This window comes from Maribacter litoralis (genome assembly GCF_003075045.1).
In the GTDB taxonomy this organism is placed as follows: domain Bacteria; phylum Bacteroidota; class Bacteroidia; order Flavobacteriales; family Flavobacteriaceae; genus Maribacter; species Maribacter litoralis.
In genome coordinates, this window is the sequence record NZ_QCZD01000007.1 from 57,672 (window position 1) to 115,342 (window position 57,671).

47 protein-coding genes (2 of these 47 cut by a window edge) are annotated in these 57,671 nt (G+C 35.8%); 15 read left to right on the forward strand and 32 right to left on the reverse strand.

The window, feature by feature from the left end; all coding sequences use genetic code 11:
- Together DCS95_RS20665 and DCS95_RS20670 are read right to left on the reverse strand one after the other, a co-directional pair.
- A protein-coding gene (locus DCS95_RS20665) for a TonB-dependent receptor plug domain-containing protein (RefSeq protein WP_341865208.1) crosses the window boundary here: on the reverse strand, positions 1–91 show its 5' end (the start). The gene continues 1,097 nt to the left of window position 1, outside the view; the window shows 91 of its 1,188 coding nt (coding positions 1–91); the start codon lies at positions 89–91; the stop codon falls past the left edge of the window.
- Positions 92–115: 24 nt separating this feature from the next.
- A complete protein-coding gene (locus DCS95_RS20670) occupies positions 116–1,057 on the reverse strand; it encodes a TonB-dependent receptor (RefSeq protein ID WP_341865209.1) in 942 nt (313 codons plus the stop codon).
- A 249-nt stretch (positions 1,058–1,306) separates the two neighbouring features.
- Between DCS95_RS20670 and DCS95_RS18745 the strand changes: the two genes are divergently transcribed.
- Together DCS95_RS18745 and DCS95_RS18750 are read left to right on the forward strand one after the other, a co-directional pair.
- The gene (locus DCS95_RS18745) at positions 1,307–2,506 is read left to right on the forward strand and encodes an MFS transporter (protein WP_116772330.1); all 1,200 of its coding nucleotides are present in this window, start codon (positions 1,307–1,309) and stop codon (positions 2,504–2,506) included.
- A 188-nt stretch (positions 2,507–2,694) separates the two neighbouring features.
- On the forward strand, positions 2,695–3,963 hold the full coding sequence (locus DCS95_RS18750; protein WP_244178497.1) for a serine hydrolase domain-containing protein: 1,269 nt from the start codon (positions 2,695–2,697) through the stop codon (positions 3,961–3,963).
- Between the two features lie 77 nt (positions 3,964–4,040).
- Here the strand turns inward: DCS95_RS18750 and leuB are convergent, their stop codons facing one another.
- The 5 genes from leuB to leuC all read right to left on the reverse strand — a co-directional run bounded on the left by leuB (position 4,041) and on the right by leuC (position 9,275).
- On the reverse strand, positions 4,041–5,096 hold the full coding sequence (leuB, locus tag DCS95_RS18755) for a 3-isopropylmalate dehydrogenase (protein WP_116772332.1): 1,056 nt from the start codon (positions 5,094–5,096) through the stop codon (positions 4,041–4,043).
- 75 nt (positions 5,097–5,171) lie between these two features.
- Complete coding sequence (locus DCS95_RS18760; RefSeq protein ID WP_116772333.1) at positions 5,172–5,519, reverse strand: four helix bundle protein; 348 nt, start codon at positions 5,517–5,519, stop codon at positions 5,172–5,174.
- 43 nt (positions 5,520–5,562) lie between these two features.
- Positions 5,563–7,080, reverse strand: a complete 1,518-nt coding sequence (locus DCS95_RS18765) for an alpha-isopropylmalate synthase regulatory domain-containing protein (RefSeq protein WP_116772334.1) — start codon at positions 7,078–7,080, stop codon at positions 5,563–5,565.
- Positions 7,081–7,166: 86 nt separating this feature from the next.
- Positions 7,167–7,763, reverse strand: a complete 597-nt coding sequence (leuD, locus tag DCS95_RS18770; RefSeq protein ID WP_116772335.1) for a 3-isopropylmalate dehydratase small subunit — start codon at positions 7,761–7,763, stop codon at positions 7,167–7,169.
- A 99-nt stretch (positions 7,764–7,862) separates the two neighbouring features.
- A complete protein-coding gene (gene leuC / locus DCS95_RS18775; RefSeq protein WP_116772336.1) occupies positions 7,863–9,275 on the reverse strand; it encodes a 3-isopropylmalate dehydratase large subunit in 1,413 nt (470 codons plus the stop codon).
- A 461-nt stretch (positions 9,276–9,736) separates the two neighbouring features.
- Here leuC and DCS95_RS18780 point away from each other — a divergent pair, with 461 nt between their 5' ends.
- Genes DCS95_RS18780 through DCS95_RS18800 form a run of 5 tightly spaced genes read left to right on the forward strand, consistent with a single transcriptional unit; the run spans position 9,737 to position 14,874 of the window.
- Positions 9,737–11,026, forward strand: coding sequence for an MFS transporter (locus DCS95_RS18780; protein WP_116772337.1), 1,290 nt, complete (start codon positions 9,737–9,739; stop codon positions 11,024–11,026).
- 13 nt (positions 11,027–11,039) lie between these two features.
- Positions 11,040–12,200 (forward strand): mandelate racemase/muconate lactonizing enzyme family protein, encoded by a 1,161-nt coding sequence (locus tag DCS95_RS18785; protein ID WP_116772338.1) that lies wholly within the window; start codon positions 11,040–11,042, stop codon positions 12,198–12,200.
- 4 nt (positions 12,201–12,204) lie between these two features.
- Positions 12,205–13,212: a sugar kinase gene (locus DCS95_RS18790; RefSeq protein WP_116772339.1), complete on the forward strand. Its 1,008-nt coding sequence runs from the start codon at positions 12,205–12,207 to the stop codon at positions 13,210–13,212.
- A complete protein-coding gene (locus DCS95_RS18795; RefSeq protein ID WP_116772340.1) occupies positions 13,209–13,841 on the forward strand; it encodes a bifunctional 4-hydroxy-2-oxoglutarate aldolase/2-dehydro-3-deoxy-phosphogluconate aldolase in 633 nt (210 codons plus the stop codon). The genes DCS95_RS18790 and DCS95_RS18795 overlap by 4 nt, the downstream gene beginning before the upstream one ends.
- A gap of 1 nt (position 13,842) precedes the next feature.
- The gene (locus DCS95_RS18800) at positions 13,843–14,874 is read left to right on the forward strand and encodes an SMP-30/gluconolactonase/LRE family protein (RefSeq protein WP_116772341.1); all 1,032 of its coding nucleotides are present in this window, start codon (positions 13,843–13,845) and stop codon (positions 14,872–14,874) included.
- 2 nt (positions 14,875–14,876) lie between these two features.
- Here DCS95_RS18800 and recG read toward each other — a convergent pair whose 3' ends face one another.
- Complete coding sequence (recG, locus tag DCS95_RS18805; protein WP_116772342.1) at positions 14,877–16,982, reverse strand: ATP-dependent DNA helicase RecG; 2,106 nt, start codon at positions 16,980–16,982, stop codon at positions 14,877–14,879.
- A gap of 78 nt (positions 16,983–17,060) precedes the next feature.
- Here recG and DCS95_RS18810 point away from each other — a divergent pair, with 78 nt between their 5' ends.
- On the forward strand, positions 17,061–19,148 hold the full coding sequence (locus DCS95_RS18810) for a M1 family metallopeptidase (RefSeq protein ID WP_116772343.1): 2,088 nt from the start codon (positions 17,061–17,063) through the stop codon (positions 19,146–19,148).
- A gap of 2 nt (positions 19,149–19,150) precedes the next feature.
- The gene (locus tag DCS95_RS18815) at positions 19,151–20,065 is read left to right on the forward strand and encodes a patatin-like phospholipase family protein (protein ID WP_116772344.1); all 915 of its coding nucleotides are present in this window, start codon (positions 19,151–19,153) and stop codon (positions 20,063–20,065) included.
- Between the two features lie 79 nt (positions 20,066–20,144).
- On the opposite strand, the gene DCS95_RS18820 is transcribed toward DCS95_RS18815, so the two are convergent.
- The 4 genes from DCS95_RS18820 to DCS95_RS18835 all read right to left on the reverse strand — a co-directional run bounded on the left by DCS95_RS18820 (position 20,145) and on the right by DCS95_RS18835 (position 24,415).
- Positions 20,145–20,663: a DUF7935 family protein gene (locus tag DCS95_RS18820; RefSeq protein WP_116772345.1), complete on the reverse strand. Its 519-nt coding sequence runs from the start codon at positions 20,661–20,663 to the stop codon at positions 20,145–20,147.
- Positions 20,664–20,746: 83 nt separating this feature from the next.
- Complete coding sequence (locus DCS95_RS18825) at positions 20,747–21,517, reverse strand: hypothetical protein (RefSeq protein ID WP_164674241.1); 771 nt, start codon at positions 21,515–21,517, stop codon at positions 20,747–20,749.
- 25 nt (positions 21,518–21,542) lie between these two features.
- Positions 21,543–23,099, reverse strand: coding sequence for an FMN-binding glutamate synthase family protein (locus tag DCS95_RS18830; protein WP_116772347.1), 1,557 nt, complete (start codon positions 23,097–23,099; stop codon positions 21,543–21,545).
- Between the two features lie 5 nt (positions 23,100–23,104).
- Positions 23,105–24,415 (reverse strand): amidohydrolase, encoded by a 1,311-nt coding sequence (locus DCS95_RS18835; RefSeq protein ID WP_116772348.1) that lies wholly within the window; start codon positions 24,413–24,415, stop codon positions 23,105–23,107.
- Between the two features lie 267 nt (positions 24,416–24,682).
- Between DCS95_RS18835 and DCS95_RS18840 the strand changes: the two genes are divergently transcribed.
- Together DCS95_RS18840 and DCS95_RS18845 are read left to right on the forward strand one after the other, a co-directional pair.
- Positions 24,683–26,941: an ATP-dependent helicase gene (locus tag DCS95_RS18840; RefSeq protein ID WP_407658233.1), complete on the forward strand. Its 2,259-nt coding sequence runs from the start codon at positions 24,683–24,685 to the stop codon at positions 26,939–26,941.
- Positions 26,942–26,983: 42 nt separating this feature from the next.
- A complete protein-coding gene (locus DCS95_RS18845; RefSeq protein ID WP_116772350.1) occupies positions 26,984–27,604 on the forward strand; it encodes an L-threonylcarbamoyladenylate synthase in 621 nt (206 codons plus the stop codon).
- Between the two features lie 81 nt (positions 27,605–27,685).
- Here DCS95_RS18845 and DCS95_RS18850 read toward each other — a convergent pair whose 3' ends face one another.
- From DCS95_RS18850 to DCS95_RS18860, 3 genes are all read right to left on the reverse strand, one after another.
- Positions 27,686–28,540, reverse strand: a complete 855-nt coding sequence (locus DCS95_RS18850) for an OmpA family protein (protein WP_116772351.1) — start codon at positions 28,538–28,540, stop codon at positions 27,686–27,688.
- A 98-nt stretch (positions 28,541–28,638) separates the two neighbouring features.
- Entirely contained in the window at positions 28,639–29,640 is a 1,002-nt protein-coding gene (locus DCS95_RS18855; RefSeq protein ID WP_116772352.1) for a glycosyltransferase family 2 protein, read from the reverse strand.
- Positions 29,641–29,652: 12 nt separating this feature from the next.
- Positions 29,653–30,099, reverse strand: coding sequence for a type I restriction enzyme HsdR N-terminal domain-containing protein (locus DCS95_RS18860; RefSeq protein ID WP_116772353.1), 447 nt, complete (start codon positions 30,097–30,099; stop codon positions 29,653–29,655).
- 26 nt (positions 30,100–30,125) lie between these two features.
- Between DCS95_RS18860 and holA the strand changes: the two genes are divergently transcribed.
- On the forward strand, positions 30,126–31,127 hold the full coding sequence (holA, locus tag DCS95_RS18865) for a DNA polymerase III subunit delta (protein WP_116772354.1): 1,002 nt from the start codon (positions 30,126–30,128) through the stop codon (positions 31,125–31,127).
- 3 nt (positions 31,128–31,130) lie between these two features.
- Here holA and DCS95_RS18870 read toward each other — a convergent pair whose 3' ends face one another.
- Positions 31,131–31,508 (reverse strand): DoxX family protein, encoded by a 378-nt coding sequence (locus DCS95_RS18870; protein WP_116772355.1) that lies wholly within the window; start codon positions 31,506–31,508, stop codon positions 31,131–31,133.
- Between the two features lie 294 nt (positions 31,509–31,802).
- On the opposite strand from DCS95_RS18870, the gene DCS95_RS18875 reads away from it, so the two are divergent.
- Entirely contained in the window at positions 31,803–34,583 is a 2,781-nt protein-coding gene (locus tag DCS95_RS18875) for a M16 family metallopeptidase (protein WP_116772356.1), read from the forward strand.
- A 73-nt stretch (positions 34,584–34,656) separates the two neighbouring features.
- Here the strand turns inward: DCS95_RS18875 and DCS95_RS18880 are convergent, their stop codons facing one another.
- From DCS95_RS18880 to DCS95_RS18910, 7 genes are all read right to left on the reverse strand, one after another.
- The gene (locus DCS95_RS18880; RefSeq protein WP_116772357.1) at positions 34,657–37,068 is read right to left on the reverse strand and encodes an alpha-ketoacid dehydrogenase subunit alpha/beta; all 2,412 of its coding nucleotides are present in this window, start codon (positions 37,066–37,068) and stop codon (positions 34,657–34,659) included.
- A gap of 157 nt (positions 37,069–37,225) precedes the next feature.
- Entirely contained in the window at positions 37,226–40,075 is a 2,850-nt protein-coding gene (locus DCS95_RS18885; protein ID WP_159303770.1) for a M1 family aminopeptidase, read from the reverse strand.
- Between the two features lie 8 nt (positions 40,076–40,083).
- A complete protein-coding gene (locus DCS95_RS18890) occupies positions 40,084–40,770 on the reverse strand; it encodes an LOG family protein (protein ID WP_058105885.1) in 687 nt (228 codons plus the stop codon).
- Between the two features lie 37 nt (positions 40,771–40,807).
- Positions 40,808–43,639, reverse strand: a complete 2,832-nt coding sequence (gene uvrA / locus DCS95_RS18895; protein WP_116772358.1) for an excinuclease ABC subunit UvrA — start codon at positions 43,637–43,639, stop codon at positions 40,808–40,810.
- A 116-nt stretch (positions 43,640–43,755) separates the two neighbouring features.
- A complete protein-coding gene (locus DCS95_RS18900) occupies positions 43,756–44,592 on the reverse strand; it encodes a universal stress protein (protein WP_116772359.1) in 837 nt (278 codons plus the stop codon).
- 69 nt (positions 44,593–44,661) lie between these two features.
- Positions 44,662–45,714, reverse strand: a complete 1,053-nt coding sequence (locus DCS95_RS18905; protein ID WP_116772360.1) for a response regulator — start codon at positions 45,712–45,714, stop codon at positions 44,662–44,664.
- Positions 45,715–45,717: 3 nt separating this feature from the next.
- Positions 45,718–47,229 (reverse strand): sensor histidine kinase, encoded by a 1,512-nt coding sequence (locus tag DCS95_RS18910; RefSeq protein ID WP_116772361.1) that lies wholly within the window; start codon positions 47,227–47,229, stop codon positions 45,718–45,720.
- Between the two features lie 94 nt (positions 47,230–47,323).
- On the opposite strand from DCS95_RS18910, the gene DCS95_RS18915 reads away from it, so the two are divergent.
- Positions 47,324–47,725, forward strand: coding sequence for a hypothetical protein (locus DCS95_RS18915; RefSeq protein ID WP_116772405.1), 402 nt, complete (start codon positions 47,324–47,326; stop codon positions 47,723–47,725).
- 2 nt (positions 47,726–47,727) lie between these two features.
- Here the strand turns inward: DCS95_RS18915 and DCS95_RS18920 are convergent, their stop codons facing one another.
- The 9 genes from DCS95_RS18920 to DCS95_RS18960 form a co-directional block, all read right to left on the reverse strand.
- On the reverse strand, positions 47,728–49,203 hold the full coding sequence (locus DCS95_RS18920) for a mannitol dehydrogenase family protein (RefSeq protein ID WP_116772362.1): 1,476 nt from the start codon (positions 49,201–49,203) through the stop codon (positions 47,728–47,730).
- A 4-nt stretch (positions 49,204–49,207) separates the two neighbouring features.
- On the reverse strand, positions 49,208–50,926 hold the full coding sequence (locus DCS95_RS18925; protein ID WP_116772363.1) for a purine-cytosine permease family protein: 1,719 nt from the start codon (positions 50,924–50,926) through the stop codon (positions 49,208–49,210).
- Between the two features lie 196 nt (positions 50,927–51,122).
- Entirely contained in the window at positions 51,123–51,944 is an 822-nt protein-coding gene (locus DCS95_RS18930; RefSeq protein WP_116772364.1) for a DUF6503 family protein, read from the reverse strand.
- A 19-nt stretch (positions 51,945–51,963) separates the two neighbouring features.
- Positions 51,964–53,097 carry an MBL fold metallo-hydrolase gene (locus DCS95_RS18935; RefSeq protein WP_244178498.1) on the reverse strand — a complete coding sequence of 378 codons (1,134 nt, stop codon included), beginning with the start codon at positions 53,095–53,097 and terminating at the stop codon, positions 51,964–51,966.
- A gap of 238 nt (positions 53,098–53,335) precedes the next feature.
- On the reverse strand, positions 53,336–54,391 hold the full coding sequence (arsB, locus tag DCS95_RS18940; protein WP_116772365.1) for an ACR3 family arsenite efflux transporter: 1,056 nt from the start codon (positions 54,389–54,391) through the stop codon (positions 53,336–53,338).
- Positions 54,392–54,393: 2 nt separating this feature from the next.
- Entirely contained in the window at positions 54,394–55,026 is a 633-nt protein-coding gene (locus tag DCS95_RS18945; RefSeq protein ID WP_116772366.1) for an arsenate-mycothiol transferase ArsC, read from the reverse strand.
- Between the two features lie 21 nt (positions 55,027–55,047).
- Positions 55,048–55,515, reverse strand: coding sequence for a DUF6428 family protein (locus DCS95_RS18950; protein ID WP_116772367.1), 468 nt, complete (start codon positions 55,513–55,515; stop codon positions 55,048–55,050).
- Between the two features lie 73 nt (positions 55,516–55,588).
- Complete coding sequence (locus DCS95_RS18955) at positions 55,589–55,918, reverse strand: ArsR/SmtB family transcription factor (RefSeq protein ID WP_116772368.1); 330 nt, start codon at positions 55,916–55,918, stop codon at positions 55,589–55,591.
- Positions 55,919–56,028: 110 nt separating this feature from the next.
- Positions 56,029–56,928, reverse strand: a complete 900-nt coding sequence (locus tag DCS95_RS18960) for a helix-turn-helix domain-containing protein (RefSeq protein ID WP_116772369.1) — start codon at positions 56,926–56,928, stop codon at positions 56,029–56,031.
- Positions 56,929–57,088: 160 nt separating this feature from the next.
- Here DCS95_RS18960 and DCS95_RS18965 point away from each other — a divergent pair, with 160 nt between their 5' ends.
- Positions 57,089–57,671 carry the 5' portion of an efflux RND transporter periplasmic adaptor subunit gene (locus DCS95_RS18965; protein ID WP_116772370.1) on the forward strand. Its footprint extends 515 nt past the window's final position, so 583 of the gene's 1,098 nt are visible here — the first part of the coding sequence; it begins with the start codon at positions 57,089–57,091; its stop codon lies off the right edge, out of view.

A 57,671-nucleotide genomic window follows, 5' to 3' on the forward strand; every position in this document is an offset into this window, starting at 1 on the left:
TAATGCCTGTTTGTATGCTCCAATCCCTTTCCAAAAAATCTTGATATGAAGTATTAATGTATAGGTTTTTATTGTTTAAACCGAAGCGCACACCATCAACTTCATTAATATCTTCTTATGTTAGATCAAAGTCCACCGAACTGTATGCTCCATAAACTTTTAAAAGTCCGTCGTTATTGAATTTATATCTATATACCGCTTCACCGCCAAATGATTCTACGGGTTTATGCCATTCATTATTATCAGGATACAGTTTTTGATACGGTGTTAAGTTTATGTAGTTGGCATTTACGCTTAAAGAACTTTTATCCCAAATTTGAGTATTACCAAGTCCAAGACCAACGCTCATAATTGATATGTCGGTTTTTTCCTCTTGTGGTTCATTAACGCTATTCAATAATAAAACACTGGATAATGCTTGACCGTATTCTGCAGAGTATCCTCCCGTAGAAAATGTTATTCCTTTAAAGAGAAACGGAGATAACCTCCCCCTGGTGGGGATATTGTTTGCAGATGGGGAGTAGGGTGTAAATACACGCATGCCATCTACAAAGATTTGTGTTTCATCTGCATCGCCACCTCTAACGAATAATCTACCATCTTCCGCCACATTTGAAGTTCCTGGTAAAGTTTGTAATGCGCCTACAAAGTCTCCAAGGGCGCCGGCTGTGGTTACAATATCCAACGGTTTTAATGCGGTAACTTTGGCATTATCACCAGCATTGAATGTTCCTGCGTTAACAGTAACGGCATCTAAGGTGTTGATATCATCTTTTAGTTTAATGGTGATGTTCTTAAAGTTGATGACATCTGCTGATTTTGAATACGTCTCAAATGAAATTGATGATGCTATTAAGGTATGTATGCCTTTAGCATCCGTTTCAAAAGTGAAATGTCCCTCGTCACTGGTTGCGGTACCATCATATGTACCTTGTAAATAAACATTTGCTCCGATAACCGGTAGACCTTGTTGGTCAATTATCTTACCTGAAATAGTTGATTGAGCAAATGTGGAGAGATAGAAAAGTGTAAGCAAAGTAATTAATAGCGTCTTCATTGTTGATTTTGTTTTGATTGATACCACAAATATGGGTTGTTGGTTAAGGTTGGAATAAAATGGTTTTCTCAATTGTAGATTTTCTCTACTGAATTGGTAGAATTCACTATTAAGTGAAATTTAAGAAGGTTAATTTTTCACAGAAATCTGGTAATTAATTTGAGTTGTTAACGACATATGCGTTCTAACTTTGCCTTTTTAATTGCATGGGTAAAATAGATTGATGTAGAAAGAATTAAAATTTGAAGTATGGAGAATTTAAAATCAAATAAAAAAGCATTGTTTGCTTTGGCTATAGGAGGTTTCGGGATCGGACTGACCGAGTTTGTTATCATGGGAATTTTAACAGAAGTATCCGGTTCTTTGGGAATAACCATTCCTCAAGCAGGACATTTCATTGCAGCGTATGCATTGGGTGTTGTAGTAGGTGCACCATTGTTGACAGGGTTGGGGTCAAAATTGAGTCCTAAGAAAATGTTGTTCTTTCTAATGATCTGGTTTACGGTATTCAATACATTATCTGGGTTGGCAGCAGGGTATAGCAGTTTGTTGTTCTTAAGATTTTTATCTGGTATACCTCACGGTGCATTCTTTGGTATAGGTGCGGTAGTTGCAACAAAATTGGCTAAAAAAGGTAAAGGTGCTCAGGCAATTTCTATTATGTTTTCTGGACTTACAGTTGCGAACGTAATAGGTGTGCCAATTGGAACTTACTTAGGACAACAATTTAGCTGGAGTGTTTCTTTTTACTTAGTTGGTTTTGTAGGCTTGCTGGCATTGGGAAGTATTTACTTATGGATGCCAAAAATTGAAGTCGACGATCAAGAGGAAAAGGTTACCGTTAGCCAGGGTTTAAAGAATAGCGAATTGTGGGCTTTGATTGCGTTGACTACCATAGGAACTGGTGGATTCTTTGCTTGGTACAGTTACGTAGCTCCTTTGATTACGGATGTAGCTGGTTTGCCTGATCATTTTGTAGGTTACGCGATGATGTTAGCCGGACTAGGTATGGTTGCAGGAAATTTTTTAGGGGCAAAAATGGCGGAGTGGTTTTCTCCTTTAAAAGCGGTTATAATTAGTTTGTCGGTAATGTGCGGTATTTTATTGTTGAATATGATGATAGCGACCAATCCTTATTTACTAATGGTTTTGACATTTGTAATAGGAGCAATATCATTTACTGTGGCAACACCAATTCAAATGGCAATAATAAATACATCTAAAGGTTCAGAAATGCTGGGTTCTTCTATGAATCAAAGTGCCTTTAACATGGGTAATGCTTCTGGAGCATATTTAGCAGGGCTACCAATTGCTTTCGGTTATGGTATCGTGTATTCTAGTCTAGTTGGTGCAATTCTTGCATTTTCTGGTGTCGCTATAGCAGTAGGGATTTTAATCGTAAGAAAAAGAAAAGAAAATAAATATAGAAAAATGGCTATGGGCTATTAATCTATTATGAGTCAATATTAATTTAAAGGAACCTTTACTAGGTTCCTTTTTTTTTATAAATAGGTGTTTGAATATTTTGATCCAAGTTCTTAATTAAACAGGCTAGATGTTAAAATTTAAATATTGTGTAGTTCATCGATAATTTATTACATTTTAACCCGTTATATTCGACATAAACCTACTATACTGTGTCACGTACCAAACTATTCTTTGGAACCATAATTATGGTTCTCCTTTTTTTTGTTCTTACTGCTTCTTCTTTTAAGCCAGAGCACTCCAAGGCAATAATTGCGAATCCTAATCCAGAAAAAACCCTTGCTGAGAAAAGGGAAATTAAATTATATAATATTAGGCAGAAAGCTTTAAACGAAGCTTTATCAAAATACTTTGATCAGGCAATTAAAGCGGGAGATATTGTTGGTGCCGGTGTTAGTATAGTTAATGGCGATTCAGTAATATTATCTAACGGATACGGAAAGAGAAGTTATAATGCCAACGAGTCGGTGGATGCAGAAACTTTGTTTAGACTAGGGTCTATATCTAAAGGATTTACAGGTGTTTTGGCAGCAAATTTGGAAAGTGACGGTATGTTGCGATTAGAAGATAAGGTTTCAGATTATTTGCCTAATTTTCATTTTGGTGACCCACAGCATACTGAACGCATAAAACTATCCCATTTGCTTTCGCATACTACAGGTACACCTTATCATAGTTATACAGATTTGGTTGAGGCTGGTTTATCCATGTCGACTATCAGTGAAAAATTTGAAAACGTTAACCCTATTAGTGAACCTGGTCTACAATATAGTTATCAGAATGCTATGTTCTCTGTCTCTCAAGAGGTGATGCTGAAAGCAACAGGAAAAAACATTCAAACCTTATTGAGCGATAGATTCTTTGAACCTCTAGGTATGAGTTCTGTTTCAATGGACCATGAAACCTTAATGAATACGGATAATATTGCATTACCACATGTTAAGAGAAGAAATGGTTGGAAATCGGTATTGCCTAAAAATAATTATTATAATGCTATAGCAGCTGGCGGTATAAATGCGAATTCAAATGACATGGCCAAGTGGATGCGGTTTTTGTTAGGGCATAATCCAGAAGTAATGTCAAAAGACGAAATGGCACCTGCATTTCAATCTTTTATAGAATTAAAAGGACATAGAAAGTACTATCAAAGGTGGCCGGGACATATAAAGTCGGCTTACGGCTTTGGTTGGAGAATACATACAGTAAAAGAGAATGAGAATGCACCAGAAGAAATTATTTGGCATCATGGTGGTAGCGTAAATAACTACAGAAATGAAATTGCTCTTTTTCCTGATTCTGATTTAGGTATCTGTGTATTGATTAACGGACCTTCTAAATTAGTGAAGACCGTTATACCAGATTTACGTGCAATAGTTAAAAGTATTTATGAAAAAGAAATTGCTATTGCTTCTAGTATTTAAAAGTCATATTACAATTAAAGAATAAAAAAATCCCTTTAATCAATGATTAAAGGGATTTTATAGTTAAATATGAATTTTTAAATGTTGCTGGCCAGCCAATCGCCAACTTCACTTGTCTTATAGCTTTTTCCACCATCGGCAAGGTCTTCGGTTACGTAACCTTCAGCTAATGATTTGTTTACTACTCTTCTAATTTCTTCAGCTTCATTGGTTAAGTCTAAATCCTCAAAAAGCATAGCAGCAGAAAGTACTGTCGCCAAAGGATTAGCAATATCTTTACCTGCCGCTTGCGGGTATGAACCATGTATTGGCTCATATAAAGAAACTTCACTACCTACAGATGAAGAAGGCATAAGCCCCATTGAACCTGCTATTACAGAAGCTTCATCGGTTAAAATATCACCGAATAAGTTTGCTGTGATGATTACATCATAACCTTTTGGCCATTGAATTAATCGCATGGCAACCGCATCAATAAACTCATAAGTTACCTCTACTTCAGGGTACTCTTTTTCTAAACCTTGTACTGTTTCTCTCCACAGTCTAGATGATTCCAATACATTGGCCTTATCAACGCAACATAGTTTTTTAGAACGCTTCATAGCCATGTCAAAACCTTTTCTTGCCAAGCGCTCTATTTCAAAACGTTGGTAGGTCATGGTGTCAAATGCAGTATTACCATCATCTTTTCTTCCGCGTTCACCAAAATAAACTCCTCCGGTCAATTCTCTCAAAATAATGAGATCGGTTCCTTCAATACGATCTCTTTTTAATGGAGATTTATCTATTAAAGAAGGGAAGGTAAAGGTTGGTCTTACATTAGCGAACAAACCTAATTTTTGTCTCATTTTTAATAATCCCTGTTCTGGACGAACTTTTGCTGAAGGATCATTGTCAAAACGAGGGTGACCTATAGCGCCAAATAATACTGCATCTGCATTGGCACATACTTCATGAGTTTCATCTGGGTAAGGTTCACCAACAGCATCAATAGCTGCCGCTCCCGTTAGTGCAGGTTTCCAAGTAATATCGTGCTCATATTTTTTAGCAATGGCATCACATACCTTTACTGCTTGATCAATAACTTCAGGACCGATACCATCACCGGCCAATAAGGCAATATTTAATTTCATGGTTTATCGCTTTTTCGCTTTTCGCTGTACGCTAAACGCTATACTTTAAACGTATATAGTTTAGGCTATTTATAATTATATCTTATTTATTAAACTATTTAAACTTCTTCTTACTTTATTTACTTTATCATGAATGATTAAAAACTCTTCTTCTTGAATATACTTTAGATCTTTTGCTAAAATGGTAAAATATTCTAATTCACTTGCTGACCCTTGAGAAATGATTAAAAAACGTTTAAACTCCGCATCAGATTCTCTTCCGCATCCTTCAGCTATATTTGCAGGAATAGATGAAGAAGCTCTTCTCATTTGACTTGTTAATCCAAAATTTTCATTATTAGGAAAGCTTCTAGTCAATTTATAAATCTCTAAAGTAACTTCATGACCTAATTTCCAAACATTATATTTTTTATAATCTCTCATCAAAAGCGTTTAGCGCCCCGCGTCCAGCGTCAAGCGCTTTGCGCTATATTATATTCAACATCTTCTCTGTCGCTTTAATGGCACTAACCGTTTGGTCAGAATCCAACCCTCTTGAGGTAAATTCTTTACCGTCTAATTCCCAAGTGATGACTGTTTCACATAAAGCATCAGATGTACTGCCAGGCGGTATTCTTACTGCATAATCCGTAAGTTTTGGCAAGGCAATCTTCTTGGCAATATACACTTTTTTAAGGGCGTTCATAAAAGCATCATACTGTCCATCTCCTTGTGCATGCGCTTCTATAACTTTTCCGTCAATTTCAACGGAAAGGGTAGTGGAAGGCATTAAACCTTTTGCATGTGTAAGTACATAAGATTTTATAAATACCTTTTGCTTATAATCGGCAGTATCCAAAACATCGGAAATAATAAATGGAAGGTCATCTTTTGTAACCCGTTCTTTTTTATCTCCTAATTCTATAATTCTGGCAGTAACTTTTTTAAGCTCTTCATCATTTAATGTTAAGCCAAGTTCCTGTAAATTTTTCTGAATATTCGCTTTGCCAGACATTTTACCTAAAGCATACTTTCGTTTTCTACCAAAACGTTCGGGCATTAGGTCGCTAAAATACAGGTTGTTTTTGCTGTCGCCATCGGCATGTATTCCTGCAGTTTGGGTAAATACATTATCTCCAACAATTGGTTTGTTTGCTGGTATGGTAAACCCTGTAAAGGCAGAAACCAATTTACTTACCTTATATAATGAGGTCTCATTTACTTTTATCTCTACTTCTGGTAAAAAGTCATTGATAACGGCTATAGCACTTGCCATAGGGGCATTGCCAGCTCTTTCTCCCATTCCGTTTACTGTTAGGTGAAGACCATGGCAACCCGCTTTTACGGCTTCCATAATATTTGCAACACCAAGATCATAGTCGTTATGACCATGAAAATCAAAATGTAACTTCGGAAATTTCTGAATGATTTCTTTTAAGTAGGCATACGTTTCGGTGTGTGTTAGTATACCTAAAGTATCGGGTAATAAAATTCTTTTTACGTTTTGGGTAGAAAGAAATTCTAAAAATTCAAAAACATATGCTTTGGAATTTCGCATGCCGTTACTCCAGTCCTCTAAATAGATATTATTGATAATACCTCTTTCAGTAGCTTGCTTAAAAATTTCGGCTATTTCTGCAAAATGTTGTTCTGGAGTTTTCTTTAACTGATATTTTAAATGGTTGAGAGAACCTTTGGTCAACAAATTTTGTGAAACGGCACCAGAAGTTTTCATCCAATCCAAAGAAACCCCACCGTCCACAAAAGTTAGAACCTCTACACGTTCTAAAAAACCTTTTTCAGCGGCCCATTCGGTTATTTTTTGAACAGCTTCTAGTTCACCATCAGATACACGAGCCGAGGCAACCTCAATACGGTCTACTTTTAGCTCTTCTAAAAGTAACTTTGCCAAGGTCAGTTTTTCCGATGCAGAAAAGGATACTCCAGAGGTTTGTTCACCATCCCTCAGGGTGGTATCCATAATTTCTAACTTTCTTTTTTTCATGTGTTCTAATTGCCGTTCCCTTTGTAATTAGAAACGGCAAATGGTTAGTTAACGTAAATGCTGTTGATAATATATTGTTGTAAAGATTACAACGGTGTGTTTTCTGCAAATGTTTCAATATCCTTTTTGATGTTCAATAGGTAATCAATATCATCGAAACCGTTAAGCATATTGTTTTTCTTGTAATCGTTAATGTCAAAAGATTCACTTTCACCGGTAGGTAATAAGGTTATCTTTTGCTCAGGAAGATTAATTTCTAATTCTGTAGATGGGTCGGCTTCTACGGCATCAAAGATTTTCTGTAGGAAATCTGCACTAACCTGCACTGGTAGCACACCAATGTTTAAACAATTTCCTCTAAAGATATCTGCAAAAAAGCTAGATACTACACATCTAAATCCGTAATCATAAACTGCCCATGCAGCATGCTCACGAGAAGATCCTGATCCAAAGTTTTTACCACCAACCAAGATTTTTCCGCTGAATTTATCTTGATTCAAAACAAAATCTTCTTTTAAAGTATTGTCTTGATTATAACGCCAGTCTCTAAAAAGGTTGTCACCGAAACCTACACGTTCTGTAGCCTTTAAAAATCGAGCAGGAATTATTTGATCTGTATCTACGTTTTCAATAGGTAACGGTACTGCCGTTGAAGTTAATATGTTGAATTTATCGTATGCCATTTTTTATAGCTTTTTGCTTCTGGCATTTAGCCATTAGCCTATATTATTATAATTGTTACTGTGCTAAAAGCCAACGGCTAATAGCGAAAGGGAAACTTGTTACACAAGTTCTACCATTAATTCTCTTGGATCTGTTACTTTACCGGTTACGGCAGCGGCAGCGGCAACTAGCGGACTAGCCAATAATGTTCTTGATCCAGGGCCTTGTCTACCTTCAAAGTTTCTGTTCGATGTACTAACCGCTAATTTTCCGGCAGGTACTTTATCATCGTTCATCGCCAAACAAGCTGAACAACCTGGCTCACGTAGTTCAAATCCAGATTCGGTTAAAATATCAAGAATGCCTTCTTCTTTAATAGCAGTTTCAACCTTATGCGATCCAGGAACCAACCAAGCTGTAACATTATCTGCTTTTTTTCTACCCTTTACAATAGATGCAAATGCTCTAAAATCTTCTATACGACCGTTGGTGCAGCTTCCTAAGAAAACAAAATCAATTGGTTTGCCCATCATGCTTTCACCTTCATTGAAGTCCATATATTTCAATGATTTTTGGTAGGTAGTTGCACCACCTTGTACGGCATTGGCCATAGGAATATCATTTGAGATTCCCATACCCATACCTGGGTTGGTACCATAGGTAATCATAGGTTCAATTAATGAACCGTCAAAAGTTAATTCTTTGTCAAAAACGGCATCCTCATCGGTATATAAGGTTTCCCAATATGCCATTGCTTTGTCCCAATCAGCACCTTTAGGAGTAAACTCACGACCTTTTACATATTCAAATGTTTTTTCATCAGGAGCTATCATACCACCACGGGCACCCATTTCTATACTTAGGTTACAAACGGTCATACGACCCTCCATACTCATTTCTCTGAAAATTTCACCGGCGTATTCTACAAAATATCCAGTTGCACCAGAAGTAGTTAATTGCGAAATAATAAATAAGGCAACATCTTTAGGAGTTACCCCTTTGCTCATTTTACCGTTAATATTAATACGCATTCTTTTTGGTTTTGGCTGCATTATGCATTGTGTAGCCAATACCATTTCAACTTCAGAAGTACCAATACCAAAAGCAATTGCTCCAAAAGCACCATGTGTAGAGGTATGTGAATCTCCACATACTATGGTAGCACCTGGTTGTGTAATACCATACTCAGGACCAACAACGTGCACAATACCATTTTTTGCATGCCCTAATCCCCAATAAGAAATACCATATTCATTAGCATTTTCTTCTAACATTTTTAATTGGTTTGCAGAAAGTGGGTCGGCTACCGGTAAATGTTGATTAATAGTAGGAGTATTATGGTCAGCCGTTGCAAAAGTTTTCTCAGGATGCATTACAGGAATATTTCTATTCTTGATGCCTAGGAAAGCAACAGGGCTGGTTACTTCGTGTACCATATGTCTGTCAATGAACAGTACATCTGGACCATCTTGTATTTTATGTACTACGTGGGAATCCCACACTTTGTCAAATAATGTTTTTGTTGCGCTCATATTCTATATAATCTAAGTGCACAAATCTATTAAAACCAAGGGTTTTTTGGAAATTAACACACTTCTAAATTACGATGTTCAACGATAAAGTTGTTATATTTTAATGAATTCTTAAGTGCAATATAAATTTATAAGAGTCACTTGATTTACTGTTTAAATATTTTGTAAAACACATTTATTACTGATAAAAACTCAATTCTTTCCTTTAGTTGATCATATTGTAAATAATTTTAACATTGTCTAGTTTTTATAAAGTAGTTATTTCAATTTACCAAAGGTGTTCAGTAAACATAAAAAGAACTTCAATGTTTTATGTGGTATTTTTTCGATGTTCTTTTTTAAGACCTTTTCATGAGGCTAAATATCATTAGCATGCAGTAAGGGATGTCAATATAATACTGTTTGTTATATAGCATCGTTAAATTCATATAATAATTATTACGGTAATAACTTTAAAATACATGTTAGAAAAAAATACAAAAAAACGCTATAACATATTGGCAATGGTCTTTTTTACTGTTGTCGTCAATTATCTTGATCGTAGTAATATTTCTGTTGCTGCATTTGCTCTGAGCGATGATTTAGGGTTAAGTACTGTACAAATGGGATATATTTTTTCTGCCTTTGCTTGGACTTATGCCATTTTACAGATACCTGGCGGTATTATGGCAGATAAAATAAAAACGCGATTCTTGTATCCCGTTCTTATGGCATTTTGGTCTATTGCCACGCTCATACAGGGTGCCGCCAACTCATTTTTATTATTAATAGGGTTAAGGGCAAGTATCGGTATTTTTGAGGCGCCATCTTATCCTATCAATAATTTAATCGTTACTCGTTGGTTTCCAGACAATGAAAGAGCTTCGGCAATTGCGGTCTATACTTCTGGTCAATTTTTAGGTTTAGCTTTCTTGACTCCGGTTTTAACTTGGATTCAATCTGAAATGGGGTGGAGAGGCTTATTTATTGTAAGTGGTATCATCGGCTTGGTTTGGGCATTGGTATGGTATCTTTTATATAGAGATCCAAAGGATCACAAAACCATAAGTTCTAAAGAATTGAAACATATAGCCGATGGTGGCGGACTTATTAATTTAAAATCTGATGCAGAGAAAGTGCCGAAACAGAAATTTGAAATGTCAGATTTAATTCAGGTTTTTAAGTATAGGAAGCTTTGGGGTATATACATCGGTCAGTTCTGTTTAGGTGCTACCGCAATATTCTTTCTTACATGGTTTCCAACATATTTAGTAAAATATAGAGGTCTAGACTTTTTACAATCGGGGTTTTTGGCATCAATACCATTTCTGGCGGCATTTGCAGGAATTCTTCTTTCAGGGTTTAGTTCAGATTATTTAGTAAAGAAAGGATATAGTAATGAAATAGCTAGAAAAGGTCCAATTGTAATAGGTATGCTGTTATCCACGGCAATTATTGGTGCCAATTATACCGAAGACAATACGTTGGTTATTTTGTTTTTGGCCATCGCTTTCTTTGGTAATGGCTTGGCTAGTATCGCATGGGTGTTCGTTTCGTTAATGGCGCCTAAAAACTTAATAGGGCTTACGGGCGGAGCGTTCAATTTTATTGGTGGACTTTCTGCAGTTGTTGTGCCTGTTGTTATTGGTTATTTAGTGAAGGATGGAGACTTTAAGCCTGCTTTGTTTTTTATTGGAGGAGTTGCTTTTTTAGGATTCTTCTGCTACACTTTTGTTATTGGTAAGGTCGAAAGGATCGTGCCAAAATCTTAAATGAATTTATACGATGAAAATTACTGATATTAAAACATTCCCTATTAATGTAGGTGCCGGTATACAGCTGGTAGTAAAAGTTGAAACCGATGAAAATATTTTTGGTTGGGGAGCATCTGGACTTTCAGGAAGAGAGCTTGCCGTTGTTGGTGCCATTCAGCATTTTAAAACATTTTTAATAGGTAGAGACCCAAGGCAAATTGGTGCGTTGTGGCAAGAAATGTACCGTGGGCAATATTTTGAGGGAGGTCGTGTTTTAACGGCCGCCATTTCTGCAATTGATATTGCACTGCATGATGTTAAAAGTAAAGTGTTGAATGTCCCTATTTATGATCTTTTAGGAGGTAAGCAACGTAATTATGTGGAGTGCTTTGCCTCGGTTCGTTTTACTACCAAAGAAGAACTGTTAGACTATTCTAGAACTTTGGTAAAAGAGGGATGGAAAATGTTACGTTTGGCTCCGGCGGAGTTTGAATCACAGAAAGATCCAGGTATTTTTGAACCTAGAGTTTCCATAGCGCTTCTGGCTGATTGGGTTACTTCATTACGAAAGGAAATCGGACCCGAAATTACAATGGGTATTGATTACCATACAAGACTTTCTATTCCAGAAACCTATTCGTTTATTCAAAGAATGCCAAAAGGTACTCTGGACTTTATTGAAGAACCTATTAGAGACGAAAACCCAGAAGCTTACAAAAGCCTGCGCCAAATGATAGATGTACCCTTTGCTATAGGTGAAGAGTTTTCGAGCAAATGGCAGTTTATGCCTTTTATTGAACAAAATATAACACAGTTTGCACGTGTAGATGTTTGTAACGTTGGCGGTTTAACAGAGGCAAAAAAGGTAGCTTCAATGGCAGAAACCCATTACATAGATTTAATGCCGCATAATCCATTAGGTCCTATATGTACTGCTGCTACTATACAACTGGGGGCTTCGTGCCCTAATTTTAGTTGGTTGGAGGAAATAAATACACCTGCTCAACAAATGGGCACAAATGCAACTGAATTTTATCCTATGCAACCTATGCTTGAAGGACCTCGATACAAGGTGTCTGATTTACCTGGTCTTGGCGTCGATTTTAATGAGGAATTGGCACTTTCTAAAGAATTTATACTTGTAGATATTCCTACATTAAGAAGAAATGATGGGTCATTAACAAATTGGTAAACATATGAGCTTTATAACTTTTGGAGAAATAATGTTGCGGTTAACGCCCAACAACCACGGACAGAAAATAAATTCTTCCAACAATTTTAATGTCAATTATGCCGGTTCTGAGTCTAATGTGGCTAGCGCTTTAGGAGTTTTAAATAATAATGTTGATTTTGTTTCTAAGCTACCTGCCAATCAATTGGGTGATGCTGCGGTTAGAAATTTACAGGGTTTTGGTGTGCAAACAAGTTTTGTTGTCCGTGGCGGTAAAAGAATTGGAACCTATTTTATTGAGATTGGCGACTCTATTAGACCGTCAAGCGTTATTTATGATAGGGCAGACTCCGCTATAAGCACAATTGGGGAAGGGGAGTTTAAATGGAAAGAAATCCTCAAGAATAAAAAATGGCTCTTCCTTTCTGGTATAACTCCTGTTCTTAGTGAACAATGTGCTTTAGAGACTGTAAACGCTGCAAAAATAGCCGATGAAATGGGAGTAAAAGTTGCTTTTGACATGAATTATAGAAGGTCTTTATGGAATTCTAATAAAGAGGCACAGGTCATATTCAATAAAATTCTTGAAAATACCGATTTGCTTTTTGGTAATGCAGGTGTTCTAAAAGATGTATATGAAATGAATTTTTTTGGTGATAGCGCTGAAGAAAGGACTATTGACGCTATTAGAAAAGCGAAAAAAGAGTTTGGTGTTGAACAATTGGCTTTTACCATTAGAGATCATAGTTCTGCGAGCGAAAATGAGCTTTCGGGTGTGTTTTTAAATGATAATGATTTATCGGTCTCAAAGGCGATAAAAGTTAAAATAACCGATCGCTTTGGTACTGGCGATGCCTTTGCTGCTGCGTGTTTACATAGTATTGATAAAGGTTGTACTAATCAAGAAATTATAGATTTCTCCACTGCGGCTTTTGCTTTGAAGCATACGATAAAGGGAGATCAACACACAAGTTCAGAAAATGAAATTAAATCAATAATGGAAGGTAATATTTCCGGACACGTTTTACGATGAATAGAAAAGAAATAGTAGCTAGAATTAAGAATGAAAAAATAGTCGCCATTTTACGCACAAAGAATCAGGCAGATGTTTCAAAGGTGGTTAAGATGGTTTTGGAAACCGGGGTGAATGTGCTAGAAATTACCTCTAACACTCCAGGGTTTTTAGAAGAAATTACGAAGGCGCGTGCACTATATCCTGATAAAATTATTGGAGTTGGTACCGCGATTAACGTAGTTATTGCAGAAAAAGCCATTGCTGCAGGAGCGCAGTTTTTGGTCACACCTAATACCAATGTTGATGTTATTGCTTTAGGTCATGAATACAATGTACCCGTATTAATGGGTGCCATGACACCTTCTGAAGTATGTATGGCGCATGAAAATGGGGCAGATGTGGTAAAACTTTTTCCCGCTGGGGCTATGGGGCTCAATTTTTTTAAAGCAATAAGGGCTCCTTTGGATCACATAGAATATTTTGCAGTTGGTGGTATAAACCCAAATAACGCTGCAGATTGGTTTAAGGCTGGAGCATCTGGTATTGGTTATGGTTGTGTAGTAAATGATTCACAGACAGGCATGATAGATTTTGAGTCAACCAAAAAAATGTCTGAAGATTTTTTAATCAAGGCAAAGGCTCATTGATATGATAAAAAGTAGTCTGTTTCTAATCATTTTATTTGCTTTTATTTCTTGTAAAGAAATAAAAACTAAGAATACCGATGTGCCAAATGCTGTTGCCTCTAAATTTGCAGTTGAAATATTAGATGAAGAAGCGTTACAGATTTTAAATCCTGAATCTTCTTTGCAAATCGTGGCGAGTGGCTTTGATTGGGTGGAGGGACCTTTGTGGATAGAAAACGGACAGTATCTTCTGTTTTCTGATATTCCGCAGAACAAGGTCTATAAATTAAATGACAAGAACGATACGATAACGTATTTAAAGCCTTCGGGCTATGATGTTCAAAATTATACGGGTAAAGGGTCAGGGTCTAACGGTTTACTACTGAACTCTAGTGGACAATTGGTTCTAATGCAGCACGGAGAAAGACGTGTAGGTGTTATGAAATCATCAATGAACGACCCAAAACCAGAATACAGCTCTATAGTGAGTGAATACGAGGGAAAAAGATTGAATAGCCCTAATGATGGCATATACGATGATGAAGGCAATCTCTATTTTACAGACCCACCATACGGACTAGAAAATTTAATTGATGATAAGAATAAGAAGTTGGATTTTCAAGGTGTTTATTGCCTTTTGAAAACTGGCGAACTCCTACTTTTGGATAAAGAGTTGAGCTACCCTAACGGAATTACGCTTTCTCCTGATAATAAAACACTTTACGTAGCGGTGTCAGATGAAAAAGTAGGTGGCGCATGGCACCAATATAATTTAGAGTCTCCTGGTAAGGTAGCGGAAAAGAAACTATTTTATAATGTTGAGCACCTTTTGGGCAAACCAAATGAGCAAGGACTTCCGGATGGTATGAAAACCAATAGCAAAGGTTATGTTTTTGCCACAGGACCAGGTGGGTTGTGGATTTTCACTAAAGAGGCAAAACCCATAGCTAAAATACGAACAGGTCTTTTAACTTCAAATTGCGCGTTAACCACTAATGAAAAGCGTTTGTTTTTAACGGCAGATGACTATATATTGGCTTTAGATTTAAAATAAAACTAACTAATATACGTCCAGATATTCTTATGCTTTACCAACTGGGCATACATATGTCTAATAATTAGATTCTCTGGTTTACTAAGAGATGGGTCTTCTTTTAGAAGCTGTAATGCATAGAAGCGAGCAGATTTTAGAATATCATTATCCTTAACGATATCAGCTATTTTTAGATTTAGGAGTCCGCTTTGTTGGGTGCCCATGATATCTCCGGGTCCACGCAGTTTTAAATCTACCTCGGCAATTTCAAAACCGTCATTGGTAGCCACCATAGTCTCCAGTCTGGTTTTTGAATCATTAGATAATTTATGACCGGTCATAAGAATACAATAGCTTTGATCTGCACCACGACCAACACGCCCACGTAATTGGTGTAGTTGTGAAAGACCAAAACGTTCGGCACTTTCAATAATCATTACCGATGCATTAGGTACGTTTACACCTACTTCAATAACCGTAGTGGCTACCATAATTTGAGTATCGCCTTTTACAAAACGGTTCATTTCATAGTCTTTATCGGCAGGCTTCATTTGCCCGTGAACTATAGAAATCTGGTATTTTGGTTGAGGAAAATCGCGAGCAATACTCTCATAACCATCCATAAGGTCTTTGTAATCCATTGCTTCAGATTCTTGAATCAATGGGTATACCACATAAACTTGTCGCCCTTTTTCAATTTCATCACGTATAAATCGAAAAACTTTTAGTCGGTTAGCATCATAACGGTGTACTGTTTTTATGGGTTTACGCCCTGGCGGCAATTCGTCAATTACCGAGATATCCAGATCACCATATAAACTCATGGCTAACGTTCTTGGTATAGGTGTTGCAGTCATTACCAATATATGTGGAGGAAATTCATTCTTATGCCACAGTTTAGAACGTTGTGCTACTCCAAAACGATGCTGCTCGTCGATAATAGCCATACCTAAATTCTTGTATTTTACTTTATCTTCTAGTAGAGCATGGGTACCTATGAGTATATTTAATTGGCCGCTTTCCAACTGTTCGTGAATTGGTTTACGTGCAGATTTTTTAACGGAGCCTGTTAACAAAGCACAGGTAATCTCCGTTCCTTCCAGTAATTCAGAAATGCCCTGAAAATGTTGATTAGCAAGTATTTCCGTTGGCGCCATTAAACAAGCTTGAAAACCGTTATCGATGGCCAACAACATGGTCATTACGGCAACAATGGTTTTTCCTGACCCTACATCACCTTGTAGTAAACGGTTCATTTGGGCATTACTGCCCAGATCTGCTCGTATTTCTTTTATAACTCGTTTCTGTGCTCCTGTAAGTTCAAAAGGTAATTTATTATTGTAGAAATCCTTAAAGTATTCGCCAACTTCAAGAAATGGGAAGCCTTTGATCTTTTTCTTTCTAGAAACATTTTTCCCAATAAGTTGTAGTTGAATATAAAAAAGTTCTTCAAATTTTAATCGGAACTGCGCCTTAGCCAAAAGTTCTTGATTCTTTGGAAAGTGAATATTAAACATAGATTCACTCTTGTTCAATAGTTTTAATTCATACAGTAACTTGTCAGATAGGCTTTCGGTGAACTTGCCGTTGATTTCAATGAACAGTTGCTGCATCAGCTTACTGATGACCTTATTGGTAATGCCTTTATTACTTAACTTTTCTGTAGATGGGTATACGGGTTGCATGTATACTTTTGTACCCTGCTGGTGTTCTTTTAAAGGCTCCATTTCTGGATGTGGCATTGAAAATGTACCATTATACCAATTGCACTTACCAAAAATGACGTAAGGTAGGTTTAGTTTTAGATTTTCACGAATCCATTTTTGACCTCTAAACCAAACCAATTCTATTTCGCCGGTATCATCTTTAAAACGGGCTACTAATCGCGTTCCCCTTTTCTGTTCAACAGTTTTTATATTGATTATTTTTCCAATAATCTGCACATCGGCATTACTACGTTGTAACTGACCAATTTTATAGTATTGGGTTTTATCTATGTATCGATTTGGGAAAAGATTCAGCAAATCTTGATAGGTTTCTACCCCTAATTCAGACTTTAAAGTTTCGGCCCTATTTGGACCGACACCTTTTAAGTATACTATGGGAGTTTGCAAGAAATTTGCGTTCATAGTACTAAAATAGGCTTTAGGTAGATTTGCGACAAACTAAAGTATTAAATTTGATTTTCTACAAGCTTATTAATTTGCATGAAAAAAATAGTTTTAGCCTTTGTTCTTTGTTTTTGTTTCTATTCTTATGGGCAACATCAAGATAGGGTAGACTTTATTAAGGCTAAGGTTTACTTAAGCCCTATACCTGAAGAAAAAATGATTAAAGGTGGGGTAATCTATCGCTTTAATGTGTTACAAAATGTTGACTCTATATTTCTTGATGCTAAAAACATAGATTTTTTAAAAGTAGAGCTTGATGGAAACAAGACTGATTTTACTGCAACAGGAAAGACCATTTCCATTGAACATAAATTTAAAAAGGGGGCATCACATAAACTGCTTCTTGAATATGTAACGAAACCCAAACAAACGGTCTATTTTATTGGTTGGGATGATGATGTAGAAGGCAATGAGCAAATATGGACGCAAGGGCAAGGAAAATACACCAGCTATTGGCTTCCTAGTTTTGATGACATGGAAGAAAAAGTAGAATTTGATCTTACTATTGAAGCCGATAAAAAATATCAAGTCATTGCGAATGGTAATCTACTTTTAAAAACTAACAATGATGGAGAAGATCCTATTTGGTTATTTGATATGAAAGAACCAATGAGCAGTTATTTACTGGCTTTTGCCATGGGTAAATATGATAAGCAAGTATTGACCTCTGAAAGCGGTGTAACCATTGAAAACTATTATTATCTTGATGATAATTTAAAAGTGGAACCCACGTATAGATACACAAAACGGATATTTGATTTTTTTGAAAACGAGATAGGAGTAGCCTATCCTTGGCAGAATTACAAACAAGTACCTGTACATGATTTTTTATATGCAGGTATGGAAAATACGAGTGCTACTTTTTTTTCTGATGCATATTTTATCGATTCAACTTCTTTTATTGATAGAAATTATGTCAACATCAATGCTCATGAATTGGCACACCAATGGTTTGGCAATTTGGTGACGGAAAAGAATAGTGAACACCATTGGTTACATGAAGGTTTTGCTACATATTTTGCCTATTTGGCTGAAAAAGAGATTTTTGGTGACGATTATTTTTATTGGAAATTATTTGAGACGGCAAAAGTATTAAGTGATATTTCAGAAAAGGGAGAAGGGGAGAGCTTGCTAAACCCGAAGGCTAGTAGTCTTACTTTTTATGAAAAAGGGGCATGGGCTTTAGCTATGTTGAAGGATGAAGTAGGAGAGGATGATTTTAAAGAAGGAATAAAAACATACCTAAATAAATATAAGTTCCAAAATGTAACCGTTTCAGATTTTATTGTTGAAATGGAATTAGCTAGTGGTAAAGATTTAGGTGAGTTCAGAGAAGTTTGGCTCGTCAATGAAACTTTTAACTTTGAAATTGCTAAGGCTTACCTGGAAAAGAGTAATAGATTTTTGAAACATTTTTTTGAATTTCAAGAAGAAATAGATGCCACCGATGTGTTAGATGATGAAAAACTAAAGTTGATGTGGCACTCCGAAACTCCCTGGCAATTTAAATCTCAAATTATTAAAGATTATATATCTCAAATATCTGATTCATCTCTTAAAAAGATACTTGCCAATGAAAAATCTATTAAAATCAGGCAGAGTATTGCAACATCCAAAAAGAATATACCAGAAGATTTAAGGTCTTATTTTGAGTCATTATTAGAAGATGAAAGTTATTCTACCAAAGAGGTTATGTTGTTTCGTTTGTGGGATGCATACCCTGATAATCGAAAGTTGTACTTAGATCAAACCAAAGATATAAATGGACACCCAAATAAGAATGTACGGTTACTTTGGCTTACATTGGCATTGTTTACGCCAGATTATAATTCTACAGAAAGTATTAATTATCATCGAGAGCTAGTTAGTTATACAGATGCTAAATACAATCCTGAAATACGACAAACTGCTTTTCAATACCTTTTTGAAATAAAAGCATTAAATGATGAAGCCTATGCTAATTTAATTAAGGCTACAAACCATCATTCTTGGCAATTTAGAAATTATGCTAGGGGATTACTTGATACCTTATGGGGAGATGAAGAACAGAAAAAAGAAATTGAAAAGGTTGCAAATCAACTAAATTCATCAGATTTGCGTTATCTTAAAACGAAATTAAATTAATAATGAAAGCATTAGTAATTTCCGGTGGTGGTAGTAAAGGAGCCTTTGCAGGTGGTGTTGCCCAATACCTTATACAAGAAGAAGGTAGAAAGTATGATATTTTTGTAGGTACTTCTACCGGTAGTCTTCTAATCTCTCATTTAGCTTTAGGTAAGTTAGATAAGATCAAAGAAATTTACTCTAATGTAAATCAAAAAAGTATTTTTAATAATTGTCCTTTTTTGGTTAAGAATATTCGTGGTAACGAAGAGATTTCAATAAATCACTGGAATGTTTTACGCAATTTTTTAACAGGGAAAAAGACTTTTGGTGAAAGTGAAAACCTAAGAAAGCTTATTGAAAAAAGTTTAACCCTTGAAGAGTTCGAAACTTTAAAAAATGGAGATTCAGATGTGGTGATAACAGTTTCTAATTTGTCTTTAAATCAAGTCGAATACAAATCAATTAAAGATTGTACGTACGAGGATTTTTGTGATTGGATTTGGATTTCTGCCAATTACACGCCGTTTATGAGTTTGGTTCGCAAAAACTTTTGCGAGTATGCAGATGGCGGTTTGGGAAGCATTGTTCCCATTGAAGAAGCTATTAAACGTGGGGCAACAGAGGTAGATGTAGTCGTGTTACATACAGAAGTTAATTATATGAATAGGGTTGCTTCTCGCAATCCGTTTGAATTAATTACTACGATGATGAGTTTTATTCTTGACCGAATAGAAAATCAGAACATTAGAATAGGAAAATTGGTTGCCAACCAAAAGAATGCTATAATCAACTTATTTTATACGCCAACGATACTAACAACTAATTCTTTAATTTTTGATAAGGCAAAAATGACCCTTTGGTGGAAAAGGGGTTATTTGTATGCAAAGAATAAAAACGAAGAAACCAACCCTATTGAACCTAATGAGAACGAGTAAGATTTATTATAATTTAAACGATAAAAAAAAATGCTTTCTTTATAGAAAGCATTTTTTTATTCTTAGTGTTTTTTATTGATTACCAAAGGTCACCAATTTCTTTTTTTACGAATGTTAGGGCAGTGGAAGATGGTGAAGTTTTTTCCATTGTTTCATTCAAAATATCTTCTCTTAGCTTATCGGCAGTTTCTGTATTGCTCATCGCAGCTTTTCTAATCATTTGAATTGTTGCGCTCTTAGCTGCTTTAATTATATTCCAGCATTCATCGGTCATATATATTTGCTGTGAAAGGTTGTGATCAAATTCGGTCTCTATACTTTTGATCAATAAGTTTTCATACGCATTTTTATCATCACTTTGTGGAGCTACACGTACTACCAAGCTTGGTATTGCAATTCGTTCTAAAAACAAAGCCATACGTTCATAGGCTTGCAGACGCACGGGTAATGTATCTTTTTGAGAGTCTTTATGTAAAAGAAAACGTCGTCTTCCTTCTTCATTATTGGTATGCATTCTAAAAAAATAAAAAGCAATAGCACCGGTTACGACTGAAGGTAGTAGATATGCGAATAATTGAAAAATTTGGTCGGAGTTCATTTTTTAATCAGTTATGTTTTACGAAACAAGAACGTCCAAATTTTTCAATTAGTATAGTACTTCATCGATGAAATACAAGTATTTTAATTTTTAACGTCTCCCTTGGCCATATCATAAAATGCTTTATAATCTGGTTGAAACTTAATTTGCAACGATTCTCGTAAGCCACCGTCTTGTCCCACAGCAATTACGCGCTCTCCGTTTACACCAAAATCCTTGATTAAAATACTGGCAATGGCGGCAGCTTGCTGCAAGGCAATATTCATTTCTCCTGTAATATTTAAGCTAGCAACGGTAATAACACTTTTAGGGTTTGCATTGGCAACCTTAGCTACATTCTCAATCCAACCTTTCGACTCGCTTGAAGGATTCAGTCCAACACCATCAGTAAAGAAAAAATCTAATTTTTCTGAAATAATAACCGACCCATCGGAAACACTAACTTTAGCATTCTCACCTAAAGCTTGCTTTGCATTTGTCAATATTACAACAGCGGTAGAATCATTACTTGAAACGGCATCTGTTATACCTTTTAATTGTTTTTCCTTGCGTTCTAGGGTTGCTAATGTTTTATTGATATTCTCGGTATTTTGGCTTGATAATGTCGCAAAACTGTTGAGATTCTTCATTAAAGTTGCATTGGCATCTTGTAGTTCGGTTACTTGAGATTGGTATTCTTCCGAACGTTGATTGGCCAATTTCTCGTTTCGTTGAGAAGTGCTTACCATTCTAGATATCGAATCTAGCTTATATTTTAAATCTTGATTTTGCTCAATTAATTCACTTTTTTTCTGAGCTTGAACAGAACTCAAGGCCAATAGAAAAATAGCTGAACTTAAAAAAAATCGTTTCATAGTAATATGCATTAAATAGGTTAATCTAATTTTTGCCGCCAAGATACGAACAGTCTTTTAAATCTTGTACACTTGTAAACGGTACTTTGGCTTTATTGTATCCATATGTAGATGCCAAGCTTTTATTTAAATCGTTGTCGTCTACGTTTACTTGAACATCATCCATGGTAAACTGGCTTGGGTGTTCATAACCGGCAGCATGGGTAATCTCTAAAAATTCTTTTCTGAAAGTGCTAAAGTATTGTGCTAAACGGTCAGATTTCAAAGGGATATTTATACCCTTTTGTAACCATTTACTTTGTGTCGCAATACCCGTTGGGCATGTGTTGTTGTGGCAGGCTTGTGCTTGTATACAACCAATGCTCATCATAGCTTCTCTTGCTACATTGATACAATCAACCCCCATTGCAAATGCCATAGCGGCTTTGGCAGGAAAACCTAATTTACCAGATCCGATAAAAACAATTCTGTCCGTTAGTTTTCTATTCAAGAAAACCCTGTAAAGACTAGAGAAGCCGTATACCCAAGGTAAAGAAACATGGTCTGCAAATGATGGCGGAGCGGCACCTGTACCACCTTCACCGCCGTCTACTGTTATAAAGTCAGGGCCTTTACCGGTTTCTAGCATTAAATCTGCCAGTTCTTCCCATTGGTCTAATTTACCTATAGCTCCTTTTATACCAACAGGTAATCCTGTTACTTCTGCTATATCTTCAATAAATGCTACTAGTTCCGGTACGTTTGAGAATGCCTTGTGTGTTGCTGGTGATAGTACATCTTTGCCAACTTCTACGCCTCTGATCTCAGCAAGCTCGGGAGTAATTTTTGCTCCGGGCAATACTCCGCCTTTCCCAGGTTTTGCTCCTTGAGATAATTTTATCTCTATGGCTTTGATAGATGGATTGTCTTCGACTAATTTTTTCATCTTCTCCATTGAAAAATTTCCATCAGGAGTTCTTACTCCAAAGTAACCGGTACCAAAGTGAAAAACAATATCACCACCATGTTTATGGTAGGGGGAGAGTCCGCCCTCGCCCGTATTATGGTATGCTCCCGCTTTTTTGACACCTTTGTTCATTGCTTCTACGGCAGCAGCGGATAAGGAACCAAAACTCATTGCAGATACATTTACAATGCTGCTCGGTCTAAAAGGTTTTCTTCTATTATTGTGTTGCCCCATAACCTTAGCGCATGGCAAAAAATAAGGGTCTATGGCATTTGGGTGCCCTTCAGGAACAACAAAGCCCATCATTCTATTTTTTACGAAAATATGCTGGTGAGCGTAAAGGTCTCGATCAGAACCAAAACCTTCATAGTTATTTTCTTTTTTTGCCGAAGCATAGATCCAGCCTCTTTCTATTCTGTTAAACGGAAGCTCTTCTCTGTTGTTGGCAACAAAATACTGTCGCATTTCTGGACCTATACTTTCTAACCAATACCTCAAATGCCCAACAACAGGGAAGTTATGTTTTATAGTATGTTTTTTTTGAATAAAGATATCCCAGATAGCTACTAAAAAAAGAAACAAAAAAATCCAAGCCCACCACGGTGGACTTGGAATAGTATTTAAAATTTGACTCATCAAAATTATCCTTTTGGTTTAATGTCTAAACGTGGTGTTAAATCACTGTTTAAATAATCAATGCTCATTTCGGTAAGTGCACGAACTCCTAATAGTAAGTCACTATCATCAATTAAAAAGTCTGGTGTATGGTGTGGGTAAGATTCTGTATTACCGGGAGTCATTCCTCCTAAGAAAAAGAAGAAACCTGGTGCTTCACGTTGAAAGTATGAGAAATCTTCTGCTCCAGTAACCGCTTTTTGTGTTTGTACATTAGCTTCGCCAGCAACTCTTTTAATGGTAGGTAGCATTTGCTCTACCAATTCTGGGTTGTTATAGGTAATGTCCGTAGCATCTTTAATGACACAAGTTGCTTCGCCACCATAGGCTTTTGCAATATCACTTACCATTTCTACCATGCGCTTATTCAGCTTGTCTTTCATGTCATAGTCCAATGTTCTAATGGTACCGATCATTTCTGCAGATTCTGGAATAATATTAAAGCGTACGCCACTTCTAATTTTTCCAACCGTAATTACTGCTGCTTCATTAGTAAGATCAGTCTCTCTACTGATAATAGATTGTAGACCGTCGATAATTTTAGCGCTGATTAAAATAGGGTCAACACCAGACCATGGTTGAGACCCGTGAGATTGTTTTCCTTTAACGTTAATGGTAAATTCCTGTGCCGCTGCCATAGTACCGCCAGACTTGTATTTAATAACGCCAACCGGGGTTTGCGAATTAATGTGCAGACCAAAAATGGCATCAACTTTAGGGTTGTCCATAACGCCTTCTTTAACCATTAATAAAGCTCCGCCTTCTTCTCCTGGTGGTGGTCCTTCTTCAGCAGGTTGAAAAATGAACTTGACAGTTCCTTTTATCTTATCCTTGTTTTTTGACATAACCTCTGCAACACCCATTAAAATAGCAGTATGGGTATCATGGCCACAAGCGTGCATAACACCTACTTCTTCGCCCATGAATTCTGTAGTGACCGTAGATTTAAAAGGTAAGTCATTTCTTTCGGTTACAGGTAAGGCATCAATATCTGCTCTAAGTGCCACCACTTTGCCAGGTAAATCACCTTTTAATAAACCTACAACACCAGTATGTGCTACACCGGTCTGTACTTCGATACCTAAAGACTCTAAGTGCTTGGCTATTTTTTCCGCTGTTTTAAATTCTCGGTTTCCTAATTCAGGATTTTGGTGTATTTCTCTTCTCCAATCGATTACCTTGCTTTCAATAGCCTTGTAATCTTTTTCAAGATTAGGTCCTTGTGCCTGTACGGATACTCCGAAAAGTACAAGAGCCATCAATCCTAGTTTTCTCATAATGTATATTTAAAGTTAGTTAAAGTAGTCGTTTAACAAATATATTGATGAATCCTGCATAATACTAAGATTAAGGTAGTGATTTTTCATTTATTATGAAATTGAAAAAAATAGCCGTATTTGTTTATAAATCTAAGTAAGTTCACTTTTACTATCCCTCAATAATAGCTAAATTCACGCCTCTAAAAGAAAGAAAATTTGAGCTCATTTATAGATGAATTGAACGATGCCCAAAAATCTCCCGTTTTGCATAAAGACGGACCGTTAATGGTTATTGCAGGGGCAGGATCTGGCAAAACCAGGGTATTGACATATAGAATTGCACACCTAATGGCACAAGGTGTAGACTCTTTTAACATTTTGTCGCTAACATTTACCAACAAGGCGGCACGTGAAATGAAAGAAAGAATTGCGCAAATTGTTGGTGCATCCGAAGCTAAAAACCTTTGGATGGGAACCTTCCATTCCGTATTCGCAAAATTATTACGTATCGATGGAAATAAACTTGGGTACCCGGCAAACTTTACCATTTACGATACACAAGATTCGCAAAGGCTTATTGCTTCCATTATCAAAGAAATGGGACTCGATAAGGATATCTATAAGTACAAGCAGATTCAAAACAGAATTTCCTCTTTTAAGAACAGCTTAATAACGGTAAAGGCCTATCGTAACGATCCAGATTTGGTGGAGCAAGATGCCATGGCCAAAAAGCCGAGAACCGGTGATATTTATGAGAATTATGTAGACCGCTGTTTTAAAGCGGGCGCGATGGATTTTGATGATTTATTGCTTCGAACCAACGAGTTGTTGACACGCTACCCAGATGTACTGATGAAATACCAAGACCGATTTAGGTATATTTTGGTTGATGAGTACCAAGATACCAACCATTCTCAGTATTTGATCGTAAAAGCATTGGCAGATCGCTTTCAGAATATTTGTGTTGTGGGTGATGATGCTCAAAGTATTTATTCATTTAGAGGGGCGAACATTAGCAATATTCTGAACTTTCAGAAAGATTATGATAACGTAGGTATGTACCGTTTGGAACAGAACTACCGATCTACCCGTAACATTGTAAATGCTGCAAACTCTGTCATCGGAAAGAATCAAAACCAAATCGAAAAAGTAGTTTGGACGGATAATGACGATGGTGGGGCGATAAAGATTCATAGAAGCCCTACAGATGCTGAAGAGGGTAGGTTTGTAGCCAATTCTATTTGGGAACATAGAATGCAAAAGCAAATGGGCAATGGTGAGTTTGCCGTATTGTACAGAACCAACTCGCAATCTAGGGCTATTGAAGATGCTTTACGTAAAAGAGATATACCCTATAGAATTTATGGTGGATTATCATTCTATCAAAGAAAGGAAATTAAAGATGTACTGTCTTATTTACGATTGGTCATCAACCCTAAAGATGAGGAAGCTTTAAAAAGAGTGATTAATTTTCCTGCTAGGGGAATCGGAGGTACTACACTAGATAAGTTAGTAGTGGCTGCCAATCATTATAATCGTTCCATTTTTGAGGTGATGGAGAATATAGAGCGAATCAATCTTAAAATCAACTCTGGTACCAAACGGAAACTTCAAGATTTTGTAACCATGATCAAGAGCTTTCAGGTCATGAACGAAACTACCGATGCTTTCACCTTGTCTGAGCATGTCGCCAAAAAAACAGGTATTCTTTTGGAGTTTAAAAAGGATGGAACTCCCGAAGGTATCGGTAAAATGGAAAACATAGAAGAACTATTAAACGGTATCAAAGATTTTGTTGAAGGACAAAAAGAGATCGATGATGCTACCGGTAATATCAGTGAGTTTTTGGAAGATGTTGCCCTTGCCACGGATTTAGATAATGATACCGGCGATGACGATAGGGTAGCGTTAATGACCATTCATTTGGCAAAGGGATTGGAATTCCCGTACGTTTATATCGTTGGTATGGAAGAAGACCTTTTTCCATCGGGTATGAGTATGAGTACGCGTAGTGAGCTCGAAGAGGAGCGAAGATTGTTCTACGTTGCACTCACCAGAGCCGAGAAACAAGCGTATTTGACTTATACCCAAAATAGATATCGTTGGGGGAAATTAATTGATGCCGAGCCTAGTCGTTTCTTAGAGGAAATTGATGAGAAATATGTTGAAAATTTAACGCCTGTAGATGGCGGTTATCGTTACAAATCGCTTATTAATGCCGATATTTTTGGTGAAGTTGACAAGAGTAAATTACGACAGCAAAAACCGGTTAAAGGTACACCGCCGCTCGTAGGGCAACCGAACCCAAATCAATTAAAGAAACTTAGAAAAATAAAGCCGCAGTTATCCGAACCTGTGGGTAATACGAATAAAATTGACCCTAACTTAGCTGTAGGGTCCCTAATTAACCATACCCGTTTTGGTCGTGGTAAAGTGGTAAAAATTGAAGGTACCGGTAATGATAGAAAGGCAGAAATAGTATTTGATAAAGGCGATATTAAAAAACTGTTGCTGCGTTTCGCAAAGTTAGAGGTGATCGGATAGTTTTGGTATATTTAATATCAATTTGGTTTAAATGCTAGTGCTATGGCAGAGTTTATTAGGATATACGAAGAGAACCCTAACCCCAAGGAGATAAAAAGGGTGGTGGAAGTGTTGCGTAAAGGTGGTTTGGTTATTTATCCAACAGATACTGTTTACGGTTTAGGCTGTGATATTACCAATACGAAAGCTTTGGAGAAAATTGCCCGAATTAAGGGAATAAAATTAGCGAAGGCAAACTGGTCTTTTATTTGTACCGATTTAAGTAACCTCTCAGATTATGTTAGACAAATTGATACGGCTACTTTTAAAATATTAAAGAGAGCCTTACCAGGACCGTATACCTTTATTCTACCAGGTAATAATAACTTGCCAAAAGAATTTAAAAAGAAGAAAACCGTTGGTATTCGCGTACCTGATAATAGCATAGTTAAAGCTTTGGTGGAAGAATTGGGGAATCCTATCGTTTCTACTTCAATTCGCGATGAAGACGATGTTTTAGAATATACTACCGATCCCGAATTAATTTATGAGAAATGGAATAATCTGGTCGATATTGTAATAGATGGCGGATATGGTGGTAACGTCGGTTCTACCATTATTGACGTTTCCCAAGGTGAGCCAGAAGTTATTCGTGAGGGTAAAGGAGATTTAGATATTATATAAATAACTTTTTATTTTAAATTTTAAGCATAAAAAAAGCGGCTCAATTGAGCCGCTTTAATTTTATAATAATACAATCAATTGTTAGTTGTTGATTGCAGGATCTTTCATTCCTTCTTCGATCATGCTATAGAACTGATCGATTTTTGGAAGAACAACAATACGTGTTCTTCTGTTTTTAGATTTTTCCGTTGAAGATACCGGTACATATTCTGATCTACCAGCAGCAGTCATACGCTTAGGGTCAACATTGAAATCGTTTTGCAAGATACGTACAACAGCTGTAGCACGTTTAACACTTAAATCCCAGTTGTCCAATAAAGAACCATTTCCTCTATAAGGTACGTCATCTGTATGACCTTCAACCATAAATTCAAAATCTGGCTTATTGTTAACCACTTTCGCTACTTTACCTAGAACCTCTTTTGCTCTTCTAGTTACGTTATAGCTACCGCTGCTAAATAACAACTTGTCTGAAATAGATACGAAAACAACTCCTTTTTCAACGCTGATTTCGATATCCTCATCATCCATATTTCCAAGCACACCTTTTAAGCTTTGTACCAAAGAAAGGTTTACAGAGTCTCTACGTGTAATAGCGTCATTTAACTTACGAATAGTTAAATCTTTTTCTTGTAAGCTCTCTAAAGACTTTTCTAAGTTTTCAGCACCTTTTGTTGTCAAAGTTGTTAGGTTGCCCATATTGTTGATCAACTCTTGGTTGTTCGCTTTTAAAAATGCATTCTGATCTTCTAAAGTTTGAAGTCTAGATGAGGCAGTTGCTTTTTCTTCTAAACAGTCATTTAATTTTACCGTTGCAGAGTTCAATAAGTCTTGTGCATTTTTGTGTTTTGCTTCAAGATCTGCATACTTCTTTGATGATACACAAGAAGAAAGTAAAAGTGTTACTCCAAGACATCCTAATAATACTTTTTTCATAATTTGATTCTATTATAATAATTTAGTTATTTACTTAATTTCACATTTAAGTGACATCAAAATTATAGAATTACAAAGTCAATTATATGTGTTGTTAGTTAATCTTTTACTAAAATGTTAAAATTACTTATTCTATGTACGAAGTAAGACCATACAATGGACTTCGTTATATAGTATTTTCTTAGGAATTGCGTTTTTTCCCGTTTTTTGTACATTTTTCTAAATTGTCTGTAAAAGCTTAAATGAGCTCTAAAAATAGCGAAAAAGTGTTTAAATCTTAATTGAAAAAGAAATCGTATTGCCGCAATGCCATCTAGCAGTAATCTTAAGAAGATGATAATAAAAGCCTTTCTTCTTGGTAGGTTCTTTGTAATGGAGAAAAGTGTGTTCCTAAAATTTAAATAAGTTTTCTTTGGGTTCATGTTACTCAAGGTAGAACCGCCTAGGTGAAAAACATGAGAAGTACCTACATATAATATTTTGTAACCATGGTTTTTTGCTCGCCAGCAAAGGTCAACTTCTTCTTGGTGTGCAAAATAATCTTCATCAAAACCGTTAAGTTCGTGAAATACCGATTTCTTTATGAACATGCATGCACCTGTTGCCCAAAATATTTCTCTTATATCGTTATATTGACCGTTGTCTTTTTCTAAGGTTTGAAACAGTCTTCCTCTGCAAAAGGGATAACCTAATTGGTCAATAAAGCCACCAGCTGCTCCTGCATACTCAAAATGGTCTTTTTTAAGTAGGTCTAATATTTTTGGCTGTATAATTGCGGCATCAGGTACATTGTTGAAGGTTTCCTTAATTGGAGTGAGCCAATTGGGAGAAACTTCTACATCTGAGTTTAGTAGACAAAAGATGTCAGCATCAACATGTTTTAGTGCATCATTGTACCCTTTTGTGAATCCACCGTTCTCCGTATTTTGAATGATTTTAACCGTCGGATAGTTTTTGGTTACGAAAGTAACCGAGCCATCTGTTGAAGCATTGTCGGCTACGTAAATATCGGCTCCTTCAGAATATGAGATAACAGAAGGTAGGTACCTTTCTAAAAGCACTTCACCATTCCAGTTTAATATGACTACGGCTATCTTCAAAACGATCGCAAATTAACGGCTAAAATCAGGAATTTCGTGCATGAATTGGTATTTTTCCGCAACAAAGTCCATTTGACAGTAATAATGGGAGAGTCCGTTAGTAACCATTAAGTAGTTAGCATTAAGTTTAAAGTTGTACTGCGCAATCTGATCAAAGGTGTTTTGAGAAATTGTTACTTCGGGCGCTTTGCATTCCACCAGTATGTCTAGCTTTCCGTCTGGTTTAAATACTACAATATCATATCTCTTCTTTAATCCGTTTAAAGTGATCTGTTTTTCAACGTTGATATGACTAATTGGATATTTTTTTTCTTGTATTAAAAATTTCACCACATGTTGTCTTACCCATTCCTCTGGAGTAAGCACAATAAATTTTTTACGTATTTCGTCAAATATTAAGGGTCTATTTTCGCTATTTTTGACCCTGAAAGTGTAGCTAGGAAAATTTAGTGGCTGCATTATACAAAGTTGATGAATTTTTCTGAATGGATGAAGCTGTACAAATAGTCAATACGATTAAGAAAGGACAAATAAGTCCTATTTACTTTCTATATGGCGAAGAAGCATATTTTATTGATAAGATATCAGATTATATCGGAGCTAAGGTCCTTACGGAAGAAGAGAAGGGTTTTAATCAAATGGTGCTTTATGGAAAAGATGTTTCTATAGATGATATCGTAAGTAATGCTAAGCGTTACCCAATGATGGCTGAGAGACAGGTGGTAATCGTAAAAGAAGCTCAACACCTATCTCGAACTATTGAAGATCTTTGTTCATATGCTGAAAACCCGCAACAATCAACGGTTCTGGTTATTTGCTATAAATACAAAAAGCTAGATAAGCGTAAAAAATTACATAAAATCATTAAAAAGAACGGTGTAATTTTTGAAAGTAAAAAGCTCTATGAAAATCAAGTTAGCGATTGGCTTAGAAAGCATTTGTTGAGTAATGGTTATACTATTTCGCATAAAGCTTCTTTGTTGTTGGTTGAATACCTAGGTACAGATTTAGGAAAAATCAGTAAAGAACTAGATAAGCTAAAATTGGTACTGCCAAAAGAAACAGAAATTAATCCTCAGCATATTGAAGAACATATTGGTATTAGTAAGGACTATAATAATTTTGAACTAAAAAGAGCTATTGGTGATAGAGATATTGTAAAGGCTACTAAAATCATCAATTACTTTGCTCAAAACCCTAAGGATAATCCTTTTATATTAACGATTACCTTATTGCATTCTTTCTTTACCCAATTGTTGCAATATCATGGACTAAGTGATCACTCACCTAAAAATGTTGCCAGCACATTACGTATCAATCCATATTTTGTGAAAGAAATACAGACTGCGGCAAGAAATTATCCCATGAAAAAAGTAAGCGCCATTATTTCTAGTCTTCGTGAAATGGACCTAAAGGGGAAAGGGGTAGGAGCATCACCGATGAAAGAGGCCGATTTGCTTAAAGAACTTTTATATAAAATTGTATAAAGCCTACTTTCTGTCAATACCGTATTTACCGGGTCCTAATAATGCAATCGTAATAAATGCAACTAAATAGAATAGGGCTTTTTCCTTTGTGCTAAAATCATCGGCTCCATGAGCTATAAAAGCAGCGACAGCCATAGTTATTGCAGGTGGAATTGCCGCTAACCGTGTTTTAAATCCTATGATAATTAAAATAGGACATACAAATTCACCTATTACCGCCAAGAATAAAGAAGGAGTTGCTCCTATGCCAAATGGGTCGGCAAATTGAAAATCTCCTGAAATTAATTTTTGAAACTTTGGTAGTCCGTGGGTCAGCATCATTGCTGAGATTGCAATTCTAAAAAACGCTAAACCAATATCTTTTAACAAGGTGTTTTTCATTAGTGTGATTTATTTCCCTTAAAAGTATCATTTTTTTTTGTTTTTTGCTTATGTGACAGCTATTTACTGGTGTGTTTTATGGTCTGTTTTTTAAATTATAGACAGCCTTGTCTTAGTTTTCAATACGTTAGATATATGCTACAAATTGTTAAATAATAAATCTTTTTTTTTAATGGATATGTAAGTAATAGAAGAGGGTTTATTATTTATATGTTTTTTCTTACTTAACGTAGTGATTGCTCCATGTTTTTTTAAAGATTATATTTACTAGAATCATTAAAAAAAGTAATCATCATGAAAAAAACAATTTTATTTATTATGCTGTCCTTGTTTTGTTTAACCAAACATTGGGCACAAGAATTTGAATTTAAATCTGATCAAATAGATTTAAAATATGAAAAATTCGTATTACCGAACGGATTAACGTTATTGGTACATGAAGACCACAAAGCTCCTATCGCTGCTGTCAATGTATGGTACCATGTAGGGTCTAAGAATGAAAAACCGGGTAAAAGTGGTTTTGCCCATCTATTTGAGCACTTAATGTTTAATGGTAGTGAAAATTATAACGATGATTATTTTCAGGCATTGGAAAGAATTGGAGGAACTGATTTAAATGGAACTACCAATACTGATCGTACCAATTATTTTCAAAATGTACCCGTAGCTGCTTTAGATCAGGTGTTGTTTTTAGAATCTGATAGAATGGGACATCTTTTAGGAGCAATTGACCAAGAAAAATTAGATGAGCAACGCGGCGTTGTGCAAAATGAAAAAAGACAAGGTGAAAATCAACCTTATGGTAAGCAATGGAATCTTTTGACAAAAGCAATGTACCCTAAAGGTCATCCGTACTCATGGACGGTCATTGGGGAGATGGAAGATTTAAATGCCGCTTCGCTCGATGATGTAAAAGAGTGGTTTAAATCTTATTACGGAGCAGCGAATGCTGTAGTAGCGGTTGCTGGCGATATTAATCCTCAAGAGGTGTATAAAAAGGTGTTGAATTATTTTGGCGATATACCTGCTGGACCAACCATCGCAAGACAAGAAGTGAATATACCATTAAAAAATACAGACACTTATGAAGTTTATGAAGATAGAGTTCCAGAGGCAAGAATTTTATTTAGTTGGAATACGCCAGAATTTGGAAACAGAGAAGACATCCATTTTGATTTAATCTCTTCTATTCTAACCAGTGGTAAAAATTCTAGACTTTATAAAAGACTAGTTTATGATGAGCAGCTTGCTAGCTCGGTGGTTTCATTTCAGGCTTCGAATGAGATTGCCAGTGAATTTATTACTTGGGCAAATGTAAAACCTGGCGGAGATATAGATAAGGTGCAACAGATTATGGAAGATGAGTTGGCTAAACTCATTAAAGATGGACCAACAGAAAGTGAGCTTAAGCGTGTTAAAGCGGCTTATTTTTCAAGCTTTATAAAAGGTTTGGAGCGTATCGGTGGCTTTGGAGGAGTTTCAGATATCTTAGCTTCTAATCAAACCTATTTTGGAGATGCGGCCTATTACAAAACAGTGCTTGAATATGTTGAAAATGCTACAATTGCCGATATTCAAAATACAGCAAAAAAATGGCTAACCAGAGGAAAGCATGTTTTACTATGTAAACCTTTTCCAGAATACACAATTACCGATAGCACTATTGATAGAAGTAAATTGCCTGAGGTTGGAGAAGCTAAAAGCTCTAAGTTTCCAACTTTGCAAAGAGATAAATTATCTAACGGACTTAATATTGTTTTGGCAAAAAGAACGGGAGTACCGACCGTAGTCATGAATTTGATGTTCGATGCAGGCTATAAGACAGATTATCTTTCGAGTCCGGGTACTGCGGCTTTATCCATGGATTTATTGGACGAGGGAACTAAAGATTTAAATTCTCTAGAAATAAATGAGAAATTACAATTGTTAGGTGCAAACCTATATACTTATTCTAGTCAAGATAATTCAAATATTTATCTAAATACATTAAAACCAAGTTTAGATGCTAGTATAGATTTATTTGCAGATGTTGTTTTAAACCCTGCATTTCCAGAAAAGGAATTTGAGCGTTTAAAGGATGAACAATTAAACAGAATACAACAAGAGAAGTCTCAACCGATTTCAATGGCTTTAAGGGTAATGAACAAGTATTTGTATGGTGAAGGTCACCCTTATAGCAATCCCTATACCGGTACGGGTTACACCGAAACGGTTTCAAAACTTACAAAAGATGATGTACAAAAGTTTTATTCTACTTGGATAAGACCAAATAACGCGACTCTAGTGGTTACCGGCGATATCGATATGAAAGATTTGAAGTCTAAGTTAGAAAAGACCTTTGGGAAATGGAAAAAGGCAGATGTTCCAACCATTTCCTTTACGACACCTAAAGTTGATTCAAAAAACACACTTTATTTGATGGACAGACCAGAATCTGAGCAATCTGTGATCTTAGCAGGACATTTAACTGAAAAGTATGGAGATGTTTCTCAAATTGCGTTAGAGCAAATGGTTAGTATTTTAGGAGGTGATTTTACCTCTAGAATTAATATGAACTTACGAGAAGATAAACATTGGGCATATGGTGCAAGCGGATTTGTTATGGGGTCAAAGGCTGAGCGCCCTTTTATTATGTATGCACCGGTGCAAACAGATAAATCGGCAGAATCGGTTACGGAACTACGAAAAGAAATCTCAGAATTTATTTCAACAAGACCGGTAACTAAAGAAGAGTTGGAAAAGGTTAAGACAAATCAAATATTAAGTTTGCCCGGTCAATGGGAGACCAACAGTGCTGTAAACAGTTCTATGGCGAATTTGGTAAATTATGGTTTGCCAGACGATTATTATCAAAAATACGATGCTAATGTTCGTAACCTTTCTCTACAAGAAGTTAGAGATGTTAGTAAAAAGATAGTTAAACCAGAAGCTGTTAATTGGTTTATGGTGGGAGATAGGGCTAAGATTGCAGATAAATTAGATGCTCTAGGTTTTGATGCCATTATAGAGATTGATGCTGATGGTAACCCCAAAAAACCGGCTATTAAAGAAGTACAACAAGAACTTAAAAATTGATTTATTTTATACATGCAGAAATAAAAAATCCCATTAAACAATGGGATTTTTTTTCTTTATTATTGAATGATCACTATCGTAATTTTGGATAATCGTTCGGGCTTACTTCATGCATAATGTTGTATACCTTTTCAAATATATCTTCTCTATTTGGTTTTGAGAAATAATCCCCATCCGAACCGTAAGCAGGTCTATGCGCCTTGGCGCTTAAAGTTTGAGGTGCACTGTCTAAATACTTAAATGCTCCTTGTTTTTCAATTATTTCATTGAGTAAGTAAGCGGAGCAACCACCGGGTACATCTTCATCTATAACCAATAGGCGATTGGTCTTTTTCACGCTCTCTAATACTTCCATTTCAATATCAAATGGTAATAAAGTTTGTGCATCTATAACCTCGGCATCTATACCTACTTCTATTAGTTCTTTTGCAGCTTTTTCTACAATACGCAAGGTAGATCCATAAGAAACAAGTGTAATGTCTTTACCTTCTTTTAGTTTTTCGACTTTGCCTATCGGGGTACAGAATTCACCTAAATTCTTAGGTTTCTTTTCTTTTAAACGGTATCCGTTTAAGCTTTCGATCACTAAGGCAGGTTCATCACTTTTTAACAGGGTATTGTAAAATCCTGCTGCCTGGGTCATATTTCTAGGGGCTAAAATATACATGCCCCTTAACAAATGTATTAAGCCGCCCATTTCTGAGCCAGAGTGCCATATACCTTCTAGTCTATGACCTCTTGTTCTTATGATTAAAGGTGCTTTTTGTTTTCCGGCAGTTCTGTATAACAATGAAGCCAAATCGTCGGTAAGCGTTGCTAAAGCATAAAAAATATAATCTAGATATTGTATTTCTGCAATTGGTCTAAGACCTCGTAGCGCCATACCTATACCCTGCCCTATAATGGTAGTTTCTCGTATACCGGTATCTGCAACACGTATTTTACCATATTTTTCCTGCATACCTTCCAACCCTTGGTTTACATCGCCAATAGCACCGGTATCTTCACCAAAAATTAAGGTGTTAGGATATTTTTCAAATAGTTTATCAAAATTATCACGTAAGATAACTCTTCCATCCACCATTTCTGAATCATCTTTATAGGCAGGCAGTATTGCTGTTATATTACTTGCTTTACTGTCGTTTTCACTGTAAAGGTGAGAACTGTATTTTTCTTGGGCTTCCGATAAGAAATTAGAGGTCCAATTGATTAGATCTTGCTTTTCTTGAGTATTCTCTCCTAGTAAATATCGTAAAGATTTTCTAGCCGTAATAGCAAGGTCTTTACGAACAGGCTCCTCGGTAGCAATTAAATCGTTCTTTAATTTATTCAAGAAATTTTTATTGGGACTTGTAGATGCAACTTTCTCAATTAAATTTACCAATACTGTTTTATTGGTAAGCAGGGTTTTTAAATATTCTTCCCACGCTTCTTTCTTAGCTTCCCTTACTGTTCGCTTTATTCTTTTTTCAATAGTAGCCAACTCTTCAGTAGTGGCAATACCTGACTCCAGTATCCATTCTTTAAAACGTTTATTACAGTCATGATCGCGTTCCCATTCTAAACGCTCATTGTCTTTATAGCGTTCATGAGAACCAGAAGTAGAGTGGCCTTGTGGTTGAGTTAATTCCTTAACGTGAATTAATACCGGTACATGTTCTTGTCTAGCGATATCAGCAGCATTTTCATAGGCATGCATTAGGGCCGTATAATCCCAACCGTTTACTTTTAGTATTTCGTAACCCGTTTCGTTATCGGATCTTTGAAAACCTGATAAAATTTCCGATATATCTTCTTTAGTTGTATGAAATTTTGCTGGAACCGAAATACCATATTCATCATCCCAAATACTAATGACCATTGGTACTTGCAACACACCTGCTGCATTTATGGTTTCAAAGAACATACCTTCACTAGTACTTGCATTACCAATGGTACCCCAAGCTATTTCATTACCGTTAACCGAAAATTTAGCGCTGTCGAGTCCTTTTTGATTTCTGTAGACTTTAGAAGCTTGTGCCAAGCCCAATAAGCGTGGCATTTGCCCTGCCGTACATGAAATATCTGCACTACTGTTTTTTTGTTTGGTCAAATCTTTCCAGCTACCATCGGCATTTAGACTGTGGGTTAAAAAGTGACCGCCCATTTGTCTACCGGCACTCATAGGCTCTTTTTCAATATCTGTAGTGGCATAAAGTGCATGAAAGAATTCTTTAGGGTTTAAGAGCCCTAAAGCCATCATAAAAGTCTGGTCTCTATAATAACCGCTTCTAAAATCTCCGTTTTTAAAAGATCTTGCCATGGCCAATTGTGGTAATTCTTTACCATCACCAAAAATGCCGAATTTGGCTTTACCTGTTAGCACTTCTTTTCTTCCTAATAAACTACAGGTTCTGCTTAAAAAAGCAATTTCATAGTCATTTATAATTTGTTCTTTGAAATCTTCAAAAGAAATATCATTACTGGTTTTAGAAGAAACATCCATGTATTAAACGTGTTTATACAAAATTACCGAATCAAGTACTTTTTAGCAACGCAATTGCCAGTTAATTTATTCCATATTTTTCAACAAATATGATATTATTTTGAAAATATGTTAATTTTAACTGAAAATTCTGCCTACCGTATTAGATTTTCTCAGTTTAAAACCATTTTCTTGTGAATAGCCCTGTTAGGGTTTTTGGGCTTACGGTAATTATAAATCTAATTTTTTCACCATAATTGGGTTGTGATACTTCCCAACCGTTATTGGAATACATAGGTAAGTATAGCTCAAAGTAGTCTGTAACTAGATTTAACCTTACCCCAGAATCATACACGAATTTACCGTCAAAGTCTCTATTTTTAACTAAACCGGCGTCTCCGTATAGTTCGATCCATTTCCAAAGATTAAAACTTCCGTTTACGGTGGCCATCCAATCATTTGAAAATCTGTAGCGTTGATCTAAAAAAGATTTAAATCCGCCTTCTGCAATAATGATTTGCTGACTATAAATACCAGAATCTTCGGATCGACCTAAATAACCATAGTCAAACAAATAATCTGTAGGGCGGTCTAAGGCAAAACTGAAAAAATCTGTTTGGGTTTTATTGCTCAAAAATTTACCGGCAAAGAATCTAAGGTTTAACTGTCTATTGTTTTCAAATAATTTTCTGTATTCATATTCAAAAGATAGCTTACTGAAATTGCCAGCAAGTTGAAAATCTAAAAACCACGATTTATAATCTAAAATACCGTTATCCCTATTGATATACCGGGCATTGAAAACACTGTAATCGGGATTTTCTGGGTCGTTCGCCAAATTTTGTAGTGAAGGGTCAAAATCCCTTAGAATATTGACATATCTAAATGATAAAAACTCCCTTTTATTTGACAATAGGTCTGCTGGTCGAAAGCCAAAGCTTACCGATGGTGTTATCGAAGTATATCTAGAATTTTCATTGAAATGTGATGTTGAAGCTCCAATACCATAATTGGCCACGTATAGACCGCTTTTGCTTAAATACTTTCTGTAGTTAAACTTCCCATATCCTACAAAAGCTTTTTCCCTAAAAGAGTAAGAAGGGGCAAAGTCATATACAAAAGGTCTTTCCAACAGGGTTTTATTGTAAAGTCTCATGCCCGGCACCCAGCCATCATACACGTTAAAACTTAATACTGGTACATAGAAAACCTGATTGTAATACGGGTTTTCTGCATCTTTAAAAAAGGTAAACTTTAACTTCTTGTTACTGGATAAAAATCCTTTAAGTGATTTCCAATTATCTCTTTGGTTAAACTCAGGAATTTTTTGGTCGTAATTAAGTACCAACCTATCTTCTTGATTGTTGGGAATACTAAAAGTTTCTTCAAATTCAATATCACTGAACCAATACTCTGAAACAACAGAGTCTTTCTTAAGACCGAAAACAGAAATAGGCACATTGGTACCTTCTTTATTTTTGATGGTTACTTGTAAAGAATCTGGCTCTTTTTTAACCTTCTTTATTTTAAAGTCTATTTTACGATCGGTGGATACATAATCATTAAAAAACCAATTGATATCTACATCGGTTGAACGTTTTAAAATAGATTCAAAGTCATGAACCTTTACGTTATTTAATTTAAAATATTTGAAAAAGGTTTTTATGCTTTCGTCTACATGTTCTTTTCCAATATAATCTGCTAAATAGGCTAAACCTAAACCTGCCTTATACTTATTTGCGATTTTTTGATTAAACTTAATTAGTGAATCATTTGAAGTCTCTAGTGCTTGATCTAAATTTTTACGTGCCGTTAAATTATATAGAAACGAATATTGGTCGTTAAAATCCATCTTTGCCAATTCAAAACTTCTAAAGCCCCAAATTTTAGAAAGTTTACCCATCAATTTTTGGTCAGGATAGTATTGCTCAACAAAGGCTATCATTAAATAATTGGCAATGGCACTGTTCAACCACTGTTCTTTACGTGGATTCAAGAACATGGTCTCTCTCAAAATACTATTGATGGCCGTTTTTAGAAATTTCATTTCAAATTGAAATTGCTCTTCGTAAGGCCGTATAAAAGAGGGGAGTTGATTTATGCCGTATAGCGGATCCTTATTATAATCTAGCTCACTTACCAAAATCTTTTCATGTGGGTAATCGCCAAGATTGTTGTGGATGAAATTTGCTACCTTATTTATAGATAAACCTTGTCCGATCGGACTATATCTTGGAGCTCTAAAATCTGTCAAAAACGTCATATATGGCGTTCTGTGGGTGACAAAGTTTTTCTGGGTATTTAGAATGATTTCTCCGCCACGTTGTAAATTTCCTTTTAATTGGGCGAATTGACCGTTTGGAAAAGATGCTTCTGATTCAACATCAAAATTGGAAGCTAAATATAGACTGTCTGGATACTTAAAGTTTATGACCGTATTGGTAACGTTCATATACATATCTTCAAGATTTTTGTTGGAGTATAAATGCCATTTACCATCATAAACGGCAGGTGTTAAATACCAATCTTTTAGATAATAATCTCCTTTGTTACCATAGCCATAGGGCGTATACTTATTTGGAGGCAATTTTACTTTATAGGTGATGAAAATTTTGGTGGACGCCTCAGGAGGAAGAATGTCGTTCAACGTTACCTTTAAAATATCCTTACCCTCTGTACGGCTCCATTCCAGTCCATTATAATCATCATCAACTACACTGATAATAGTTGTTTTTCCACGTTCATCGGCTTTTGCCAAATGAAGTGATTTTTTGAATTCTTGTGCAAACCTTTTTGCTAATCCGGTATTCTTATCTGAATAGGCATTTGCCCAATCATTGAAATAAATGACACCCAGGTTGTAGTTAGACTTGTTGTAATAGGTGAATTCTTGCTTTATGTCTAACTCTTGGGTATACTCGTTTAAACTAACGGTTAGGTCAGTATTATACTGGGCATAACCAACGGAAATATTGGTAGCCAATAAAAAAATACAGAAATAGAAAAAGGAATAAAATTTACGTTTCAAGACTTGGATTAAAAATTAGGACTCATGCTGTGTCCTTTGTAAAAGGAATCTATAATCTCAACAACTTCTTCTTCGGTATCCACTATTTTGATAAGATTTAAATCTTCCGGACTAATATTGCCCATTTTAAGCATGGTGCCTTTAACCCAATCCATTAAGCCTGTCCAGAATTCACTACCAACCAAGATAATTGGGAACTTACCTATTTTGTGGGTTTGTATAAGTGTTATCGCTTCAAAAAGCTCATCTAAAGTTCCAAAGCCACCAGGCATTACAACAAAACCTTGAGAATACTTTACGAACATTACTTTTCTAACAAAGAAATAATCGAAATCTAAACTCTTGTCATTATCTATATAAGGATTATCATGTTGCTCAAAAGGCAGGTCTATATTAAGACCAACAGAAGTACCGCCTGCAAGGTTTGCACCTCTATTACCAGCTTCCATAATACCAGGTCCACCGCCTGTAATTACTCCGTAACCAGCTTCTGCAATACTTTTTGCAATAGAAACCGCCAGTTTGTAATATGGGTCTTCTTCTTTGGTTCTTGCAGAGCCAAAAATAGATACACATGGCCCAATCTTGCTCATTCGTTCAAAACCGTTTACAAATTCACCCATTATTTTAAAAATGGCCCAAGAGTCGTTGGTTTTTATTTCATTCCAGCCTTTGTGATGTTTTTCTGATCTCATTCGTTAGTGCTATTCTTTATAGATAGTTATCTAATTATTATTTTAATTCCCTTTTTAAAAATTTAGCCGTGTAGCTTTTCTTGTTTTTAGCTACTTGCTCTGGAGTACCTTTGGCAACCAATTGCCCTCCTGAGCGACCACCTTCGTAACCAATATCAATAATGTAGTCTACCATTTTAATTACGTCCATATTATGTTCAATAACTAATACGGTATTTCCTTTATCGGCTAATTTATTCAAAACTTCCATCAAAACCCTTATATCTTCAAAATGAAGTCCCGTTGTGGGTTCGTCCAAAATATAGAACGTGTTTCCGGTATCTCTTTTAGACAGTTCGGTAGCCAACTTTATACGTTGTGCCTCTCCACCTGATAGGGTGGTCGATTGCTGACCTAATGAAATATACCCCAATCCTACATCTTGTATGGTCTTCAACTTACGATGTATTTTTGGAATAAGTTCAAAAAATGACACAGCTTCGTTAATTGTCATTTCAAGAACATCTGAAATGGACTTGCCTTTGTAGCGTATTTCTAGGGTTTCCCTATTGAATCTTTTGCCATTACAGGTTTCGCATTCTACATAAACATCGGGCAAGAAATTCATTTCTATGACACGAAGACCACCACCTTGGCAAGTTTCGCATCTGCCTCCTTTTACATTAAAACTAAATCTACCGGGTTTATATCCCCTAATTGAAGCTTCGGTAGTCTTTGCAAATAACGACCTTATTTCACTGAAAACACCGGTGTAAGTTGCAGGATTTGATCTTGGGGTTCTACCTATTGGTGATTGATTAATGTCAATAACTTTATCAATATGTTCTAGACCCGTAATTTTCTTGTAGGGCATCGGTTTTTTAACGCCATTGAAATAATGTGCGTTCATGATTGGGTAAAGTGTTTCATTGATCAAGGTAGATTTTCCACTACCTGAAACTCCCGTTACTCCGATCATTTTGCCTAATGGAAACTTAACGGTAATGTTTTTTAGATTGTTACCCGTACATCCAGATAACACAATTTCATTACCATTGCCTTCGCGTCTTTTTTTAGGTACTTCAATTTCCTTTACACCGGTCATATAATCGGCGGTTAATGTATGCACATGTTTTAACTCTTCCGGTGTGCCTTCAGAAATAATTTCACCTCCATTTTTACCGGCTTTCGGACCAATATCGATAACATGGTCTGCACGCTCGATCATATCGCGGTCATGCTCAACCACAATGACCGAATTACCTATGTCCCTAAGTGATTCTAGCGACTTGATCAACCTTTCGTTATCTCGTTGGTGTAAACCTATGCTTGGTTCATCAAGAATATATAGCACACCAACCAATTGTGATCCTATCTGTGTTGCAAGGCGTATACGCTGCGCCTCACCGCCCGAAAGCGATTTGGAACTTCTGTTCAGAGAGAGGTAATCTAAACCGACATCCAATAAAAACTGAATTCTGGTTTTAATTTCCTTAATGATTTCCTCGGCTATTTTTAGCTGGTTGCCACTAAGTTTTTTATCCAGACCTTTAAAGAACGAAGCAAGTTCAACAATATCTAGGTTTGCCAGTTCGGCAATATTTTTTTCCTCAATTTTAAAGTAAAGCGATTCTTTTTTTAAACGGTAGCCATTACAAGCAGGACATTTAATTTTGTCCATATACTCTTTTGCCCATCTTTTTATTGATGTAGAGGGAGCTTCATCAAACTGATTTTTAATAAAATTGGATATGCCTTCGTAATCAATTTTATAAGTGCGTTTAACCCCCAAAGTTTTAGAATCTACTTCAAAACTTTCTTTACCGCCATTCAAAAGAATTTCAATGGCTTTCGCCGGTATCGTTTCTATTGGATCGGTAATTTGGAAGTTGTAACGTTCAGCAATAGTTTCTATTTGTTTGAACGCCCATGACTTTTTATAATCTCCCAAGGGTGCAATACCACCACCTTTAATTGATAATTTTTTATTTGGGAATATCTTTCTCTCATTTACTTCATAAACGTGACCTAATCCTTTACAATTGGGGCACATGCCTTTAGGTGAGTTAAATGAAAATGTATTTGGTTCTGGAGTAGGGTAAGAGATCCCTGTTGTAGGGCACATTAAGTCCCTACTAAAATATCTAGGTACTTCTGTACCTTCCTCAAGTACCATCAAAACATTATTACCACTATACATCGCAGTATTGATGCTTTCTGAAAGGCGTTTATGGAAATCTTCGTTTTCAGCTACTTTTAACCGATCAATAACAATTTCTATATCGTGGGTCTTATACCGATCCACTTTCATGCCTTTTACAATATCCTTTATTTCACCATCAACCCTAACTTTTACAAAACCTTGTTTGGCAATTTGCTCAAAAAGCTCACGATAATGTCCTTTTCTAGACTTAATTACCGGGGCAAGAATGTTGATTTTTTTGTCTAGGTAAGATTCAATAATCAAATTTTTTATCTGCTCATCGCTATAACTCACCATTTTTTCTCCAGTATTGTAACTGTGTGCATCAGCAGCACGGGCGTATAAAAGCCTTAGAAAATCATAAATCTCAGTAATGGTGCCAACGGTAGATCTTGGAGATTTGGAGGTCGTTTTTTGTTCAATGGCGATTACGGGAGATAAACCATCTATTTTGTCAACATCGGGTCGTTCTAGACCTCCTAAAAATTGTCTTGCATAGGCCGAAAAAGTTTCAATATAACGTCTTTGCCCTTCAGCATATATGGTATCGAATGCCAATGATGATTTACCACTACCAGACAGACCGGTAATTACGACCAATTTATCTCGGGGTATGGTAACATCTATATTTTTAAGGTTGTGAACGCGTGCGCCCTTAACCTCTATGTTTTCTTCAAAATTAATCATGTATTCACAGCAAAGTTGCAAAAGTACGATTTTGAGTGCGAATTACATACGTTCCCTTTTAGTTTGAAATAGTACAATCTCTTTATTTTTTAATGCAATTAAGTAGACTGGGCATTTTATTCATGTAAAACCAATAAAGGAACCGAGGATTGAAAAGTTAACTGTTCTTTGGTAGGATTGAAAAATAGTTGTTGAAACAGGTTTAAGTTTTTTGCTGCCAAGGTTAGCATTTCAACACTGTTTTCAACCAAATAAGTTGCAATGGTCTCTTTAATGTTTAAACCTTGTATTTCTTTGAAGCAGTGAAAATCGGTAAACATTTCTTTCAAGTAATCGTGCAAATATGCTTTATTGGCGACTTGAACATTTGAAAAAGTAGTTTTAGTTTGATTTATATGTACTACATCTAATGTTGCATTGGATATTTGCAATACTTCGGTCAAGGATTTAAGAATAGGGTAGGTGTAAAAAATATTATAGTCTGTAGGGAAGCCAATTTTACTAGGCTTTTTTATTATAGCCTTGTCGGATACGGCCAATACATTGCAAGGGACTTTAGTAATTACATTTATCGTATTATTTCCAAAAATGATATGGTCTGGGTCAGACACACCTTTTGCGCCCATAATGATTAAATCTATCTTCTTTTCAACAACAGTTTTTTTTATAATATCGGTAAAATTTCCATAATCCCTTAGGGCAATAAACTGATGTAAAACGTTCTTTTTTAGTTGAGCTAATTGTTCAAAAAAATGGTTTAATTTATAGTCGGTAGTTGATTGTTTTTCAATAGTTTTTAGCGCTGTCGAATTCTTTGTTTCGGCTATATTACTCAATTCCTCTACATGTAAAATATAAAAAGTGCAATGGTCATAATTGAATAAACATGCCGCATAATTAAGGGCATTCCATGCATTTGCAGAGAAATCAGTGGGAATTAAGATATGTTTCATTCATATAAACTTACTACCCAAAAGTAATCTCTTCTTAAACGCTGATAAATGATATTTATCAGATTTGAATTAATTTACATATTGTAAAGCCTTTAGTTCTACAATTTGAATATTTCTGCCTTCTATAATTATAAGGCCCTCTTTTTTAAATCCAGATAGGGTACGAATGAGACTTTCTGTAGCGATGCCCGCAACACTGGCAAGGTCATTTCTAGAAATTCTTATTGGTTCGTTTGGTTTCGTATTCATTAACTCTGCAAACTGTAGTAGTGTCTGTGCAGTTTTTCTTCGTACCGAACTATAGGCCATCTGTAATAATTGAGCTTTTATGATAGATATGTTCTCAGACAGTAATTCCATTAATTCCATTGAAATATTCTTGTTCTCGTCTAATATCTTTTTGAGGTTGTCTTTTGATATACCTGCAAGTTCAACGGCTTCTAATGCGGTAGCAGTTTCTTGATAGGGAACATTGTTTAAAAAGGAGGTAAACCCTAGGAAATCATCTGCCTTAGATAATGAGGTTATCAACTCTTTACCATCGGCATCCATACTATAGCATTTTACAAGACCTTTTAAAATGAGATATATTTTGTTGGATCTAGCACCTTCTTCGTAAATGGTTTCTCCAGCATTAAAACTTGATATTTCACCATTATCGTCAAAGAAGTTTTTTAGTTCATGTACGGTACGCATTTCATTTTCAGACACACCGTGCTCTTTGGTGGTTTGATCTTGCATACGTTTTATCAATTCAGCCTTTGCCAACCTGCTTTCAATGGCACTCATTAGGTCTTCTTCCTCAAAAGGTTTGGTAAGGTAATCATCAGCACCTAGGTCCATTCCTTTTCTAATTTCTTTATGCTCTGTTTTTGCAGATAGAAAAATAAAGGGGATGTGCTTTGTTTGTTCGTTGGTAGATAATTGTTCAAGCACACCGTAACCATCCAATTCTGGCATCATGATATCACAAATAATAATGTCCGGATGGATTTCAATAGCGGCTTCTACACCTATTTTTCCATTAGGGGCGGTATTTACACTATAACCAGCTAATTCTAAGAGTTCTTCAGTGTTTTCGCGTAAAGCTTTGTCATCTTCGATTAAAAGAATTTGTTTCATTTGCTAGTTGGTTTTTAGTTTTGGAATACTTATAATAAATGTAGAGCCTTTATGTACTGTACTGGAAAATTCAAGACTGCCACCTAAATTTTCCATATGCTGTTTTGCGATATTCAACCCAATACCGGTACCTTGGGTCAATAAGGCGTTCTCTGCTCTAAAATATCGATTAAAAATATGTTTCTGCTCTTCTTCGGGTATGCCAATACCTTGGTCAATTACTTTAATGGTTGTTTCAGAATCTTGATCATCTACTTTTATAGCAATGGTAGTATCTTCTGGTGAATATTTAATAGCGTTATGTATTAAATTTGATAACGCCAATTCTAAGGTCTTCTCATCAAAATTAATATTCAAGGCATCGATATTTTCTGGGTAATCAATTTGTTGACCAGATTTTAAGAGCATGTTGCTATTGTACACCACCTCATTGACAATTTTACTCAACGGAAATTCTTCGACCCTGTAATTCACTTTGCCCGATTCTAAGCGTTCTACCGATAAAAAATCTGTAAGTATGGTATCTAAATACTTTACCTTGCTCTTAATTGTTGCCACGTGCTTGTCTCTTTTTGGCTGCTGATCGGTTTGGGTATATTTTCCAAGTAAGATAATAGAGGTGAGTATACTGCTTAAAGGGGTTTTGAATTCATGTGAAACTAATGATAAAAATCTGGTTTTTAGCTCGTTAAGTTCTTTTTCTACCGCCAGTGCTTCGGTTAATTGCTGTGTGCGCTCCTCAACTTTTTTCTCTAAATTTTCAGTGTAATTCTTTCTTTCGGTAATATCCAATATAAACGCTACAAAAACTTTCTTTTTACCTAATTCAGATAGTTGCAGGTGTATTTCAACTGGGTAGGTTGTGCCATCTTTTCTGCCGTGAATGGTTTCAAATTTTAATTTAGGGGTTTCTTCATTAAGCAAAGGTGAGATCAGATTTCTAAAGCTTGCTTCACTGAAATCGGGCTTAATATCTACCGGAGTCATTTCATACATTTCCTCTATGGAGTAGCCAATATTTCTTTGCGCTTCTTTGTTTACATTTAAAAACTTGAACGTTTCTGCATCAAAAACGAAAATCTCGTTGAGAGATTCATCAAAAATGCGAGCCCAGTGACTCAATTCTTCTTCTTTGTTCTTTCTTTCGGTAATATCGATTACCAAGGCCATAACATAGGTTGAGCCATAAAACTCGAAAGGATTCAACCCTGCCTCAACCGGAAATTCTTTGCCGCTTTTGGTAATGCCGTAAAGATCTCTACCATGCCCCATTTGTCGTTTATCACTCTTAGCAATAAACTTTTCTACATGCTTGCTATGACCGGCAAGGTATCTTTTTGGTATAAGAATATCTAAGGGCTTACCTAACAATTCTCCTTTTTCATAACCAAACATTTGTTCTGTTGACGAGTTGGTTGCCACAACGATTTGTTTGGCATCAACAACAATAATACCTTCTGAAACCCCTTCTGAGAGTAAATTGAAAATATCACTGTTTTTTTGAAAATCTTGCATATATCCAAATATATTGATTACGACTGATTTTTGTCATATGAATAGTGGGTTAAACGCCATATTTTCATATCCAAAATCTCATAAGAACATTAAAATGAAAAATACTGCGAAAACAATGAACGGTTTATATGAAAGCCTGGGCTTACTTTTTTATGCCGTAGCTATTAGTGATGGTACCGTGCATAGTAAGGAATGGGTAAAAGTAAAGGAATTGGTAAAAGAAGATTGGTTGTACGTTGATGATTTTACAGATCGCTACGGTACAGATGCGGCCAACCAAATTGAAATAGTCTTTGATGTGCTTAGGGAATCATCAAAAGGGAGTAAGGAATGTTTTGGGGAGTTTGTTGAATTTTACAAAATGCACCCACATGCATTTTCAGATGAAATAAAAGCCTTGACCAAAAAAACGGCCAAGGCTATTGCAAATTCATTTGCAGGAAACAACAAATCTGAACTTGTGCTTTTGGCAAAGATCAATTTGTTATTGAATTAAAGCTATATCATAAGCTTTTTGATATCTGGATCGGCATAGATTTTCTGTACCATATCACTATATAAGCTTGTGAATTTTTCATTTTGAGCCAAGTTGCCAAATAAAGATTCTTGTTTAATAAAAGCAAGAGGGTCTTTGTTGGTCTTACTTGCGGCTTGGTGCAACTGATCTTGCAAGGCGTCAATAATTTCAATGGATTCTCCATTTTTATTTACTCCCTTGTCACTGTAATAGCACCATGCTGCTATAACGAGAGTAGCATATTCAATACTGCCGCCGTTTGCTAAATTGTCTTCAATGGTGGCGATTAAAAATTTAGGCAATTTCGCAGAGCTCTCTGAGCAAATACGGCTAACACTATCTTTTATGTTAGGGTTTGCAAAACGCTCTTGTAGACTGTCTTTATATTTGGTAAGGTCAATACCCTCTAATTTATCTAGTACCGGCGTTGCTTCATTATCCATAAACGCTCTCAAATATGATACGAAAACCTCGTCTTCCATACATGCATTTATTGTTGGGTGGCCATGAATAGCACCTAAAATACCAAGTACTGAGTGCCCGGCATTTAAAAGACGCAATTTCATTTTTTCATAAGGCTTCACATCTGGTACAAATTGAACACCTACTTTTTCAAATTCTGGTCTGCCGTTAGAAAAATCATCTTCAATTACCCATTGTATAAATGGTTCGCAAGTTACTGGCCATTCATCTTTTAGGTCATAGGTTTGCTCTAAATAAGCTATGTCCGCTTGAGTGGTAACCGGTGTAATACGGTCAACCATGCTGTTTGGGAAACTTACTTCCTTTTCGATGTATGCCGCTAACTCCGCATCTTGTTTTTGTGCAAAAGTTAAGAGCATTTCTTTGGCGACATCTCCATTGTGCTGAATGTTATCACAAGACATAACGGTGAATGCCGGTAAACCTTCTTCTTTTCTTTTTTTAATGGCAGCCGTTAAAAAGCCATATATTGTTTTTGGCTCTTGTGCATGATTTAATTCATGTTGAACATCTTTATTTTCAAAATCGAACTCACCGGTAGCAGGATTAAAATTATAACCTCCTTCGGTAATGGTCAACGACACTATTTTTGTATCTGGATGCGCCATTTGATCAATGACAACAGCTGGGGTATCAAAACCTAGTTTAAAATCGACTATAGATCCTATGACTCCCGAGTCTATCTTTCCATCCGGATGCTTTACTATCAGCGTGTACATACCGTCTTGCTTTTGCAGTACGTCATGAATTTTTTGATCACCTTGTCGCAATCCTATTCCGCAAATACCCCAATCATGAGCATTTTCTTTTTCATGCAATAAGTGTGTATAATATGCTTGGTGTGCTCTATGAAAACCACCCACACCAACGTGCACGATTCCTATTTTAAGTAAATCTCTTTGGTAGGTAGGTGTTGGTAGCTTTTTGCTTATTTCTGCCAAACTCTTTGAATTCAACATGATTTCTTTTGTCATTGTTTTAGCTTGATTTTATAGATTTTCCACGTAATAATGCCCCGTAGGAAGTTACAAAGTACACTACGGTGCAAATAAACGCATAGGTGTAAAAAGTTTCTCTATTTTCAATATAGATGTTTTCATCGGCACTACTGAACAATACAATTCCTGCCAATATTAAAGTGATAACCAAGGCAATTAGAGAAACAATCTTTAAAACTTTAGTGAATAGGGTAGTGTCCTTTTTTTGTTTTGTTTCGGTTTGACTCTTTTCTTCTTGGTAGGCTATAATTTTTTCATTTCTTAATTTTTCTTTTTCCTTAGCTTCGGGGTATTTGTTTTTTGCACCATACTTACCTGCAAGTACCGTGTATACGATGATAGTGAACATCCATGTTGGTATAAACAGATAGAAGAATGACATAACGTTTAAGGCATTCAACCCAAACCCGAATACTAATCCTAATCCCCATGAAGCAATAGCAGGTGTGCTAAAGGTTAAATTACGATAAGATGACCAGTAGCGTGTATACCCAATTCTTGGAAAAATTTGGTGTTCGGCAAAGACAATCGCCCCAACAGGAACAACTAACAGACCAGCATAAGTCAATAGCGGTAGAATTTGAGAAAATACAAATGGGAAACATGCTATGGCAATGGTAATTATACCTACCACTATAGTTGTCTTTTTACGTGAATGTCTATGAAATATTGCTTGTGCAGCCAAACCAGCCCTATATAAGTTTGTAATTGCGGTTGTCCACCCAGCAACGATAACAATAACAAAACCAGACCATCCCAAGGCATAAAATGCAACATCTCCCGGATCTAGTTCCACTATGGTTTTACCTATGATAACTGCTGCACCTGCTCCCATAATACCTGCAGCTATCCATGCAACGAAGTGCCCGAACATCATACCCGTACTAGTAGCCAGACCGTAAGATTTCTTTTTTGCGAACCTTAACAATGCCATATCGATCAGTCCAAAATGGGTAATGGTATTCGCAGCCCATGCAAAACCAATTACTTCTATTAACCCTATACCGGGCTCGCCAGAACTATTGATACCGGTCCAAATAGATTGATCGCCTAGCGAAATTAACTCGTTCCAGCCGGTAGGTAGTGTTGTTCCTAAAACATCTAGAGACAAAGCTGGTAATAATACCATTGCTCCACTAGAGAACATCACAAATAACCATGGAGCGCATATGCCGGAAAACTCAGATACGGCATTAAAACCATATAATGCAATGGAAACCACTACAAGACCAACACAAAAAACAATGACTACAAACCACATATTGGTCGGGTACCAATTGAGTTGCGCAGGAATATCAAAAGCAAAACGAACCGCTGTAGCGGATACGGTTATCATTGCAGCGGAAATAACAGAGAAAATTATGACGTTAGCCCAATTGTAAAGCTTGGTCATGGAGTCTCCCGCAATCTTGTTCAAATAGGTATATAAACTTAATCTGGTGTCTACCGCAATTGGAGATGTAATGAACGTCCAACTTAACACGGCAAGAACATTACCGATCAGTAAACCCAAAATAATGTCCATTGTTTTTGCCCCTAGCGCTACGAAGGTAGCACCAATAACAAATTCTGTAGCGGCAACGTGTTCTGCAGCATATAGTCCTGCAAAATGCGTCCAATCGTGTAATTTATTTTTTGCAACTGGTAATTGCTCTTCGTTTAGTTTTTTTAATGCTGAATAATCGGTGTTGGCTGACATTAGTTGAGTTGGAAATTAAGTTTGTAAAACAATTGAAATTGAGTGCTGATTAATGACTCTGTAAGTCTTGGCATTTTTTTAACAGGGGTGCAATGTATTTAATTATTATACAAAGCCGTATGCCTTTTAACAGTTTTGTAATACTGTTTTGTTGAATAATCAGATAAATAATTAATAATGTATCAAAAACAACAGCTTATTTTTGGAAATCGGTAGTTTTTAAATCGTTGTCAAATTTTATATTGGTCCAATTTACATGGGTCCAAGGGGCATCGCTAACCGTGGCTTCCCAAGTTGATTTTTTGTATTTACGCTTGGCAGGTATCAACATACCATCTACTTTATCATATGCTACTATCATTAAATTAGGAGTTTCCATTGCTCCAAAATCTGCAACTGTAAATAGAAACTGATCAACTAGCTGCGTTTCTTTATTGATATACAATTGATAAATATCCGTTGGTTTTGAATTGCCAAAATCGAACGAAACCTTTACTATATCGTAATTCTCGTTGCTAGTATTTTTTTCACCTAAATATTCATAGTTAACGCCAGGATCCATTAATTTTTGGAACATAGTAAACCAATAGAAATTTGTGGGTCTATTAAAGGCAACTCTTTTTAAAGCAGTAGTGTCATAAACTACTTCACCTTCATTTTTTAACCAATATTCTTTACCATCATATCCTTGTTCAATAGTGCCATCAAAATTGCTTAATGTTCTTTCGTGCCTATCGTATTTGCCATATGATAATTCACCGTCAAAAATATATTTTTCGGTTGAGATATCGGTTTTACCATCTGCTGTTTGGTAAGTGTACGTGTAAACTACATCCTTTTTATTACGTAACTGTTTGTAGTTGCCTACCTTTTCAATCATTTTAGCAACAAGTTCATGTCCCTTATTTTCGTAGGGAGACTTGGCTGTACTTTCTTGTTTTTCTTTAGTTGTTTTCTCGTTTTTACATGAGAACGTTAGACAGCTAAGAATAATAATGCTTAATATTTTGTAATTCATGACAGTACTTTTTTTAATCTTAAAAATTCTTCCACCAGTCGGTGTAGTTGTTCACAGTGTCTTTCACAATAATCTCTTGTCCAATTTCAGGAGAAATAACATTTAGCTCCAATTCTTTTGCCTTTGCCTTTACCCGAACAATGGGATCTGTCCATTCATGTAAAGCTAGTTTAAAACCTGCCCAGTGAATCGGCATAATCTTACTAGCTTTTACATCCAAACCTGCTTGTGCTGTTTGTTCTGGCATCATATGTATATCAGACCATTGTTGGTTGTATTGGCCACACTCCATCAATGCTAGGTCAAAAGGACCGTATTTTTCCCCAATTTCCTTAAAATGTTCGGCATACCCACTATCTCCACTAAAATAGATATTATCTGTAGTTGAAGAAATTACCCACGAACTCCATAATGTACTTTGTCCGTTGTTCATTTTTCTCCCTGAAAAATGTTGCGCAGGTGTACAGGCTAATTTAATATCGTTCAACACAGTCTCTTGCCACCAATCCATCTCTGTAATTTTTTCTTTAGGTACGCCCCAAGCCTGTAAATGAACACCAACACCCAATGGCGTATAGAAATGTTGGGTCTTTTCTTTAATTTTTAAAACCGACTCATAGTCTAAATGGTCATAGTGGTCATGCGAAAAAAGTACAGCATCTATACTAGGTAATTTATCAATATCAATAGGAGATTCTTCATTGAAACGGTTACTGCCTAAAAGTGGGTGTGGTGCCGCCACCTTACCGAACATGGGATCTATTAAGATATTCTTATCGTTAATTTGTAATAAGAAGGTGGAGTGACCAAACCAGATCAATCTTGTTTTCCCTTTATAGTTTGTAATATTTGAAGCATCAATATGCTTTGGTTTCAAATCTATTTTAGGTCTACCATTTGGTACTTTTGTCGTAAAGAACTTATACGCCAAACTTAAGGTCTGGGGCAAACTCATATCTTTTGGTACATCATTGCTATTTCTAAATTTACCGTCTTTATAGTTTTTAGATAGCTGATAGATTTTTTGTTGTTCTTTTGAAATGTCTCCACCAAAACTAGGGTAGTAATTGGTGAATAGTAGGTATAGTAGTACCAAAACACCAATAATAGATAAAATTGCAACCATTACTTTTTTTAAAATTTTCTTGAACATTGTCTGTATCTCTTAAAACCTTAGTTGCAGATTCAAATCTCTTTCATCTAAGTTTTGAAGTCAAAATTAGGGAGATATGTTATAGTACGCGTATACTTTTTACCAATTCTTGAACACTTTTTAACGTTCTGCTCGTGTAATAGTTTTGTTACACAAAAAAATAGGGTCCAAAACGTATGTTTAGACCCTGATTTTTAATATGTTATTTCGATTTATGATTGCAAACCAAAAAATCGCGTTATGCAGTTTTGGTTGCTGTTTTGGAAAAATACTTTTTCTTCAACCAAAAAGAAACCTTCACTAAAAATATAAGTGCAGGTACTTCAACTAGCGGACCAATAACACCTGCAAATGCCTGACCGGAATTTAATCCGAAAACTGCTATTGCCACTGCTATGGCAAGTTCAAAATTGTTTCCGGCTGCTGTAAATGCTACTGATGCTGTTTTGTCATATTCTGCACCGGTGGCTTTGGTAAAAAAGAAACCGATAATGAACATTAAAGTGAAATAAATCAATAATGGTACTGCAATAATTAATACATCCATAGGTATTTCAACTATCAATTCACCTTTTAAGGAGAACATGATAACTATGGTGAATAGCAGAGCAATCAATGTCATAGGTGAAATTGCCGGTATGAATTTGTTGGTATACCATTCTTCGCCTTTTAACTTCACTAAAATCAGCCTACTTAATATTCCCATTAAAAAGGGTAAACCTAAATAGATAGCTACACTTTCGGCAATGGTGCCAATAGAAATATCTACGATTGCGCCTTCAAACCCAAAATAAGGTGGAAGTATGGTAATAAATATCCATGCATAAAAGCTATAGGCAAATACCTGAAAGATACTATTAAGTGCAACTAACCCTGCACCATACTCGCTACTACCATCGGCAAGGTCGTTCCAAACCAAAACCATGGCTATACATCGTGCAAGACCAATAAGTATAAGACCAACCATATATTCTGGATAATCTGATAAAAAGGTAATTGCCAGTATGAACATTAAAACCGGACCAATGATCCAATTTAAAATTAGACTTATAGATAGTATTTTGGTATTTCTAAACACCTTAGGCAGCAAAGCATAATTAACTTTTGCCAGTGGCGGATACATCATTAAAATCAACCCGATTGCTATTGGAATATTTGTACTGCCACTGCTAAATGAATTAATGAATTCAGGAAAGGTGGGGAAGAAGTACCCTATACCGACACCAAGTGCCATGGCGGCAAAAATCCAAAGCGTTAAATTCTTATCTAGAAAACTTAATTTTTTAGAAGCCATTTTTACTTGTTAATTTGTGAGAATACATAAAATAGTTCTGTAGCGATCTGTATACTTCTTTCAGCATATTTCTCTGCTTGCTGCGGTGTGTTGTCAAACGCCTTTGGGTCTTCAAAAGTGATAGGAACTCTTTTTTCCGCTCCAGCTATAAAGGGGCAACCACCATCTGCTTGTGAGCATGTCATGACTGCTGCAAATTGTGCTGACGGATTAAAAGGATCTTCATATGATTTAGAGAACCCAATTACCGGATGCTCGTTCTCAGAAAATTTAATGGCATAAACAGGATTACTGGTCTCTGATAATTTTTGAATCTGAAAACCTTGGTTCTTTAATGTCTCTGCAACCATAGGGAATAGGGCAGTAGCTTCTGTACCACCAGAATAGCAAGACACATTTTTAATACTGTAATAGTTTGCCATAGTCTGTGCCCAAACTTGAGATAAATGACTTCTTCTGGAGTTGTGGGTACAGATGAAATTTATTCTGATTTCTTCATTAACATTCGTTTTCTCTTGAATGAAATCTACCAATGGTTGTAAAACAACTTTACGATCTGCAGTAATTGAATCGGTATTTAATTCTTTTATTAAACTCTCAATTTCTGGTAATATATTCGTTTTTGTAGTAATCATGTTCTTTGGTTTATTTAAAGGTTAACAGCAATTTCCGTCAGGAGAACAACACGGTTCATTATTAATATCCGAAAGTTTTACTTTTTGCTTTTCTTCGGGAATACCACATTTGTCTTTTGCCAAACAATCTGTTTGTTTAGAGGTCAATGTAAAATAAGTACCGTCAAAATCTAGCCCAAATTTTTCAATGGTCTGTCCTTGGTATTCCACCTCAATTTCCAAATCATCTATCCCTAAAACCTTTTCCGATAGTTCAATAATATTGATCAGTTTTTCTGGGTGAAGCCTGTGGTCATAATCATTCGCATTCCATAATTGGAAGTTGGCAACTTCTTCGTTACGAACAGTACCACCGCAGTCAATAAAATTCTTGGTGATCTTACCAACTTCGGTAACGTGAAAATGATTGGGTACCAATTCACCATTTGGTAACTGAAACCCTATGGTGTCTAACTGTCCTAAAAGCTCTTTAATTTCTGATAGTCTCATAATGCTATGTTTTAAATTTTAATTTCTATTATTTATTTATCGCAATAAAACGATTAACTTTGTTAAATTTTTTTTAGCAGCAACTGTTGCTAGAGATATCTTGATCTAGAAATTGCGCCATAATACCTTTCATGCTAGACCAGTTGTCTTTATCAATACAATAACAAACGCTAGTACCTTCTACATTACCTTTTATTAATCCTAAATTCTTCAATTCTTTAAGGTGTTGTGATATGGTAGGTTGTGCCAAGCCTATTTCGCTGACCAAATCGCCACAAATACAAGTGTCTATCTTGAACAAATGCTGTAATATAGCAACACGTGCAGGGTGACCAAAAGCTTTTGCGAACATTGAAATCTTGTTCTGCTCATCGGTAAACATTTCTGTTTTTGCTAATCCCATATTATTAATATCAATTGTTTCATTGCAATATTACGATATAATGTTTACACGTAGCGCTAATTGAACGTTAAATTTACGTTATTCAATAGTTTATGGCTTATTGAAAGTAATTAAGATAGTGGTAGATATAATTCTTTTTGTTGCTTTCTAAAGGCTTTAGGTGTTTCGCCTACTGCCTTTTTAAAGGTTTTTGTAAAATATGAATTGTCGTGAAAGTTGAAGATATGTGCAATTTCTTCACAACTCATGTCGGTATACACCAAATACCTTTTTATTTCCATGATCAGCTTTTCATTGATCAATTCACTAACGCTTTTGCCCATAGCCTTTTTGGTAATACGGTTCAAATGCTGTGGCGTTACACAAAGTTGAGAAGCATAATCTACCACACTTCTATTGTACTTAAACTGTTTGTTGATCAACGATTCCAATGCTAATATGTGTTTGGTGTCTATATTCTTTTTGGTTCCTTTTGACTCTTCGTACAATCTAGATAGTTCTATTAAGATTAGGGTCAATTGCGCCTCTAAAGCATCATATTTTAAAGTGTTGTTAGAGTGGTATTCCGTTTCTAATCTTTTTAATAGTGTTTGAAACATGAGCAGATCTCCGTCTGTTAACTCTATTAATGGTTCTCTTAAAAATCTATTGAAAATGGGTAACGATTGTATCCATTGTTGTGCTCCGTGTTTTAAAATAAAGTCCGTTTGAAAAAGAATACCTATTCCGGCATCTTTAAACTCCCCTTTAATTTTTATTACTTGCCCAGGGCCACAGAAGTAAACGGTATTTTTTTTAGGGGTATAGTTATTATTATCAATACTTATCTCACAATTGTCATCTACGAAAAAAGAGATACCATAGTTTATATTTCTAAAAGGATTACCATTCTTTAAATACTCGGGCATATTTCTTGCTTTTAAAAGTATTAAACCAGGATGTATGGTGCCATTATGCATTCCATCTTCTTTATACAGCTCTGGTATGCCTATTTGTGGTATATCGTCCATAGGGAAATGGTATAAATTAATCAATAATTTACTCTTTTTATGAATAAAATTGGCTCAGTTATTCGCTTAATGTTCTAAAATTACCATAATAGGATGTTTTATTACCATTTTGGGTATTATTCCTAAACTAACTTTGCCGCTTAAAATTGAAAAATTAATTATGATACGCAAATTTGAAATTAGCATGAAGCATACCTATTTATGGCATTTTCTTAAAGGTCTTTCAATTGTTTTATTGGTTGTTTTAAATACTAGTTGTGGTAGTGAAGAAAAAACCGCAACAAACAAAATTATTAAGGTTAAAGTGATGAACGTTGGCGAGGGGTCTAATAACTTATCCTCTAAAATATCGTATAACGGAACCATTGAGGCAGATGTGTCTATAATGTCCAGCTTTCAAGTGTCGGGCAATGTGCTCAATGTACCTGTTCAAATTGGCGATTTTGTAAAAAAGAACCAACTAATTGCACAAATAGATGCTTCTGTTTATAGTAGTCAATATGAGCAACAACGAGCTCAAGAACGTTTGGCAAAGGAGAATTATGAGCGTATAAACAATGTATATCAAAAAGGTAGTATTGCAGAGATTAGAATGTTGGAAGCTCGTTCGAAATATGAGCAAGCACAGGCAGCTGTAAAAATGACCTATGAAAATGTACGTCATACAAAACTATATGCTCCAATGGACGGTTATATCAGTGATAAAATGATGGACGCCGGCGATTTGGCACAACCTGGTCAAC

Bases quoted from the DNA above. Each gene is read 5' to 3' on its own strand.
- DCS95_RS20670 (WP_341865209.1), bottom strand. From the start codon at position 1,057: ATGAAGACGCTATTAATTACTTTGCTTACACTTTTCTATCTCTCCACA.
- DCS95_RS18745 (WP_116772330.1), top strand. From the start codon at position 1,307: ATGGAGAATTTAAAATCAAATAAAAAAGCATTGTTTGCTTTGGCTATA.
- leuB (WP_116772332.1), bottom strand. From the start codon at position 5,096: ATGAAATTAAATATTGCCTTATTGGCCGGTGATGGTATCGGTCCTGAA.
- DCS95_RS18760 (WP_116772333.1), bottom strand. From the start codon at position 5,519: ATGAGAGATTATAAAAAATATAATGTTTGGAAATTAGGTCATGAAGTT.
- DCS95_RS18765 (WP_116772334.1), bottom strand. From the start codon at position 7,080: ATGAAAAAAAGAAAGTTAGAAATTATGGATACCACCCTGAGGGATGGT.
- leuD (WP_116772335.1), bottom strand. From the start codon at position 7,763: ATGGCATACGATAAATTCAACATATTAACTTCAACGGCAGTACCGTTA.
- leuC (WP_116772336.1), bottom strand. From the start codon at position 9,275: ATGAGCGCAACAAAAACATTATTTGACAAAGTGTGGGATTCCCACGTA.
- DCS95_RS18780 (WP_116772337.1), top strand. From the start codon at position 9,737: ATGTTAGAAAAAAATACAAAAAAACGCTATAACATATTGGCAATGGTC.
- DCS95_RS18785 (WP_116772338.1), top strand. From the start codon at position 11,040: ATGAAAATTACTGATATTAAAACATTCCCTATTAATGTAGGTGCCGGT.
- DCS95_RS18790 (WP_116772339.1), top strand. From the start codon at position 12,205: ATGAGCTTTATAACTTTTGGAGAAATAATGTTGCGGTTAACGCCCAAC.
- DCS95_RS18795 (WP_116772340.1), top strand. From the start codon at position 13,209: ATGAATAGAAAAGAAATAGTAGCTAGAATTAAGAATGAAAAAATAGTC.
- DCS95_RS18800 (WP_116772341.1), top strand. From the start codon at position 13,843: ATGATAAAAAGTAGTCTGTTTCTAATCATTTTATTTGCTTTTATTTCT.
- recG (WP_116772342.1), bottom strand. From the start codon at position 16,982: ATGAACGCAAATTTCTTGCAAACTCCCATAGTATACTTAAAAGGTGTC.
- DCS95_RS18810 (WP_116772343.1), top strand. From the start codon at position 17,061: ATGAAAAAAATAGTTTTAGCCTTTGTTCTTTGTTTTTGTTTCTATTCT.
- DCS95_RS18815 (WP_116772344.1), top strand. From the start codon at position 19,151: ATGAAAGCATTAGTAATTTCCGGTGGTGGTAGTAAAGGAGCCTTTGCA.
- DCS95_RS18820 (WP_116772345.1), bottom strand. From the start codon at position 20,663: ATGAACTCCGACCAAATTTTTCAATTATTCGCATATCTACTACCTTCA.
- DCS95_RS18825 (WP_164674241.1), bottom strand. From the start codon at position 21,517: ATGAAACGATTTTTTTTAAGTTCAGCTATTTTTCTATTGGCCTTGAGT.
- DCS95_RS18830 (WP_116772347.1), bottom strand. From the start codon at position 23,099: ATGAGTCAAATTTTAAATACTATTCCAAGTCCACCGTGGTGGGCTTGG.
- DCS95_RS18835 (WP_116772348.1), bottom strand. From the start codon at position 24,415: ATGAGAAAACTAGGATTGATGGCTCTTGTACTTTTCGGAGTATCCGTA.
- DCS95_RS18840 (WP_407658233.1), top strand. From the start codon at position 24,683: ATGGTTATTGCAGGGGCAGGATCTGGCAAAACCAGGGTATTGACATAT.
- DCS95_RS18845 (WP_116772350.1), top strand. From the start codon at position 26,984: ATGGCAGAGTTTATTAGGATATACGAAGAGAACCCTAACCCCAAGGAG.
- DCS95_RS18850 (WP_116772351.1), bottom strand. From the start codon at position 28,540: ATGAAAAAAGTATTATTAGGATGTCTTGGAGTAACACTTTTACTTTCT.
- DCS95_RS18860 (WP_116772353.1), bottom strand. From the start codon at position 30,099: ATGCAGCCACTAAATTTTCCTAGCTACACTTTCAGGGTCAAAAATAGC.
- holA (WP_116772354.1), top strand. From the start codon at position 30,126: ATGGATGAAGCTGTACAAATAGTCAATACGATTAAGAAAGGACAAATA.
- DCS95_RS18870 (WP_116772355.1), bottom strand. From the start codon at position 31,508: ATGAAAAACACCTTGTTAAAAGATATTGGTTTAGCGTTTTTTAGAATT.
- DCS95_RS18875 (WP_116772356.1), top strand. From the start codon at position 31,803: ATGAAAAAAACAATTTTATTTATTATGCTGTCCTTGTTTTGTTTAACC.
- DCS95_RS18880 (WP_116772357.1), bottom strand. From the start codon at position 37,068: ATGGATGTTTCTTCTAAAACCAGTAATGATATTTCTTTTGAAGATTTC.
- DCS95_RS18890 (WP_058105885.1), bottom strand. From the start codon at position 40,770: ATGAGATCAGAAAAACATCACAAAGGCTGGAATGAAATAAAAACCAAC.
- uvrA (WP_116772358.1), bottom strand. From the start codon at position 43,639: ATGATTAATTTTGAAGAAAACATAGAGGTTAAGGGCGCACGCGTTCAC.
- DCS95_RS18900 (WP_116772359.1), bottom strand. From the start codon at position 44,592: ATGAAACATATCTTAATTCCCACTGATTTCTCTGCAAATGCATGGAAT.
- DCS95_RS18905 (WP_116772360.1), bottom strand. From the start codon at position 45,714: ATGAAACAAATTCTTTTAATCGAAGATGACAAAGCTTTACGCGAAAAC.
- DCS95_RS18910 (WP_116772361.1), bottom strand. From the start codon at position 47,229: ATGCAAGATTTTCAAAAAAACAGTGATATTTTCAATTTACTCTCAGAA.
- DCS95_RS18915 (WP_116772405.1), top strand. From the start codon at position 47,324: ATGAAAAATACTGCGAAAACAATGAACGGTTTATATGAAAGCCTGGGC.
- DCS95_RS18920 (WP_116772362.1), bottom strand. From the start codon at position 49,203: ATGACAAAAGAAATCATGTTGAATTCAAAGAGTTTGGCAGAAATAAGC.
- DCS95_RS18925 (WP_116772363.1), bottom strand. From the start codon at position 50,926: ATGTCAGCCAACACCGATTATTCAGCATTAAAAAAACTAAACGAAGAG.
- DCS95_RS18930 (WP_116772364.1), bottom strand. From the start codon at position 51,944: ATGAATTACAAAATATTAAGCATTATTATTCTTAGCTGTCTAACGTTC.
- DCS95_RS18935 (WP_244178498.1), bottom strand. From the start codon at position 53,097: ATGTTCAAGAAAATTTTAAAAAAAGTAATGGTTGCAATTTTATCTATT.
- arsB (WP_116772365.1), bottom strand. From the start codon at position 54,391: ATGGCTTCTAAAAAATTAAGTTTTCTAGATAAGAATTTAACGCTTTGG.
- DCS95_RS18945 (WP_116772366.1), bottom strand. From the start codon at position 55,026: ATGATTACTACAAAAACGAATATATTACCAGAAATTGAGAGTTTAATA.
- DCS95_RS18950 (WP_116772367.1), bottom strand. From the start codon at position 55,515: ATGAGACTATCAGAAATTAAAGAGCTTTTAGGACAGTTAGACACCATA.
- DCS95_RS18955 (WP_116772368.1), bottom strand. From the start codon at position 55,918: ATGGGATTAGCAAAAACAGAAATGTTTACCGATGAGCAGAACAAGATT.
- DCS95_RS18960 (WP_116772369.1), bottom strand. From the start codon at position 56,928: ATGGACGATATACCACAAATAGGCATACCAGAGCTGTATAAAGAAGAT.